Origin of the sequence: Pararhizobium arenae, from assembly GCF_001931685.1 — a bacterium.
Lineage (GTDB): Bacteria > Pseudomonadota > Alphaproteobacteria > Rhizobiales > Rhizobiaceae > Pararhizobium > Pararhizobium arenae.
Map to the genome: position 1 here is coordinate 57,672 of NZ_MOOY01000012.1, position 57,671 is coordinate 115,342.

The 57,671-nt window shown below is 56.1% G+C and carries 49 protein-coding genes and 6 pseudogenes (2 of these 55 cut by a window edge); 21 read left to right on the plus strand and 34 right to left on the minus strand.

Annotated features, from left to right (window positions below; genetic code table 11):
* From BLX89_RS22060 to BLX89_RS22080, 5 genes are all read right to left on the minus strand, one after another.
* Nucleotides 1–753 carry the start of an FGGY-family carbohydrate kinase gene (locus BLX89_RS22060; RefSeq protein WP_075293127.1) on the minus strand. It extends 753 nt beyond the left edge of the window, so only the first 753 of its 1,506 coding nucleotides appear in the window; the start codon lies at nt 751–753; the stop codon falls past the left edge of the window.
* A gap of 190 nt (nt 754–943) precedes the next feature.
* The gene (locus BLX89_RS22065) at nt 944–1,441 is read right to left on the minus strand and encodes a secondary thiamine-phosphate synthase enzyme YjbQ (RefSeq protein ID WP_075293128.1); all 498 of its coding nucleotides are present in this window, start codon (nt 1,439–1,441) and stop codon (nt 944–946) included.
* A gap of 13 nt (nt 1,442–1,454) precedes the next feature.
* A complete protein-coding gene (locus BLX89_RS22070) occupies nt 1,455–2,165 on the minus strand; it encodes a triose-phosphate isomerase (RefSeq protein ID WP_075293129.1) in 711 nt (236 codons plus the stop codon).
* 3 nt (nt 2,166–2,168) lie between these two features.
* Nucleotides 2,169–2,978: a sugar phosphate isomerase/epimerase family protein gene (locus BLX89_RS22075; RefSeq protein WP_075293130.1), complete on the minus strand. Its 810-nt coding sequence runs from the start codon at nt 2,976–2,978 to the stop codon at nt 2,169–2,171.
* A gap of 39 nt (nt 2,979–3,017) precedes the next feature.
* A complete protein-coding gene (locus BLX89_RS22080) occupies nt 3,018–3,794 on the minus strand; it encodes an SDR family oxidoreductase (protein ID WP_075293131.1) in 777 nt (258 codons plus the stop codon).
* Between the two features lie 605 nt (nt 3,795–4,399).
* Here BLX89_RS22080 and BLX89_RS25170 point away from each other — a divergent pair.
* Nucleotides 4,400–4,750: pseudogene (locus tag BLX89_RS25170) on the plus strand (helix-turn-helix transcriptional regulator).
* 115 nt (nt 4,751–4,865) lie between these two features.
* Here the strand turns inward: BLX89_RS25170 and BLX89_RS22095 are convergent.
* The 4 genes and pseudogenes from BLX89_RS22095 to BLX89_RS22110 form a co-directional block, all read right to left on the minus strand.
* Nucleotides 4,866–5,282 (minus strand): organic hydroperoxide resistance protein, encoded by a 417-nt coding sequence (locus BLX89_RS22095; RefSeq protein WP_075293132.1) that lies wholly within the window; start codon nt 5,280–5,282, stop codon nt 4,866–4,868.
* A 165-nt stretch (nt 5,283–5,447) separates the two neighbouring features.
* Nucleotides 5,448–6,754, minus strand: a pseudogene (locus BLX89_RS22100) (ATP-binding protein).
* A pseudogene (locus BLX89_RS22105) lies at nt 6,745–7,485 on the minus strand (response regulator). The pseudogenes BLX89_RS22100 and BLX89_RS22105 overlap by 10 nt, the downstream one beginning before the upstream one ends.
* A 97-nt stretch (nt 7,486–7,582) precedes the next feature.
* On the minus strand, nt 7,583–8,620 hold the full coding sequence (locus BLX89_RS22110) for an alpha/beta fold hydrolase (RefSeq protein WP_075293133.1): 1,038 nt from the start codon (nt 8,618–8,620) through the stop codon (nt 7,583–7,585).
* A gap of 235 nt (nt 8,621–8,855) precedes the next feature.
* Between BLX89_RS22110 and BLX89_RS22115 the strand changes: the two genes are divergently transcribed.
* Nucleotides 8,856–10,613, plus strand: a complete 1,758-nt coding sequence (locus BLX89_RS22115) for a cytochrome c biogenesis protein DipZ (RefSeq protein ID WP_075293134.1) — start codon at nt 8,856–8,858, stop codon at nt 10,611–10,613.
* A gap of 536 nt (nt 10,614–11,149) precedes the next feature.
* Here the strand turns inward: BLX89_RS22115 and BLX89_RS22120 are convergent.
* From BLX89_RS22120 to BLX89_RS22135, 4 genes are all read right to left on the minus strand, one after another.
* Nucleotides 11,150–11,554 (minus strand): hypothetical protein, encoded by a 405-nt coding sequence (locus tag BLX89_RS22120; RefSeq protein WP_075293135.1) that lies wholly within the window; start codon nt 11,552–11,554, stop codon nt 11,150–11,152.
* A gap of 279 nt (nt 11,555–11,833) precedes the next feature.
* Nucleotides 11,834–12,223 carry a DUF3597 domain-containing protein gene (locus BLX89_RS22125; protein ID WP_083637833.1) on the minus strand — a complete coding sequence of 130 codons (390 nt, stop codon included), beginning with the start codon at nt 12,221–12,223 and terminating at the stop codon, nt 11,834–11,836.
* 264 nt (nt 12,224–12,487) lie between these two features.
* Entirely contained in the window at nt 12,488–12,973 is a 486-nt protein-coding gene (locus BLX89_RS22130) for a pyridoxamine 5'-phosphate oxidase family protein (RefSeq protein WP_075293137.1), read from the minus strand.
* A gap of 48 nt (nt 12,974–13,021) precedes the next feature.
* On the minus strand, nt 13,022–13,558 hold the full coding sequence (locus BLX89_RS22135; protein ID WP_075293138.1) for a YidB family protein: 537 nt from the start codon (nt 13,556–13,558) through the stop codon (nt 13,022–13,024).
* An 807-nt stretch (nt 13,559–14,365) separates the two neighbouring features.
* Here BLX89_RS22135 and BLX89_RS22140 point away from each other — a divergent pair.
* Entirely contained in the window at nt 14,366–16,177 is a 1,812-nt protein-coding gene (locus BLX89_RS22140; protein WP_075293139.1) for a methyl-accepting chemotaxis protein, read from the plus strand.
* Nucleotides 16,178–16,445: 268 nt separating this feature from the next.
* On the opposite strand, the pseudogene BLX89_RS24435 reads toward BLX89_RS22140, so the two are convergent.
* Nucleotides 16,446–16,580: pseudogene (locus tag BLX89_RS24435) on the minus strand (transposase); the annotation flags it as partial.
* Between the two features lie 74 nt (nt 16,581–16,654).
* Between BLX89_RS24435 and BLX89_RS22150 the strand changes: the two are divergent.
* Entirely contained in the window at nt 16,655–16,882 is a 228-nt protein-coding gene (locus tag BLX89_RS22150) for an SEL1-like repeat protein (protein ID WP_075293140.1), read from the plus strand.
* Nucleotides 16,883–16,906: 24 nt separating this feature from the next.
* Here the strand turns inward: BLX89_RS22150 and BLX89_RS22155 are convergent, their stop codons facing one another.
* Both BLX89_RS22155 and BLX89_RS25515 read right to left on the minus strand, forming a co-directional pair.
* Nucleotides 16,907–17,956 carry an NAD(P)-dependent oxidoreductase gene (locus tag BLX89_RS22155; protein WP_158025992.1) on the minus strand — a complete coding sequence of 350 codons (1,050 nt, stop codon included), beginning with the start codon at nt 17,954–17,956 and terminating at the stop codon, nt 16,907–16,909.
* Nucleotides 17,910–18,722 (minus strand): annotated as a pseudogene (locus BLX89_RS25515) (IS5 family transposase). Before BLX89_RS25515 ends, BLX89_RS22155 begins: the two are co-directional and overlap by 47 nt.
* A 122-nt stretch (nt 18,723–18,844) precedes the next feature.
* On the opposite strand from BLX89_RS25515, the gene BLX89_RS22170 reads away from it, so the two are divergent.
* The 3 genes from BLX89_RS22170 (at nt 18,845) to BLX89_RS22180 (ending at nt 23,421) form a co-directional block, all read left to right on the plus strand.
* Nucleotides 18,845–19,372: a hypothetical protein gene (locus BLX89_RS22170; RefSeq protein WP_075293142.1), complete on the plus strand. Its 528-nt coding sequence runs from the start codon at nt 18,845–18,847 to the stop codon at nt 19,370–19,372.
* A gap of 305 nt (nt 19,373–19,677) precedes the next feature.
* Nucleotides 19,678–19,986, plus strand: coding sequence for a hypothetical protein (locus BLX89_RS25175; RefSeq protein ID WP_075293143.1), 309 nt, complete (start codon nt 19,678–19,680; stop codon nt 19,984–19,986).
* Between the two features lie 414 nt (nt 19,987–20,400).
* Entirely contained in the window at nt 20,401–23,421 is a 3,021-nt protein-coding gene (locus BLX89_RS22180; RefSeq protein WP_143523726.1) for a GAF domain-containing protein, read from the plus strand.
* A 337-nt stretch (nt 23,422–23,758) separates the two neighbouring features.
* Here BLX89_RS22180 and BLX89_RS22185 read toward each other — a convergent pair whose 3' ends face one another.
* The 3 genes from BLX89_RS22185 to BLX89_RS22195 all read right to left on the minus strand — a co-directional run bounded on the left by BLX89_RS22185 (nt 23,759) and on the right by BLX89_RS22195 (nt 27,138).
* A complete protein-coding gene (locus BLX89_RS22185) occupies nt 23,759–24,373 on the minus strand; it encodes a flavodoxin family protein (protein ID WP_075293145.1) in 615 nt (204 codons plus the stop codon).
* Between the two features lie 85 nt (nt 24,374–24,458).
* Nucleotides 24,459–25,046: a cysteine hydrolase family protein gene (locus BLX89_RS22190; RefSeq protein ID WP_075293146.1), complete on the minus strand. Its 588-nt coding sequence runs from the start codon at nt 25,044–25,046 to the stop codon at nt 24,459–24,461.
* A gap of 52 nt (nt 25,047–25,098) precedes the next feature.
* On the minus strand, nt 25,099–27,138 hold the full coding sequence (locus BLX89_RS22195; RefSeq protein ID WP_075293147.1) for an NAD(+) synthase: 2,040 nt from the start codon (nt 27,136–27,138) through the stop codon (nt 25,099–25,101).
* Nucleotides 27,139–27,282: 144 nt separating this feature from the next.
* Here BLX89_RS22195 and BLX89_RS22200 point away from each other — a divergent pair, with 144 nt between their 5' ends.
* The 3 genes from BLX89_RS22200 to BLX89_RS22210 all read left to right on the plus strand — a co-directional run bounded on the left by BLX89_RS22200 (nt 27,283) and on the right by BLX89_RS22210 (nt 28,501).
* Nucleotides 27,283–27,579: a hypothetical protein gene (locus tag BLX89_RS22200; protein WP_075293148.1), complete on the plus strand. Its 297-nt coding sequence runs from the start codon at nt 27,283–27,285 to the stop codon at nt 27,577–27,579.
* A 195-nt stretch (nt 27,580–27,774) separates the two neighbouring features.
* Nucleotides 27,775–28,014 (plus strand): hypothetical protein, encoded by a 240-nt coding sequence (locus BLX89_RS22205; protein WP_075293149.1) that lies wholly within the window; start codon nt 27,775–27,777, stop codon nt 28,012–28,014.
* Nucleotides 28,015–28,018: 4 nt separating this feature from the next.
* Nucleotides 28,019–28,501 (plus strand): cupin, encoded by a 483-nt coding sequence (locus tag BLX89_RS22210; protein ID WP_075293150.1) that lies wholly within the window; start codon nt 28,019–28,021, stop codon nt 28,499–28,501.
* Between the two features lie 619 nt (nt 28,502–29,120).
* On the opposite strand, the gene BLX89_RS22220 is transcribed toward BLX89_RS22210, so the two are convergent.
* Both BLX89_RS22220 and BLX89_RS22225 read right to left on the minus strand, forming a co-directional pair.
* The gene (locus BLX89_RS22220; protein ID WP_075293152.1) at nt 29,121–30,908 is read right to left on the minus strand and encodes a thiamine pyrophosphate-requiring protein; all 1,788 of its coding nucleotides are present in this window, start codon (nt 30,906–30,908) and stop codon (nt 29,121–29,123) included.
* Between the two features lie 518 nt (nt 30,909–31,426).
* Nucleotides 31,427–32,332 (minus strand): DMT family transporter, encoded by a 906-nt coding sequence (locus BLX89_RS22225; protein ID WP_245292900.1) that lies wholly within the window; start codon nt 32,330–32,332, stop codon nt 31,427–31,429.
* Between the two features lie 129 nt (nt 32,333–32,461).
* Here BLX89_RS22225 and BLX89_RS22230 point away from each other — a divergent pair, with 129 nt between their 5' ends.
* Nucleotides 32,462–33,079, plus strand: coding sequence for a CGNR zinc finger domain-containing protein (locus tag BLX89_RS22230; protein ID WP_075293154.1), 618 nt, complete (start codon nt 32,462–32,464; stop codon nt 33,077–33,079).
* Nucleotides 33,080–33,544: 465 nt separating this feature from the next.
* Here the strand turns inward: BLX89_RS22230 and BLX89_RS22235 are convergent, their stop codons facing one another.
* From BLX89_RS22235 to BLX89_RS22245, 3 genes are all read right to left on the minus strand, one after another.
* Nucleotides 33,545–33,916: a hypothetical protein gene (locus tag BLX89_RS22235; protein ID WP_075293155.1), complete on the minus strand. Its 372-nt coding sequence runs from the start codon at nt 33,914–33,916 to the stop codon at nt 33,545–33,547.
* A 2,006-nt stretch (nt 33,917–35,922) separates the two neighbouring features.
* Nucleotides 35,923–36,147 carry a hypothetical protein gene (locus tag BLX89_RS22240; RefSeq protein ID WP_075293156.1) on the minus strand — a complete coding sequence of 75 codons (225 nt, stop codon included), beginning with the start codon at nt 36,145–36,147 and terminating at the stop codon, nt 35,923–35,925.
* Nucleotides 36,147–36,398 (minus strand): hypothetical protein, encoded by a 252-nt coding sequence (locus BLX89_RS22245; RefSeq protein ID WP_075293157.1) that lies wholly within the window; start codon nt 36,396–36,398, stop codon nt 36,147–36,149. Before BLX89_RS22245 ends, BLX89_RS22240 begins: the two co-directional genes overlap by 1 nt.
* 935 nt (nt 36,399–37,333) lie before the next feature.
* On the opposite strand from BLX89_RS22245, the gene BLX89_RS22250 reads away from it, so the two are divergent.
* Nucleotides 37,334–38,257 (plus strand): LysR substrate-binding domain-containing protein, encoded by a 924-nt coding sequence (locus BLX89_RS22250; protein ID WP_075293158.1) that lies wholly within the window; start codon nt 37,334–37,336, stop codon nt 38,255–38,257.
* Nucleotides 38,258–38,351: 94 nt separating this feature from the next.
* Here BLX89_RS22250 and BLX89_RS22255 read toward each other — a convergent pair whose 3' ends face one another.
* The 3 genes from BLX89_RS22255 to BLX89_RS22265 form a co-directional block, all read right to left on the minus strand.
* Nucleotides 38,352–38,570, minus strand: coding sequence for a hypothetical protein (locus BLX89_RS22255; protein ID WP_075293159.1), 219 nt, complete (start codon nt 38,568–38,570; stop codon nt 38,352–38,354).
* Between the two features lie 168 nt (nt 38,571–38,738).
* A complete protein-coding gene (locus BLX89_RS22260) occupies nt 38,739–39,881 on the minus strand; it encodes an SMP-30/gluconolactonase/LRE family protein (protein WP_245292901.1) in 1,143 nt (380 codons plus the stop codon).
* Nucleotides 39,882–40,002: 121 nt separating this feature from the next.
* Nucleotides 40,003–41,007 (minus strand): NADP-dependent oxidoreductase, encoded by a 1,005-nt coding sequence (locus tag BLX89_RS22265; protein WP_075293191.1) that lies wholly within the window; start codon nt 41,005–41,007, stop codon nt 40,003–40,005.
* Nucleotides 41,008–41,107: 100 nt separating this feature from the next.
* On the opposite strand from BLX89_RS22265, the gene BLX89_RS22270 reads away from it, so the two are divergent.
* The gene (locus BLX89_RS22270) at nt 41,108–42,004 is read left to right on the plus strand and encodes a LysR family transcriptional regulator (RefSeq protein ID WP_075293160.1); all 897 of its coding nucleotides are present in this window, start codon (nt 41,108–41,110) and stop codon (nt 42,002–42,004) included.
* Between the two features lie 231 nt (nt 42,005–42,235).
* Here BLX89_RS22270 and BLX89_RS22275 read toward each other — a convergent pair whose 3' ends face one another.
* The 4 genes from BLX89_RS22275 to BLX89_RS22285 form a co-directional block, all read right to left on the minus strand.
* A complete protein-coding gene (locus tag BLX89_RS22275; RefSeq protein WP_245292902.1) occupies nt 42,236–43,027 on the minus strand; it encodes an alpha/beta hydrolase in 792 nt (263 codons plus the stop codon).
* 170 nt (nt 43,028–43,197) lie between these two features.
* On the minus strand, nt 43,198–43,389 hold the full coding sequence (locus BLX89_RS25180) for a hypothetical protein (RefSeq protein ID WP_245292903.1): 192 nt from the start codon (nt 43,387–43,389) through the stop codon (nt 43,198–43,200).
* A complete protein-coding gene (locus BLX89_RS22280) occupies nt 43,347–43,646 on the minus strand; it encodes a PA2169 family four-helix-bundle protein (protein WP_245292904.1) in 300 nt (99 codons plus the stop codon). Before BLX89_RS22280 ends, BLX89_RS25180 begins: the two co-directional genes overlap by 43 nt.
* A gap of 636 nt (nt 43,647–44,282) precedes the next feature.
* Nucleotides 44,283–44,456, minus strand: coding sequence for a DUF3606 domain-containing protein (locus BLX89_RS22285; RefSeq protein ID WP_075293161.1), 174 nt, complete (start codon nt 44,454–44,456; stop codon nt 44,283–44,285).
* 661 nt (nt 44,457–45,117) lie between these two features.
* On the opposite strand from BLX89_RS22285, the gene BLX89_RS22290 reads away from it, so the two are divergent.
* The gene (locus BLX89_RS22290; protein WP_075293162.1) at nt 45,118–45,876 is read left to right on the plus strand and encodes an SDR family NAD(P)-dependent oxidoreductase; all 759 of its coding nucleotides are present in this window, start codon (nt 45,118–45,120) and stop codon (nt 45,874–45,876) included.
* A 367-nt stretch (nt 45,877–46,243) separates the two neighbouring features.
* Nucleotides 46,244–46,432 (plus strand): hypothetical protein, encoded by a 189-nt coding sequence (locus tag BLX89_RS22295; protein WP_143523727.1) that lies wholly within the window; start codon nt 46,244–46,246, stop codon nt 46,430–46,432.
* 33 nt (nt 46,433–46,465) lie between these two features.
* Here the strand turns inward: BLX89_RS22295 and BLX89_RS25385 are convergent.
* A pseudogene (locus tag BLX89_RS25385) lies at nt 46,466–46,642 on the minus strand (ChuX/HutX family heme-like substrate-binding protein); the annotation flags it as partial.
* A gap of 1,067 nt (nt 46,643–47,709) precedes the next feature.
* Here BLX89_RS25385 and BLX89_RS22305 point away from each other — a divergent pair.
* The 5 genes from BLX89_RS22305 to BLX89_RS22325 all read left to right on the plus strand — a co-directional run bounded on the left by BLX89_RS22305 (nt 47,710) and on the right by BLX89_RS22325 (nt 51,767).
* The gene (locus BLX89_RS22305; protein WP_075293164.1) at nt 47,710–48,255 is read left to right on the plus strand and encodes a YciE/YciF ferroxidase family protein; all 546 of its coding nucleotides are present in this window, start codon (nt 47,710–47,712) and stop codon (nt 48,253–48,255) included.
* A 201-nt stretch (nt 48,256–48,456) separates the two neighbouring features.
* Complete coding sequence (locus BLX89_RS22310; RefSeq protein WP_075293193.1) at nt 48,457–48,933, plus strand: hypothetical protein; 477 nt, start codon at nt 48,457–48,459, stop codon at nt 48,931–48,933.
* A 197-nt stretch (nt 48,934–49,130) separates the two neighbouring features.
* Entirely contained in the window at nt 49,131–49,922 is a 792-nt protein-coding gene (locus BLX89_RS22315) for a mechanosensitive ion channel family protein (protein ID WP_075293165.1), read from the plus strand.
* A gap of 43 nt (nt 49,923–49,965) precedes the next feature.
* Nucleotides 49,966–50,220: a DUF2188 domain-containing protein gene (locus BLX89_RS22320; RefSeq protein ID WP_075293166.1), complete on the plus strand. Its 255-nt coding sequence runs from the start codon at nt 49,966–49,968 to the stop codon at nt 50,218–50,220.
* Nucleotides 50,221–50,903: 683 nt separating this feature from the next.
* Complete coding sequence (locus tag BLX89_RS22325) at nt 50,904–51,767, plus strand: SDR family oxidoreductase (RefSeq protein WP_198935189.1); 864 nt, start codon at nt 50,904–50,906, stop codon at nt 51,765–51,767.
* Between the two features lie 75 nt (nt 51,768–51,842).
* Here the strand turns inward: BLX89_RS22325 and BLX89_RS22330 are convergent, their stop codons facing one another.
* A complete protein-coding gene (locus BLX89_RS22330; RefSeq protein WP_075293168.1) occupies nt 51,843–52,937 on the minus strand; it encodes a sialidase family protein in 1,095 nt (364 codons plus the stop codon).
* Nucleotides 52,934–53,233 carry a SemiSWEET family sugar transporter gene (locus BLX89_RS22335; RefSeq protein ID WP_075293194.1) on the minus strand — a complete coding sequence of 100 codons (300 nt, stop codon included), beginning with the start codon at nt 53,231–53,233 and terminating at the stop codon, nt 52,934–52,936. Before BLX89_RS22335 ends, BLX89_RS22330 begins: the two co-directional genes overlap by 4 nt.
* A 1,787-nt stretch (nt 53,234–55,020) precedes the next feature.
* Between BLX89_RS22335 and ligD the strand changes: the two genes are divergently transcribed.
* Nucleotides 55,021–57,671, plus strand: the 5' portion of a protein-coding gene (ligD, locus tag BLX89_RS22350) for a DNA ligase D (RefSeq protein WP_075293171.1). The gene runs 16 nt beyond the window's last position; 2,651 of the gene's 2,667 nt are visible here — the first part of the coding sequence; the start codon lies at nt 55,021–55,023; its stop codon lies beyond the right edge, outside the window.

Sequence of the window (57,671 nt, forward strand, 5' to 3'; positions counted from 1 at the left end):
AATATTGCCCGTACCAATCATTCCGGCGAAGTGATCCAGTGCACCTGCATTGACGACGCAACCAGGCGGCAGCCCGATTGTCGACCGAATGTCCTGCAACAACTCACCTACGACCGTGCACGGCTCTATCAGTGTCGGCAATTTATCGATACTCACTCCGCAGTAGTCGAGCGGAGCAGACCAGTACTTTTTAGCAACAATGTCGAAATAGTGCGAAAACGGATATATAGAGTGTTCGCCCACGAATTTTCCGGTGAGACGAAAAATAATGTAGTCTTTCAAGAGAAAGAATTTCTCGACTTGCTTAAAGCACTCTTTCTCGTGGCGCTTGAGCCATAGCATTTTTGTCAAAGGCCATGTCGGGATAATCTCCGGCTGCCCGGTAATTCGATAGCAGGTATCGTTGTCGAAGCGGGATGACAGCTCTTGGCATTCGTTTCTCGACCTCATGTCCAACCACGAAATCCCGTTTCGTAGCGGCTTGCCAAACCTATCTGTTACAACCAAAGATTCGGCTTGTCCCGTAACGACAAGCTGGATTGGCGACCAATCATCGGCTGTTGCAGATTTTCTGAAGCACAATCGGATAGTATCGACTATATCGGCAAAATATTTTTCCGCATCGAATTCAACAAAGCCGTTTTCTTGGATATAGGCCACGCTTTTGCTTTCCAATACAATTGGCGTCAAACTACGTGTATAGGAAGCCACTTTTATGTTAGTGGTTCCGAGATCTAGGGTCATAATACCCATTAAGCCTATCCTCATTAATACGCTTGGCGCTATTCGTCATCGGGAAGCTAGCCGGAGATCAATCGTTAGTGTGCTCAACGCGACAGCATGTCGCCAGACTTCTGGGGCCAAAGGTCTAGCCGGCATGCATTGGAATGACGGCGGAGTCTGGTTATGTTCGCTGGGAGGCACAAATGGCCTGCTCAGCAGGCTATTCGCCGACAATTTGCACCCGGACGCTACGTTCTCTCGGTCTAGTCTGATCCAGATCAGCGAAATAAATGCGACCGAACTCTCCTAATGTCATTTTCCCATCCAGCACCGGAATGGTTTCAGAGCGGCCAATAAGGGAAGAACGAATGTGACCGTCGGTGTTCAAGCACCAAGCATTGTGTTCGCCCCGAAGTTCGAAAGCCTGCTTCGTGTGATAGACGCCGGGATGAAGATATTGTCCCTCGTGCTTGCAATCGGGGATAATCTTCTCCAAGCAGTTGATGGTGTCCTGCAGGATGAGCGGGATTTTTGCGTATGTCTCCCCCTCCGAATCCTCTTGAATTAAGACGCTACAGCTGGTGTGCTGGCTGAACACGACAACAATTCCATTTTCAATACCGGCTTCCTCGACGATCGCGGCGACCTTCTCGGTGACATCCTCGAAATAGATGCCGTGAGGCGAATTGACTGGGAGCGTTTTATGAAAGACGGGCATGCATATAACTCCGTTATCTTGTGGTTCTTTCGCGGTACGCGCGGCTCATCGCCTCGATCATTCGCGAGAGCATGCCCTTGGGGTCCGCAGCGCGCATGATTGCGCTCGTCGAGCCTGTGCCGTCCGCACCAGAATGGATAAGTTGATAAACGTCGTGCTCGTCGCTGATCCCCGCTCCGTGTAGGACAAGAAGGTCTTTCCCTACTGCGTGCACCGCTGCATTGATCCTTGCGACCTCCAATGCGTCGTTTTCGCTTCGTACCCCGCCTCCGATTAGAGCCGGAGACTCGGCCAGCACAATGTTAGGCTTCAGCGTCGCCACCGCCACGCTTTCCTCGACAGTTGCGGCGCAAACCAGAGTAGCAAGGCCCACCTCGTCGGCGCGACGGATTGTTTCGTTGAGGACTGAAAGGCTCAGCGGCTTTTCTGCGTGGTTCAAGAGAACGCCAACGGCACCAGCTTGCTGTAGGGCTTCCGGCAAGACCGCGCCAACGCCTCGGCCCGCCGGGTTCGCATCCATATGTTGGGCAAAAACCTTTAAGTGCGTGGTGTCATGCGCAATCCTCGAAATGTCAGTGTACTGTGCGGTGAAAATGATATCGACGTCGAAGGTCCTGCAAAGCTCGTCTGCATGGAGCGCGAGTTCGCGCGCTTCGTCGCCGCACATGTATAATTTAGGTCCGATTTCGAAATAAGGTACCTTCAGTTTGAATGGCCTGAACATTCCTCAGATCCTGGCCAAGATTTTATTTAGATAGTCTGCAGCTTCAGGAATCGTCGCGTCCGGGTTACCCATAGTACTGCATTCAAGGCTTAGAAACTTATTGTAACCGGTGGCTTTAAGAGCCTTCAAGCCGCGCTCCCAATCAATGCTCCCTTGACCTGGGGTGCACCGATTATTGTCCCCGAGATGGACATGCCGGATAGACCCGGCGACCGCAGAAATGGCCTCGGCGATGTCGGCCTCCTCGATCGACATGTGGAAGAAGTCAGGCAAGACGCCAACACCATCCATGTCGAGTTTGGCGGCAACCCGTGCGCAGTCGACGATGCTATTCATAAATGGGCTTTCATATCGGTTGATCCCTTCGAGAAGAACCGCGGCTTTCGTGCCGGCAACAGTCGCAGCAATTTCCCTGTAGACTGCTAGAAATTGATCCTCTTGCTCCTGCGTCATTTGCTTGTACACATCAAAAAGGGGTAGCGGATCCTGAGGACCAAGCATGTATTCGATTTCAGTAATCGCGCCGATCTTGGCGCACACATCTGCCGCTTTGATGTAAAGTGCCTTTGTTGCCGCCCGCTCATCGGCGTTCTCGCTCATCAGCTTGCCGGCTGCAGGAGAAATGAAAAGGAACTCGCAGGGAACGACACCAGTGTTGTCTTCAAGGGTTAGTAGCTCTTCCAGCTTCTCGTCGTTCCAGGAGGCATAATCCGCGAAGACGGTTACTCCCTTGTAGCCCCAGCCCCGCAGACGGTGCGCCTTTTCCGTCAGCGTATTTCCAGGAACCATTATATTGGTGCATGACAGGATCATTATGAATTCCCTTAGGCATACGTTGTCCAAGCGGTACGCTTAGAAACAGGTGTAAGCGCCGTCGACGATGAAGTCGGCCCCAGTCGTAAACGAGCTCGTGTCTCCAGCGAGATAAACGGCGATCGACTGCAACTCTTCCGGATTGCCCATGCGCTTGATAGGGGATAGCGCGTTCCACTGATCGATGAGCGGAACAAGCGCTGGCGAATTCAGCGTCATTTCCGTGGCCATGTATCCGGGGCTAATCGTGTTGACACGAACGTTTCGAGTTGCCCACTCAACGGCCATAGCCTTGCACATCTGTATTACTCCCGCCTTTGAGGCGGCATAGGACGCTTCACGCTGAGGAACGTTTACGATGTGCGCAGACATCGATGCCGTGCAGATGATCGAACCCTTGCCCTGCTTCAGCATCACACGGCCGGCCGCCTGTGCAGTCAGGAATGTACCGTTGAGATTCACCTCAATAATTTTTTTCCAGTCGTCGTAGGTGTCATCCTCTACGGCGACTTCGTTTGATATTCCAGCATTGCAGAATGCGATATCAAGGCGGCCAAATTCCGCGAGTACCTTGTCGATCATACCGTTCACCTGCTCAGGACTGGTGATGTCCGCTCTGATCGCGATTACTTTGTTCGATGTTGTCTCGGATATTTCCGCGCACGTTCTCGCGGCTTCGGCCACATCGAGGTCGACAATGGCAATATGAGCTCCGGCTTCAGACAAAGCCGTAGCGATGGATTTACCAATGCCTCTAGCTCCACCCGTGACGAAAGCCACTTTGCCGTCCAGCCGCATTTTTTCAAGAATACCCAAGATGAACCTCTCCTACATTGGACTTCCGCGTCGAGTTCCGTGCCAAGATAAAGACCAAATGAGACCGCCTCGCAGGCTGGAACAGACCAGCTGCAAGCCATAGCCGTGACCCAGCCCTTTGTGAGTCACTATTTCATGGTGTTTTTGTCTGATGAGGTTTCAGACAGACCGAACGCTTCACCCACGCGAAATTAGCTACCCGCGTTTGAGACAACAATGACAAAGAGTGAAACAGTTTATCGACGCAACTTATTAATCAGGTTTACCCCGCTACCCGAAACGGCTGTCGCCGCGCTTTGATTCCGCAACTATGCGGCTGGCAAAGGAGGAGATTGTTCGCTCCACCCGTTGGACAATGATGCGTGACGGTGGTCGCGATCATCTTCCCAATTGACAGCGTATTTGGGCCGAACTTTTCCCAGATCGTGATGAGCAGACTGCGCTCAAGATTGAGCTTTCCGCGTTCGCCAACTATCTGCGGCAAACCCCGACAATGGTGAGAGATATGGCACATCATCGGGAATTCTTGAACGTACAATGGGACGCTGTATCGCGATAGCAGATAGTCTCCTGGCGGCATGCTGCTAATGGCGAAGGGTGGCTAGATGGCTCGGCGGAAAAAACCCACACGAGAGGAGATTCTTGAAAATCGGCGATCACTTGCGCAGCGCGCGCGGACCGGCGACCCGATACTGCCGGCGCAGTGGCGGAGATCTGCAAAGGGTTTGGCATGACTCAGGGGGAGTTTGCCAGAACTCTGGCGCTCACCCGGCGCCAGGTCGCCGAGATCGAAGCCGGCACGGCAAACTAAACAGTGGAGACAATGGAAAATTTGAAAGCTTTTCGGGTTCGCGGTAGGCTTCTTTCAGAAGAAACCATCCCCCATCAGCAATATAAAATATAGGCCTTCTCTAACAAATTTCATTCTCGTCCCTGCTGGGACGCTTTCACACTGAGAGCGATGACCCCCGCCAGTGGCGAGGGCTCAGTCGAAAGAACGCTGGTGACGCAAGGCGTGGCGAAGATTGCGCCTGCGAGGAGAAGAGCGAAGAGGCTTTTCATCGCAATTCCTCAGACAACCTTGAGCACAACATCAATGTTGCCGCGTGTTGCTTTGGAATAGGGGCAGGTCTGATGGGCTTCGCCGACAAGTTCGTACGCAAGGTCCGCTGGGATACCCGGTAGGCTAATACTCAGTCGCGCCTGCAGGAAATACCCTTCGCCAGCCGTGCCGAGGTCCACTTCGGCGTCAACGGCGGTCTCTGCCGGCAGACGGATCTTGCGCTTGCTGGCGGCATGGCCGAGTGCACCAATAAAGCAGGCGGACCAGCCGGCAGCGAAAAGCTCTTCGGGGTTGGTGCCCCCCTTGCCGCTACCGGGAGGCGACAGCTTAACGTCCAAGGCGCCGTCTTCACTACGGGCCGCGCCGTCCCGACCGCCGGTGGTGTGGGTACGGCCCGTGTAGAGAACCCTTTCGATCTTCGTCATGATATGTGCTCCTTCGTAGGTCGCCACCGGCGACGTTGTTAACGAGAAGCGTTTTGTCCGGGCCGCGTATCCGCTGTGTTTTCAAAAAGAGCGGAATTGTATCGCAGCGTAACAGCCCATCGTGGCGCTACATTTGAATACACGAACCTAGAATATGGGCTTCTATCAAGGCAGAACAATTTCAGCGGCAAGCCCGCCAACGGGACGGTTACAGAGCCGCACGGCACCGCCGATCGACGCGGCAAGCTGCTGGGCAATGGCAAGCCCAAGGCCGGTACCGCCTGTTTCGCGATTGCGCGATCCCTCCAGCCTGAAAAAGGGTTGCATAACTGCGTCCAGTTTATCTTCCGGTACGCCTGGGCCGTTGTCGTACACGGTGATGACTGCGCCGCCGTCGTCTGGCCGGCAAAGAGCGATTTCGGCACTGCCGCCATATTTCAGAGCATTATCGATGAAGTTTGTCAGTATGCGGCGCAGCGCATGCGGCTTGGTTGCCACCGTGCCGGCGGTGACGCCCTCTACCTGTACCGGTTTACCAGTATCCTGATAATCGTAGGCGATACTGTCGATGAACGAGGAAAGATCGATGCGTGACTGCTTTTCGCCGCTGCCGTGGGCGCTGCGAGCATAGGCAATGCCGTCTTGCACCAACCGCTCGATTTCCGAAAGATCTTGTATCAGCTTGCTTCGCTCAGGGGTATCGTCGGCCATATCGGCGCGCAGTCGCATGCGGGTGATTGGCGTTTGCAAGTCGTGGGAGATGGCAGCAAGAATCTGCACTCGCTCTTCCAGATAATGCGCGATACGCTCCCGCATGGCATTGAAGGCGGCAGCAGCATGGACAACCTCGCTTGGTCCTTGCTCGCTCAGCGTCGGACCCGGCCGGTTCGGATCGAGTGCATCTGCTGCAGACGCCAGATCTCGAGCGGCCGTAAGGCCTGCCGTACCGCGTAGAGTACGCAAAGCACGAGCAAACTCATCTGGATGAGGAAGACGTACGGCAACCAGTTTGCCACCGGCATGGTACCGCGTGGATGAATATCGATGGTCAAAGGGCTACCGTCGCTGAGCGTCAAATGCGCCGGTAGGCGAAGCGTATCGTCAGGAATCGATTCAACGGTGACAGGAAACCGGCGCCCGACCGCATCCTCAAGCAGGGCGGCGATTTCGGTGCCGTGTTGCGAATTATCGGGAACGCCGGGCAAACCCTTGCCAAGCATCAATCGGTAGTTGCCTCGACTGAGAGGTTCGACGAATTCGACTCGGTCGCTGGCCGGCAGCCCGTCAAGCACCGCGATGGACGTCGCGACGTCACTTTCCAGTGTACCGAGCATAGCGGCCCTCGCCGACACATACCGTTCGACATAAAGCACAGTGAACGAAAGGCCGTAAGCTGCTGCGAGACCAAGGAAGAGAATCAGAAAAATGCGGGCGCGCAGTGTGCATGGCAGAAAGCGGCCGGTCATGACCATGGCTCCGAAATCTCCACAGGCACCGAGAAAACATAGCCCTCGCTACGTACCATCTTGAAATAAACCGGCTCGCGGGCGTCATCGCCAAAACGAAGCCGCAGACGGCTGACCAGCAGATCAATCGACCGATCGAAAAGCTCGGCATCTCGGCCCTGCGTCAGATTCAGAAGCTAGTCACGATTGAGAACCCGCTGAGGGTGATTGATGAAGACCCGTAGGAGCCGATATTCCGCGCCGCTGAGGGCAATTTCCTTGCCCGCCCGATCAAGCAGATGGCGGGTAACAGTGTCCAGCCGCCACACGCCGAAACTGAGGAGCTTTCCGGCCTCACTGATCTGCAGGTTCCGTGGCAGCATGCGTGTGCGCCGAAGCACCGCCTTGATACGGGCGAGCAGTTCGCGAGCAGCGAAGGGTTTGGACAGATAATCGTCGGCGCCCATTTCAAGGCCGATGATGCAGTCCATTTCGTCGCTGCGGGCCTTCAGCATCAGTATCGGCGTCGCCATGTGTTTTCTGGCCCGCAGTTCTTGCGCCAGCACAATACCGTCATCGCCGCGCATCATGACGTCGAGAACGACAAGGTCTACGGTACTGGCCTTGAGAAAAGCTCGCATCTGCCGGCCGTCGGCAACACTGTCGGATCGTAATCTGTTTTTCTGTAGATAGGACGACAGGAGTTCACATATCTCTCGATCGTCATCGACGATCTGGATGTGGTCGATATGGTCCATCCTAGTTTGTCCGTTGCGGCCCCTCGGCCGGTGCCCGCGCCAATGGAATTCAAAATGGGTACTGCGAAGAGCGATTGCCCAAGCGATTCCGCCGGCGTTAAAGCCCGACGACATCCAGTACCGCTTGGGCGAAGGCGTCCGGCGCTTCCTGCGGCAGGTTGTGACCGACACCGCCGGCAATGGTCCGGTGTTCATACTTGCCCGAGAACTTTTCGGCATAAGCCGAGGGTTCGGGATGTGGCGCGCCGTTTGCGTCGCCTTCCAGTGTGATCGTCGGCACGGAAATTCGCGGGCCCTTGGCAAGTTTTTCCTCATAGGCGTCGAAGCGCTCTTCGCCTTCGGCAAGGCCCAGCCGCCAGCGGTAATTGTGAATGACAATCGCGACATGGTCGGGGTTGTCCAGCGCTTTAGCCGATCGTTCGAAGGTCGCTTCGTCGAACTTCCAAGCCGGCGATGCCGTCTGCCAAATCAGCCGGGCGAACTCTCGGGTGTTCTGCTCATAGCCCAAACGTCCGCGCTCGGTAGCGAAGTAGAATTGATACCACCAGGCAAGCTCCCCGTTTGGCGACAGCGGCTTTTGATTGGCCTTCCGGTTGCCTATCAAATAACCGCTGACCGAGACAAGCGCGTTACAGCGTTCAGGCCAGAGCGCGGCCATTATACTAGCAGTTCTCGCACCCCAGTCGCAGCCGGCAATGATTGCACTTTCAACCCCAAGTGCATCCATGAACGCAATCATATCGACGGCAAGGGTGGACTGCTGACCATTGCGTGGCGTATCGGCCGAAAGAAATCTCGTCGTGCCATAGCCGCGCAGGTGAGGAACGATCACCCGATAGCCCTGAGCGGTAAGCAACGGCGCGACATCGACATAGGTATGGATGTCGTAGGGCCAGCCATGCAAGAGCAGGACGACGGGCCCATGCGCCGGGCCAGCCTCGGCGTATCCGACTTGAAGATCGCCCGACTTGACGCTTTTCAGGACACCGAATGACGTATGCCGGTGGGCGCTGCTTGCACGCAACTCGCCGGCGGATGCAAAGGCGGAACCGCTAGCGCCGATTTCGACGGCCGCGATTGTCATTGCGGCTATGCCGAGCAAGCCGCGTCGATCAAGATTGATTTCACCCGTCATGGAGATCCCCTTTCATTTAATCACAAGGAGAAGAAGGCCGCGCTCATGTATCTCCGATATGTTCGGCCCGGGCGGAATTGTATCTCATTGTAGCGGGCCGAAGTGATCGTACGCTTCGATACGCTTCCTCATTGCGCCGGACACATCGCGGATACTTGACGGCACCACAAATGCCGAACTGGCCGAAGTGTAGGTGGCCAGCCGCAGAGAAACCAACGGTTACATGGAAAAGACGATGACCTTCGCCATTATTGCCTATCTAGGGGGTGTGCTGACGATCTTCAGCCCTTGTATTCTCCCCATCCTGCCTTTCGTCTTTGCACGTGCAGGTCAACCTTTCTTCAAAAGCACACTGCCCATGCTGGCAGGAATGGCAGCAACTTTCGCACTGGTCGCTACGCTCGCGGCGATCGGTGGAAGCTGGGCGGTTCGTGCTAACGAATTTGGTCGGCTGGCGGCTCTGGCCCTGCTAGCGCTGTTCGGTGTGAGCCTTCTTTTTCCTCGCACGGCAAACTGGCTGGCGCGCCCGGCTGCAAACTTTGGGAACAGACTCAACAACAAAGTCGGCATGGGAACAGCACCAACTGCCGCAAGCGGGCTGATCCTTGGCATTGCCACCGGTTTGTTGTGGGCACCTTGTGCTGGTCCAATTCTCGGGCTGGTTCTCACCGGTGCCGCGCTTCAGGGCGCGAACGCGCAAACCACTTTGTTGCTGCTTGCCTATGCTACCGGCGCGGCGAGCTCGCTTGCCATCGCGCTGCTGGCTGGCAGCAAGGCCTTCGCGCGGATGAAGCACGCGCTTCCGGTGAGCGAACGCATTCGGCAGGGACTGGGAGCAGCGGTGCTGGCAGGCGTGGCAGTGGTTGCATCCGGTCTCGACACGCGGGTCCTGGCCCGTCTATCTTATACCAGCACCTCTGCTTTCGAGCAGGCTCTGCTGGACGGGTTGGATACCCGTACACCCAGAGAGACAGGCAGGGTTGTTGTGACGGCAAGTAAGGATGGCGGGAAGCCTTTCCTGAGCGACCTGCCGATCGAAAGCGATGCTCCTTCTCTCGATGGCGCGGTCCAGTGGCTCAATTCGCCGCCGTTGAGCAGGCAGCAGCTCCTCGGCAAGGTGGTGTTGGTCGATTTCTGGACCTATTCCTGTATCAATTGCATCAGGACTATCCCTTACGTCCGAGCTTGGGCCGAGAAATACAAGGATCACGGGCTCGTGGTGGTTGGCGTGCACGCGCCGGAGTTCGCCTTCGAAAAGAACGTCGATAACGTTCGCACGGCGATTGCGGACTTCAAGATCGGCTATCCGGTCGCCATAGACAATGACTACCGGATCTGGCGTGCCTTCGACAACAGCTACTGGCCGGCGCACTACTTGATTGATGCACAGGGACGGGTTCGCTATCACCATTTCGGCGAAGGCAATTTTGCTGAGACAGAACGGGCGATCAAGGATCTCTTGCGCGAAGCCGGGGGCGAGATGACGACTGCCGCGACCGTAAACCCGTTAGGCAAAGGCGCGCAAGCCACACCTGATCTTGCCCATCTCGGCTCAGGCGAAACCTATCTCGGCTATCAGCGGGCGTCCAACTTCATCTCGCCCGAAGGCCTGCTGGCGGACGCGCCCCGAGACTACTCACTAGCTAATGCCGGCCTTAACGAATGGGGTCTTGCCGGACGCTGGACCATCAAGGCAGAGAATGCCCTGCTCGAGGCCGCCGGCGGCGGCATCACATACAGATTCAGCGCCTTTGACCTCCATCTCGTGCTCGGCCCGGATCGAAATGGAAAGCCGGTGCGCTTCCAGGTGACGATTGACGGTAAGCCGCCGGGCAAGGACCACGGTGCCGATATCGATCCCGACGGGAACGGCACCATCACGGCCACCCGCCTCTACCAACTTGTCCGGCAATCAGGTCAGGTCGAGGCACGCAGTTTCGAAATCCGCTTCCTCGACACCGGCGTGGAAGCTTATGCCTTCACTTTCGCCTGAACCGCCGGAAAGCGCGGGACAGACTGCTAGCATCTCCTTCCTCAAACAGAAAGGACCGCGATATATTCGGTCCAACAGCAGTTCAGTTTAAGTCACATCAAAACGGCCGTCCAATCGCCTAGGATTGGGCGGCCTGCGGAACGCTATGCTAGATCACCCTGGATAACATGTCTGCAAAGACGGTCATAGGGTTGACGCGGAAATCTTATAAGCGCTTGAGGATTAAGCTTCACCGACGGGTTGTAGAACCGGCGCGATCCATGGAATACCAGATCTCGCGCTTTCTAATGACTTTCACGAAGATACAGAATCCAGAATAGCGCGACATAATGTTGTCTGCTCGACTATGCGCGTAGAAAATTACAGGTAACAGCTACCGGACTGCTGATGGAATTTCGACTTCAAGTGGTACAAATCCTGGATGATTTCGCGAAAGCTATCGTCTGACCTATTGTGCTCTCCACGTTGCCGCAGCGACAGACTAGATTTCTATTGAGCTAGCCGCTTTGGTTTTGAATGAAATCAACCGCCAGAGGCTATCTTGCGGGTACCCACTTTTCAGGGTTGGACTTCTGTAAGCCTTCCGCGGTCCAAACTCCCTCCCAGGAGCCGTCTGGCTGCATAAGATAAATTCCCATGCCGACTGCGTTGTTCTGAGAATAGCCCAGCGAGATGACGGTATCATCCGGGCTCGCTGAGCCGACAGTGAAATTTGCGCCTTCTAACTTGCCGCCAAGGCCGACCCCAGACAATTTCTCGCCGTCAATATCCCACTCCACCGCATACACACCACCGGCACGCTCAATTGTAAGCATTCCCGAATAAGGTTCATTCGTTTCAAGGTTTGTGCCGCTAATCTTGTATGTGCCAACAGGGTCGGCATAGGCCGACACCGACGTTGAGATGAGTGCCGTCATGGCTAAAGTGAAGCGTCTAATCATATGAACCTATCTCCAATCCTTCAACATCACCGCAATACCGAACAACAACGCCCTTTGGTGGAACGTTTAAAAGCTGCAGGCTTAGGGATGCAAAGTAAAGCACGGAAGCTATTAAAGACCTCTAAAAAACCCCCGCGTGTCCATCTCTCCTCGGGATACTTGTCCCCTCTCGTATGCCGAGCGAGCTCCTTCTGACTGAATGCAGGTTCTGGAAGCAAAGACCGTCCGCTGCATCAATTATATTTGCGGACGGTGTGATTTTTTTTAGAATTTACTGAGTTAGGCGAGCAAATCAGCCGGAATTGTAACGCCATTCTCAGCTAACTTCTTCAGCAAGGCCTTGTGAAGCCAGATATTCATCGCCGCTGAATCCCCCTTGTCCCCGGCATAGCCAAGCTTATCAGCCAGCTCTTTGCGCTCGCTGAGGCTGGCTTCCATGCCAAGTGCCTTCATTATATCAACGATGGAGGTACGCCAATTTAGCTTCTGACCCGAAGCCTTGGCCTTGTCATTTAGCAGAGACTCGACATCGACGCTCGCATCCGTTGCAGTGTGTCGCGGCGCGGGATTCTCCCGCTGATCTGTTGAAGCCGCGACAACAGGTCGGCCCTCAGACGTCGTGGCGGGCGTAGCTACAGCAGCTTCACTGACCCCTTCTACCCCTGCCATCGACCCTGTCTTCGGAGGAGCCGGCTGATTGTTGGTTATCGTGGTCCCAGTATTTGAATGGTCGGCGCTGACTTCTGCCTTACCAAAGATTGCATTCTTTATTTACTGAAGATGCTCATGAAGTCTCCAATTCTCAGTATGTCTTCACAGGTAGAGGGGCAGCGCCAAGCACGAGCGTCAAATCGGCGCATACCAATTTGACCTGGCGGTTAAAACGTAGTGCTCGGGCCGTGGTGTCAGGGAGAAACGGGAAACTGGTGACGTCTACTTCAACGCCACCTCAGCAACATTGTCTTTGTAATCCTGTTTTGGATCTGAGCCGAGTAGCAACTTCAGTCCGGCCCACAGGCTTGAGCCGTCCTGCCAGATTTCGGCATGCTGAGCGTCAAGCCGCAGGAGGACAAGCTTTGGATCGTCCTTCCCGTCTTCGTACCAAGCCGCTACGAACCGGTTCCACAATCGATCAATGACTTTACGGTCGTTGTCGACGGCGAGGTCGCCGTGGATTGATGCAAAAACGTCATGGCCCTTCGAGGCAAAGGTAGCGACGGCTCGATGTGATCCTGATATTTGCCTGGCCAGATCGGATTCGGTCGACGTGAAGAACCAGATCGGCCCATGGTCACCGTCGAGCTGCGCTGTCATTGGCCGCGTATGACTTTCATCGACACCGAGGAGCCCAAGCATCACCGTCATGTCTGACTTCAACGCCTTCCAAAATTTTTCTTGTAGTTCTTCTCTATCAACCATTACTTCCTCCGTTAGAGAGATCGTTGAGATGCGGTGGTGAGCGGCGCGTTACACGATTCGCGGCTTTATGGACGGAACTGAGGACGGTAGGCTCGCCAACTCGCCATCCTCATCGGCTGGGATATTGCCATCTGGGGTGAGGTCATCCACTGCAGTCGGGAGATCTCGGCTGAGGCGTTTGAGAATTTCGTTCTTGTCGAGACCTGTTCTTGCGGAAAGGTCATCAAGGAGTGCCGGGCCGAGCACTTCGGAAAGCTTTTCTTCGTCAATCGGCTTGTTTTCGCCGGGCCGAATCCAAGATTGTGCCGTTTCGCCCTGCCCTCGATCTTCGAACTGACGAAGAAGATCACCGAGCCCGCCTGCAACGCCGCCACGCGTCACACTACCGAAGAGCCCGCCGAGGCCACTTAAACCGCCAAGGCCACCACCAAGTACTTGTTCGGGGCCGCTGTTTCCTTGGTGCTCGCTGCCCGGCTGATCCTGCGCACTCCGAAGGCCACGGATCATTTCCGCGATTTTATCCCTGTTTTGATAGCCTGCAACCGCAAGGACACCGAGGAGAGCTTTAAGGGCGCTGCTTGGCATGTCGATCTTTCTTTTAAGTGACCTGGTTCGAAGAGTGATCGAGTTTCACCACTCGCAACGGCATTGGTAGGCCACAAGTTCCAGCAAAACGGCGCGGTGACTGCTTAAAAAAGCAACCAGATCAAGGCTGGCTCTTAAAAGGTTTTGCCGCGTAAGGATGTCGTCCCACGTCCCGGTCGTTCACCACCGTGTCGGAAACGTGCGTATCCTGAGCGGTTTCAGCTTGCCGGCAAAGGCATCGCGAAACACGGTTTTAAGGTGCTGAGATATTTTGAGGCATCCAGCTTTGTCCTCCGGCTTGAACGCGGCTTCGTCTGCGATATCTGCCGACCAAACAAGAACCGGGCGCCTACAAACAGTTGCTCGAACGAAAGACGGGACGTGCAAAACAATCTCAGGAGCCGGACAATTGATCCAATCTGATCACCGGCAACCGGTGGAGTACGCGGGTGTTTAGTGCCCCAAAACTGACATTTAGTCAGGAAGCTCGAATGTGGGCCCTTGGGTACATCTGAATGCCACGCCATTTGCAGGATTGGCGGCGCGAAGCGATCGTTTCCCTCCGCAACCACAGTGCTCTTATGACTTTTCACCCGCTTCAGAATCGCAGGCGCGTGGGGACACGACCTGGTGTGATGCGCGCCGTAGCGCAACGGCGGCTTCAGCCAATGCAGACGCAGACAACACCCCGTATCAAACCGCCAACACTCGGCATCTGGGAATAGTCTGTTAACTGCAAGGGCGTATTCTTTCGCTGGATATTGATTGGGCACCTGGCGTGCACTCTTCAATGGAGGAGATACCAACATGGCTTTTTCCATCGCGAAAAATTTGGCGGCCGTTGGCTTCGCCGTTTCCGTGGGAATGTTCGCCTCATTCGGATTGCAGCAGGCAGCCCTTCAGCGGCTTAAGGTCAACGGGCCAATCTATGAGCAAATCATTTACGGGAAGGACCTGATCGCGGATATCTTGCCGCCGCCGCTTTTCGTGGTCGAGTCATATATGCTCTCCCATGAGGCCAATGACTTCCCAGACTTAATTGAAGGTAATCTTGCCAAGATCACAACGTTGAAGGCCGCCTATGAGGACCGCCGTGTCTATTGGCAAACGACGCGTCTGCCACAAGCACTGAAGGATCAACTCAACACAGAAGTGCTGGCGAAAGGCGATGTCTTCTGGAGCGTGATGGAGAACGAGGTTTTTCCAGCGCTCTCTACGAAGCGAACCGGCTCTGCAACCGATGCGATCGTCATTCTCAAGACTGCCTTTCACGCGCATCAGGATGCGGTGGAAAAACTGGTCGTGAATTCGGACACCTATCTCAAGGGGCAGGAAAAGAACGCGGCATCAGAGATTGGCACCTGGACCACGGCGGCCGCGGGCGCTGCACTCGCATCATTCCTGCTGCTGCTGGCCGGGCTCTATTTCTTCCGCCAACGCACAATTCTGCCGATCGACGGCATGAAGCGCTATATGAGCAGACTTGCCAATGGCGACTTTTCGGCCGCAGTGCCCTATGCCGAGCGAAACGACGAGATCGGTCATATGGCCCAAGCCGTTGTGGTCTTCCGCACCAATTCGTTGGAACGCCACGAGAGCCACCTCCGCGAGGCCGCAGCGAAGAAAGCCGACGTCATGAGGGAACGCCAGCGGGCCGCTGAACGTGACGCTGAAGAGGCCGAACGCGATGCAGTCATCCGCTCGCTGACGCGGGCACTTGATGAGCTGTCTCACGGCAATCTCGGATTTCGGATCGACACGCCGTTCGCGTCGGCTTATGAGCCGCTCCGATCGACCTTCAATAAGAGTGTCGACACCTTGGCGGTCTCGATCGATGCGGTGTCCGATGCGACGGGCACGCTGCGTAACTCGTCCGACGACATCGCCCAGGCTATGGACGCGCTTTTGCAACGCAACGAGCAGCAGGCCGCAAGTATCGAGGAAACATCCGCCGCACTGACCCAGATTACCTCTGCCGTCGGCAGATCCTCGTCACAGTCGCTGGAGGCAAGCGGCATGATGTCCGCGACCAGTCACGCCGCATTACAATGTACTGGGCTGATGCGCGATACAATAAACGCCATGCAGAAGATCGAAGAATCCTCCGGCCAGATCGGCCAGATCATCAATGTTATCGATGAGATTGCCTTCCAGACAAATCTGTTGGCGCTCAATGCCGGCGTTGAAGCCGCACGCGCCGGCGAAGCTGGCAAGGGGTTTGCTGTAGTAGCCCAGGAAGTCCGCGAACTCGCTTCCCGCTCGGCAAATGCCGCCAAGGAAATCAAAGCGCTTATCTCGACCTCATCCCAGCAGGTCGATTCAGGCGTGGCGCTGGTCAACCGCACCGGTCACGCGCTCTCGGACATCGAGACGAAGCTCCAACGCATTGGCCAGATTATTGAGGCTGCGGTTAAGTCCTCAAACGACCAGTCGTCCGCTATAGTCGAGATCAACGGCTCAGTCCATGCAATGGACAAAGTGACTCAGCGCAATTCCGCCATGGCGGCGCAAACCAATGCGGCCTGCAAGGAGATGAACGAACAAGTTCATGCGCTGGAGGGTATCGTATCGCAATTTAGCCTCCCTCCAATGTATCTACGTTCGCACCGCGCCGCTTGAAGTAAGCTCATCTATATATGTTGATCCGCTTCGCAAGCAGAGCGTGACGCGACACTGTGACCGGAATGGAGGCGCGTAGCCGACCGATGAGTCATCACCGAACGCGTTCCAATAAACCCGGCCCCCCTGTACGCAATTCGTTTCCTGCAGGCATCGCCGCATCGACGCTGCAGGGGCGCTTCCACGTCGACGTGATACGACAGTGACACGTCAGCAAGAATGAGCGTGCCACATCGTTCCCGCCGCAACTCTTACTTCCCTTGACAACCTATGGTAACCATATTTTTGCGGCGGCCAAGGCGAGGAACCCATCGAAAGATTTTCGGATCTTGTCGTATCGGGTAGCAACACGACGGAACTGCTTGATCCGATAGAACATCCGCTCGATATGGTTTCGATCTTTTTAGGTTCTGATGTCGCAGACGGGCGGGGCTTTCCGGTTTGTCTTCGACAGGATGCCCGGCCTGGTCCCTTGGAATGGGCGGTGACAATCACGCCAACGTCTTCTTCGAAATGGGGGTCATGTATGCGACCGGTCGCGGCTCCGCCGTTGATTTCAACGCCGCCCACAAGTGGCTGAACATTGCCGCCATCAAGGGCTCCGACCGGGCTGCAGCACTGCGCGGTGATCTTGCCCAGACGATAAGCAAGGCCGAACTCGCCGCTGCACTACGCACCGCCCGCGAATGGATGACGATGCACTGATGACTGATACAAGCTCGGACGGAATCAGAGCTGTGGGCTGTCCTGTTTTCCCAGCCACGGTTCGATCACAGACGGATTGACGACGTATTCAGGCACTCGCCACTCTGCCACCGCGAGAAGGTTCTCGCAAAATGCCTCCCGCAGTCGCATCTGCGACTCGACCGTATGTCCCACCATGTGTGGGGTGAGGATGGCGTTCGGAAGGTCGCGCAGCGGACTATCCTCTTTCAACGGCTCCGGGTCGAACACATCGAGGGCAAGGCGCATAGCCGGTCGCTCTGCGGCGAGCGTGGCGAGTGTATCGTCGGGAATGATGCCGCCCCGCGTGATGTTGACAAACACCACGTCCGGTTTCATTCGGCGCAACGCGTCAAGATCGAGCATCCCCCGTGATTCAGGAGTGAGTGCAGCCGCCATGATAACGACATCGCTTGTCGCGAGCACTTCATCGAGGCTCTGGGAGGTGATGTAGGCGGGCATCGATCGCGTCGTGCGTACCGAAGCGACGAGCCTCACGCCCCATACAGACAGTCGTTCCGCGATAGCTTGTCCAATTTTGCCAAAGCCTATCAGGCCAACTGTCTTTCCCATGAGCATGCGCGCACGGACCTGCGAGGGACGCGGCAGGTTTTCGCGAAGGTGGCGCTCCGTGCCATGAAGGTCATAGAGCGAAGCCAGAGTGAAGAGAACTGCGGCCTCGGCCATGCTGACGGTGTTTTCCGCAATCTGGCCATTTGCCACGAGGATGCCGTTTTCCGTCGCGGCCGAAACATCGAACCCTTCGACCCCTGTGAACGGAGAAACCAGTGCGCGCAGACGCGGCATCCTGGCAAACAGTTCCCGGTCGGCTGCAAAGCTTGAGGTCGCGCCAAGGATTTCCAAAGACTGCAGTGCATCAACGGCGGCAAGCAGTTGCTCGCGCGTGACGAACCGTGCCACACCATGGCCACGCCGTTGCAACGCGTCGTGGGCTGGATTGAAGAACCGATCAAAGGACGACGTTCCCACCAAAGCAACAGTCGACATTTTAGCCTCCAAATGAGTTACCCGGACAAACCTGGGTCTTGTTGACAACAGTATGGCAACCATATTTTGCGGCGGCCAGGGCGAGGAAGCCCTTGAAAGATTTTCGGGTCTTGTCGTATCGGGTGGCAACACGACGGTACTGCTTGATCCGATAGAACATCCGCTCGATGCGGTTTCAATCCCTGTAGGCTCTAAAGTCGCAGGCGGGCGGGGCTTTTCGGTTGGCCTTCGGCGGGATGACCGGCCTGGTCCCTTGGAGCAGCAACTACTCGCGTAAAAGTCAGCGTCATATCCTTTGTCGGCAAGAATCCGCCTCGGTCTGCCAACGGGCATCGCCAGCAGGTCAGGAACAGCTCTGTAGTCGGAAGCCTCTCCGCGTGTCAGGATGAAGCCGGGGGGGGGCGTCGCTGACCGTCTGCGCGGGCGTGGATTCTCGTAGAAAAGCCGCAACGTGATGGACCAAAAGCCTCCTTATAAGTCCCCCTTTAGCGCCCGCAGCCTGAGAGTGGCCGCGAACTTGTGGTGCTGTCGATCATGTGCTGCCGGTCGTCGGCCAGCCCCAACTCGACCAGCGTTTCAAGCAGTGCATCCCACACCCCTTGTTCCGCCCAGCGGCGGAAGCGCACATAGGCGGAATTCCACTTTCCAAAGCGTCATGCATATCGCGCTAGGGGCAGCCGACCCGCAGATCATGTAGCATGCCGTGCAGATACCGTCGATTGGCATGCGCGGGCCGGGGCTTTCTACCGCGCTCCGACGGCAAAAGCCCTTCGATGATCCGCCATTCCATATCCGTCAGGTCGCCGCGTGCCAAAACCGCCTCCTAAAAAGCAGTCTTGAATCATGCTTCCACTGGTTTAGGGATCTACTTTGTCAAAAGGACCTAGTATAATTTCAGAGGCATTTAGGGTCGTATGCATAATCAGGAAATATCAAATGTTTCAGCGCGCGATTGTTTGGGCGAAGGCGGTTGGAGTGATCGGCGATATTGTCAAGGGAACATCAAACGTGTCCCTTCGCCAATACAGGAGAGCAGCAAGTGTCCACGACGGGGTCCCACTCCCTGTGTTCGGATGGGACTATCACCGCGTCCAAGCTCACGGCAGCGTCGGGCAGGCCCTTCCTAAACTCGTTAGCGACGCGCGGTTGACGGATACCCTTCTGAGTCTGGTTGCCGGGCCACAAGAGACATTTGCTTATGAGGTCGATGGGTCGCGGACATATGATCCGGAAGCGAAAGCTTTGGCGCAGGAGTTTTCAGACATCTCCGTCACCACCGTAAGACTTGCGGTCGGCGACGTACGGCTAGGATGGTTCCTCGTCTCACTAAACACTGACCCTGATATCGTGCATTGGAAGATGCGCTATCACGAACGTGAGGGAGCTTTTGCACGAGATCAAGTCGATCGCCAACGACAAGCTGACGTGCTGTTATCGCTGGCTTCGCGCGATCCTCCGTTGTGAAGCCCTCAGCCAGAACCGCCGATGGTAGAATGCCGAGCGCGTTTACCTCGTCACCCACGGAATAGCAATTCAGCGTCAGACTGCTGCAAACAACACGCGCCGTCGCGATGACCGCGTCGGCATGCGCCCGGCCGGATTCAGCCGCTGTCGGCCAACATCCGATGAAATTACGAGCCGCTCAGCGAACACGACAGTCACCCAAGCGACGAGATCCGATGATTTCGATGCATTGAAAGTGAAGTCTTGGCGGAACCTTAGAGAGGCCAATGGGTTTTTGCGCATATAATTTAAGAAAGGACTGAAAGATGCGTTTTACTCATGTAGCCGTGGCCGTCGCCATCGCCTGCTCAGGGCTTCCGTTCGCCCCTGCTTCCTTCGCTCAAGATGTGGAACTAAGAATTGGACCGGATGGCATCAAGCCTGTCATTCGAGATCGCTACCGTGACCGGGGCGGCTGCGAGGCTGGTGAAGCCAGAGCCGCAGCGCGCGCCGAGGGTTTGAGGCGAGCCGAGGTCGTTAGGATGACCGAGCGGAGCATTACGGTGCGAGGCTTCACTCGACGCGGGCCAGAGCAGATCAGGTTTGCAAATCGTCCCGGCTGCCCAATTATTTGATTCTTAATGATTTGCTCCGGAAAGAGATGCGCTGGGGCCGCCTTTACGGCCCTAGCGCGATCGAGTATAAGCGCAATTTACCGCGCTGAAGCGTGTAGACATCTGTCACGGTTCGTTCAGTCACAGCCGATCATCGATATTGGGTGCTCGTGATCGGATCAACGAACGCCGCACTTATTGGCCTGGCTATGGCAACCATCTATCGAGCAATTCGCCATTATTGCCGGTAGAAATAGCGGATTCCTGGCATGATCACTGGTAGTTGAGCACGTTGAAAAACACAGCATTCTTGTTGCGTCCAGCCGCTTTCCACATGTAGGTGTCAATCTTTAACCACCACCTTTGCTGATCTCCATAGAGCGGTATGTCTAGCCATTAGAGCAAAGTTAAATCGGACGGCGTGGGGACTCATCAGTGCGTGAAATTCTAGAGCGACTGTTGCGCGAGCAACATGAAACGTATGAGGACCTCAAGCAATATATCGCGAAGCAGGGCAATCGCCTGAGCAGTGTTATCGACACCATCGCCGATGCACCCTTCCCCATGTTCATCGTGATCGGCGCCGATCGTCGCTTGATCTATAACGAGGCCTACGTACCAATCCTGGGGTCTCGCCATCCCTTTGCGCTGGGAAGGCCGTTCTTCGAGGTCTGGCCCGAAGTCACCGAGCACGTGGCGCCTGTCATCGATGACGCCTTTCTAGGGAAATCGACTCTCTTTCAGGATATGAAGGCCATGCTGAACCGGCCGACACTCCAACCGGCTTGGTTCACGTTTTCCTACAGCCCAATTCGTGATGAAGATGGCAATATCGCTGCTGCTTTATGCGTCTGCAGCGAAACGACCGAGGCCGTGACCGCGAGGCTTCGGCAGGCTTTTCTGATGGATCTGCAAACAGCATTTCACAATACCGGCGATGCGTCAGAGATTATCGAGATTGCCCAAGGGGCTATTGGGTCGCATCTTGGCGTGAGCCGCGTAGGATATGGTTGGGTCGACGACAGCGAGCGTTACTTTACGACGCCTAGCAACTGGACTGATGGTACGGTAGAACGTCAAAGCGGAACGCATGATCTCGCTGCTTTTGGACCAGCGGTGCTAGCCGCTTTGAGAGGCGGCGTATCGCTTGTCATCTGCGATTCCTTCACCGATGCAAGGGTTTCGGATCCCCAAAGCGCATTGGCCTTCCAGGCTCTTCAAATCCGTAGTGTGGTGACAGTATCTTTGATCCGTAGCGGCCGCTTCGTCGCTGCGCTCTACGTACATAACAAAGAACCCCGGGATTGGACCGAACAGGAACTTGCGCTGATACGAGAAGTGGCAGATCGCACGTGGTCAGCGCTCGAGCGCGCTTATGCTCAAGCCAACCTGCACGCCCTCGCACAGCGTCAATCCTTCCTGCTAACCTTGTCTGACCAGCTTCGCCCACTATCGAGCGCCGAGGAAATCAAGCAGGTGTCGGCGCAACTGCTTGGGGAATTTCTGTCTGTAGGAAGAGTTGGCTACGGCGAGATCGACGCGAGCCAAGAATACGTCACGGTGGAGCGCGACTGGAGCAATGGCGAGATGCCGTCGCTCGGCGGCGAGACGCGGCGGCTAGAAATATTCGGTCCCGCCATCATCGCTGTGCTGAAAGGCGGACGCATGCTGCGTCTCGATTCGGTTTACGACAACCCCGTGTCCGTAGCTTACGCGGATGGTTATGCGAGCATCGGGACCAGATCGTTGCTGGTCGCTCCACTGTTGAAAGAAGACCGGCTGGTCGCGATCTTGTATGTTCATGAAGGCGAGCCGCGGCGTTGGACGGATGAAGAAGTAGCCATCGCGTCCGAGGTTGCGGACCGCACGTGGGCCTTGATCGAGCGCGCGCGCGCAGAAAGCGCTCTGCGCGCCGTAAATGCAACCCTCGAGGAACGCGTGAATCAGAGCCTTGCCGAACGGCGCATTTATGCGAGCATCGTTGAGGATACTGACTCTCCCATCCAGATGATCGACCGCAACTACAGGTTCTTGGGCGTCAATCCCGCGGCCAAGGCTGACTATGAACGGGTCTTTGGGATCCGGCCCCACACAGGACAGAGCCTTCTTGAATTGCTTAGCCATGTTCCACCTCAAAGAGACGGCGCAAAGGCAGTGTGGGATCGCGCTCTCGCTGGTGAAGCATTTGATCAGACTGGCTGGTGGGGAGAGGGCGACGTCGAAAGACGCGCCTATGAGATGCGCTTCCGTCCGGTCCTCGCCGAAGATGGGACGGTCGGTGGCGCCTATCTAATTGGTCGAGACATTACAGAACTCCTGAAAGAGCAGGAACGCTTATCCCTAGCAGAAGAACAGCTCCGACAGGCTCAGAAACTGGAGGCAATCGGACAACTGACTGGTGGCGTGGCGCACGACTTCAATAATCTCCTGACGCCGATCATCGGGAGCCTCGATATCCTGCAGCGTAAACAACTTGGCGGAGAGCGGGAGCAGCGTATGGTCGCGGGCGCCGCTCAAGCTGCAGAGCGCGCCCGTTTGCTCGTGCAGCGATTGCTGGCGTTTGCGCGCAGGCAACCGCTACAAGCTACGGCTGTCGATGTGAGAGAACTTGTCCACGAGATGGCCGGGTTGATATCAAGCACCACCGGACCTCAGATCCATATCGCAGTGGACGTCTGGGAACATCTTCCACCTGTTTTGGCCGACCGAAACCAGTTGGAGATGGCGCTCCTGAACCTTGCAGTCAATGCACGCGATGCGATGCCAGATGGCGGAACGCTGAGGATAACCGCTCAAGCATCTTCGGGCCGGGAAACAAGGCCCTCTGAACTTGCGAAGGGAGACTACATCTGCTTGTCGGTTTCCGATACAGGCAGCGGCATGGACGATCAGACCTTGAAGCGCGCAACTGAACCGTTCTTTTCGACAAAGGGTCTCGGTAAGGGAACGGGGCTCGGGCTGTCGATGGTACACGGCCTGGCGCTCCAGTCGGGAGGCATGCTCACGATCAAGAGCCGCGAGGGGGTTGGTACCAATGTTGAAATCTGGCTGCCCGTGAGCAGCGGAAGCCTTTACGACATGGAGCATCCACCGACTGTTGCAACAACCGCCCTCTCCGGAGTTGCCCTGCTCGTCGACGACGAAGGTCTGGTTCGCCTGAGCACGGCGGAGATGCTGCGCGAGCTGGGATATGACGTCATCGAGGCGGAATCTGCGGAGGACGCTCTAAAACTACTTGGACATGGACTAACGCCGAGGCTCCTGGTTACCGACCATCTCATGCCGGGCATGACCGGGACGGAACTCGCGCGATCCATCATTGCAGCCCGCCCTGACGTGCAGGTTCTGGTAGTCTCAGGTTACTCGGACGTTGAAGACGTAGCGCCGGATCTGCCTCGACTGACTAAGCCGTTCAGAAGGGAGGATCTGGTCAACATGTTGACCAAACCGTCGTAGCTTGCCGGGCGTCGTTCGCTACCGCGTTGGAGGGCCTTCTGTCCCTTCATCGGTCAGCCTTGGAACTGACATATCGACGGTTTGTCGCGAAGTGATCAACAGGATATCCGAGGCGTCGGTGTCCTACCCAATGCGAAAGATGTCGTACCAAAGTGATGAGGGGACGCTCCAAGCGGCGAGTGTTTCGGCGTTCCGCCGAGGGGCTTGAAGTTGTGGCTGAACTGGGGGACGTCCGTCCCGAGGCTCCTTCTTTTCGCTCATGCAGTCGGTTTGCAGGTTCCACGAGTGAAGGAATCTACCTTGACGCGACTTTTAATGCTGGCCGCGCATGATAGCTTCAGCGCTGTTCGCTGGGGTACTGCGAGTTCTTTAAAAGAGTTGCCAAATGGGCTGTGTTGCGCGCGAGCATCGAGATCATTGTTCGAACTGGCTCCGGCGTCTGCTTCAGATCAACAAAGTTCGTCGAACCCATCGCCTCGCCCACCCAGTATGCGACCGCGTTGGCCGGGATGGTAAAGCCGACATCGTTTAATGCCTGATAGACTTCAGCTGAGACGTGATGGGCACCATCTTCATTGCCGACAACGGCCACGGCGGCCACCTTCCCATAGGAAACCATGCGCCCGTCGTCCATCTCCTCTAGAAACGCATCCATGCGCTCAAGGGCTCGCTTGCAGACACTCGACGGCTGGCCGAGCCAAATTGGTGTCCCAATCAAAAGAATGTTCGCCTGTAGCACTTTTTGCCGAATGTGCGGCCAGGCATCGCCCTCGCCCTCGTCCGACGTGACACCGGGCTTGATATCGTGGTCAGCCAGACGGATGGCTTCAAATTCAACGTCGTGGTTCTTGAACTCTTCTGCGATGAGTTCGAGCAACTTTCCTGTCGACGACGCTTCCGACGCAGTCGAGGGTTTCAGGGTGCTGTTAAAGGCAAGGGCTTTTAGCGGCATAACATTTTCCTTCATTCATGGGAGACAAAGTGCCAGCGATGAGGATCCGGTCAATCGGAACCGACCTCGAGATGGAATGCGATCGCTAGGCCCGCACCTCTGACAGGAAGTCCTCGGTCTTCATCAGGTCGAGTTGGACAGAGAAGCGGTCGCCGAGCAGATTGACGGCAGCATCATGAGTTTCGTCAGCGCCGCTACAGACCGCGTCGCTAAGCATGATGACGTAAAAGCCGCGATCGATGGCTCCGAGCACAGTCGCTAAGACGCACACGTCGGTCTCACCGCCGGTGACGACGACGGTCTGAACCGCTTCGCTTGCTAAGTGAGATAACAGTCTGCCGTCTATCCACGGCGAATAAGTCGGTTTGTCAAAAATGCGAGCCGGAGGAACGAGAGTTTGCAATGATGGGACCAACTCCAACAGCTCATGTGGGAGATGTTCACCGGTCATCATCCACCACTTTTGGTAGTACTCTTTCCACCCACCACTTGCGTCATCAGCTTGGACCGGTGTGATGAAGCGGGTAAATATCGTCCTTTCGGCATGCCGATGTGAAACTTCCTCTAGCTGCGGCAGCACTCGAGACATCCAAGGCACATGCCAAGCGGTATCTTCAGCAAACATTCGCTGCGCGTCTACGCAGATATGGCGCCAGTTTCCGATATCCCTCATCTTTCGTTCCCTTCACGCCGACAAACCTGCGGGACGATCGGAAGTTCCCCCTTTAGTCCGGAACATTTTCCTTCAGCTCCTTGAGCCATACCTTCGCATTGCCGTCGGATGGGGCACGCCAGTCGCCACGGGGCGACAATGATCCGCCCGATGTGACCTTCGGTCCGTTCGGCGATGCAGATCGCTTAAACTGACTGGTGGTGAAGAAGCGAAGCAGAAAGTTTTCGAGCCAGTGCTTGATGACAGGCAGGTCGAACTCCCGCTTCTTTGTCTCAGGGAAGTGGCTCGGCCAAAGACCGTTCTCGCGGGAGCTCCAAGCGGCGTGGGCCAGGTAAGCCACCTTCGAAGGTTTCAGACCAAACCGTGTAATATAGAACAGGAAGAAGTCGTGCAGATCATAAGGTCCTATCTTGTCCTCGGTACTCTGGATATTGCCCCGATCGTCGGCCGGGACAAGTTCTGGCGATATCACCGTGTCGAGAATGTTCTCGAGGGTTTTATCGGTATGATCGTCGAAAAGCTCGGACTTGATCACCCAACGGACGAGATGCTGGATCAGCGTCTTTGATACCGAAGCGTTGACGTTATAATGGCTCATCTGATCGCCGACCCCGTAGGTAGACCAGCCTAAGGCAATCTCGGAAAGGTCGCCTGTTCCAAGCACCAACGCACCACGCTGGTTCGCCGCGCGGAACAGAAGATCGGTACGAAGGCCGGCCTGGACGTTCTCAAACGTGACATCGTAGATGGGCTCACCTGCGGCGAAAGGATGCTTCAAGTCCTTCAGCAACTGGCTGGCAAGTGGCCGGATATCAATTTCTTCAGCAGTAATTCCAAGGTTCCGCATCAGCGCCCACGCGTTTGTTTTGGTTGCGTCTCCAGTCGCGAAACCTGGCATTGTAAAACCAAGAATGTCCGCGCGTGGCCAGCCCAGCTGATCAAAAGCCCGCGCGGCGACCAGAAGCGCGTGAGTAGAGTCGAGCCCACCGGAAACCCCGAGGCAGAGTCGCTCAATGCCGGTGGTCCGCAGCCGTTTCATCAGGCCCTCAACCTGAATATTAAAGGTCTCGTAGCAGTCCTGGTCGAGGCGGCCCGGGTCGGCCGGAACGAAAGGATAGCGAGCAACCGGGCGGATGAGGTCCATCCGCACGCTCGGAGCTTTGAAGTCAAACTCTATTTGTCGGAACCGCTTGTCGTCGAGACGTAGGGCTGACGCATCGTTGAAAGTACCTGTGCGCATGCGCTCCAGTCTGAGGCGCTGAAGATCGATGTCAGCGATGCACATCTGTGAGCCAGTTGGAAACCGGGCAGTCTCGGCAAGCAACTCGCCGAGTTCGTGGATGCATGCCTGGCCGTCCCACGCAAGGTCAGTAGTCGATTCACCGGGACCGGCTGCCGAATAAAGGTAAGCTGCCCATGTTCTTGTCGATTGAGCGGAGCAAAGCAGCTTGCGAACGTCGGCCTTGCCGACCGTGATATTGCTTGCCGAAAGATTGGCCAAGATGAGCGCACCAGCTAGAGCGCCAAAATCACTCGGCGGCGCTGGCGCCCAGAGATCCTCGCAAATCTCGACATGGAAGACAAAATCAAGGACCTCTCGGGCCTCAAAGAGCAGATCGACACCGAACGGTGTAATGTGCCCCCCAACAGAGATTTCAGCGTTTCGCACGCTACGACCGGACGCGAACCATCGCTTTTCGTAGAATTCCCGGTAGTTCGGCAGATGGGTTTTGGGGACGACGCCCAAGATTTTTCCAGAATGAATTGCCAAGGCGCAATTGAAGAGCCGGCCCTCATGTCGCAGGGGAGCGCCGATCAAAACAACCGGAGTGAGTTTCTGGCTGGCGGAGACGATCCTTGCGATCGACGCCTCAACGGCATCGAGAAGGGCATCTTGGCCAAGCAGGTCGTCGATCGCATAGCCGGAGACGCAGAGCTCCGGAAAAACCATCAGTGCCACGTGTCTATCGTGCCCTGCGCGAGCGAGTTCGATGATAGCTTGAGCGTTGAAATCGGGGTCAGCCACCTCGCAGGTCGGTGTACAAGCGGCGCAGCGGACAAAGCCGTGGCTATACGGGGAATAAAACTCCATGAAGATGTCCCTCTGTATTCACTGATTTAGCGCCGCTTAAGGACAGCGGGATTTCACAAGCGAAACACGTTACGCGACACGCTGTTCCAGGAACTGATGACCCGTGCGCCAGTTAAATACAGCGATTCAAGTTGGAGCACGCTCATGGCGCATCTAGTTGAAATTTTTCTTCCTGTCTCCAACGTACCTATGAAGGAAGCGCTTGAGGACATTCGAAACGAACTGACCGCTCGCTTTGGAGGAGCTACGCTGCATGCTAGCACCCCCGCCGAGGGCGCCTGGGTCGACAACGGCATGTTCGAATTCGATCGAATCGTGATTGCCGAGGTTATGACCGAACAGCTTGACCGCAATTGGTGGCGCGAATATCGCGAGCGACTTGAGCGTCAACTAGCACAGGACGAGATTGTAGTTCGCGCTACTCAGATTGATCGGCTGTAAGGAGAATTTATCCTATTGTTGATCATTGGCTATCACGCCTCTTATGTGCGGTTCTTGCCCATCCAGCTCCTGCACGACGTCGAACAAGGAGTGCCCTCGGCTGTATCCGAATGCGAACCTTAGTCTCACAGTCATTCCGGAACGATGGCGGCGTCCAGGTGTTCCTCACGCGGTATTGGGATAAAGGAGATTGCAATGGGAAATACTACAAAGGAACTCGCGGACGAGTATCGGCGCCTCGGTGGTCGTCGAGTAGCAGTCATCGACGACAACCTTGGTTCTTCGCGCGATTGGGACGGCGACACTCCGGAAGCCGGCCGGTTCTGGATTGAAAACATCGCAATTCTGTCCGACCGGGAGCGCCGGGACGTTGAAACTTATCTCCCTTCGTTGAACGACGAGAGCGACGAGCCAGCGTCGAACTTGAGGGGATGACGACATGGGTGTCGGTAGGACGGTGTTTGAACCGAGTCACTGGGTACCGAACAATCAGCGTCTGCCCGTCCTGCACTACAAGGTTGATCTGTCAGATGGAAAGAGTTTCGAAGCGCTGTTTGTTAAAGATGGCTGGTCCGGCATCTGGACAGACGGCGTCTTTGATTTCCAGCATTACCACACAGGGGCGCATGAGGTCTTGGGCGTAAGAAGCGGGTCCGCGACCTTGCTGATAGGTGGTCCGGACGGACGCAAGTTCATGGTGGCAAAGGGCGGTTGCCTGATCCTTCCTGCTGGAACCGGGCACAAAAACCTCGGCAGCTCGAGCAAATTCGAGGTTGTGGGTGCCTATCCTCCTGGTCAGCATGCGGATATCCAAAGGTCGGCTGCTAACAACGAGATGCTCTCGGCCATCAAAGCCCTACCTTTGCCTCAGACTGACCCGGTTTTGGGTGCAGCGGGAGCTCTAGTCAAGGAGTGGTTCTGATGCTCGTCAGGGGCACGCTCGAGACGTGATTGAGGTCACGCGCTCGGCTCGATCCAAAAACGCGCGTGTGCTCAGTGCATTGTGATCAATATCTTCGCAGTGAAGGATGTGTCTAAGGGCGCGGGAGGCTTTCCATGGCAAGTCGACGAGCGACTTGTCGTCTCCTGAGCAAGCAAAGGCATGAAACAGGCAACCGCTTCCATATGCGTTTGCTCCTGCATATCGATGCACCCCGCGTCGAACGCCTATCCCTTAGTCGCATGCAAATGCTCAGCATTTTCGATAGTTGGTGTGACCAGCTCAGCCACTTCAACGTTTTTTGGCACGGGTCGCCTGCAGCTTCTCTTCAGCCTTCGTGTGATCGACAGTGATCATTTCCGCCACATATTTGAATTGGTAAGTTCGCGGCATTCTGTTTCGCGGGTTTATTTGGGGGACCGCGAACTGGTTCTAGCTTGAGACAACTTTGACGGATGTTGATGAGCCGATGATCATTATGGGCGCGGCTTCTTGCTGGCCGCTGTTTTTGTTCTTCACACAGGTTTTGGTGAGATCGGCGTTGCCGGTATCAACAGTAGCTATCGCACTTTGGAGCCCGTTAAGGAATATTCTGAACTTGTCAGTCCCCATTTCCGGGTAAGACAGAACTCAGCACTTGGCGGACAGTCCCACGAATAACCCCGCCCTGGTTAGGGTCTCCTTTGACAAGAGTCGATGCGAGATTCTTCACTTGGTCAAACGTCAGATGCGGAGGGAGCGGCGGAACGTCGGGGTCGGTTTTGACTTCAAGCAAGACCGGTCGGTCGGCGGAGAGGGCCGCGTCCCAGGCCGGACCGAGATCCTCTGGCCGATCGACGTATATACCCTTCAATCCAATCAGCTCGGCGAACTGGTGGTATGGTACGTTCGGGATACTTTGCGACGCCTCGAATTTCGGATCCCCTTCCATTACTCGCTGTTCCCAGGTGACCTGATTAAGGTCCTCGTTGTTGAAGACGCAGATGACGAAGCGGTGATCAGCCCAGGTCTGCCAGTACTTGGCGACCGTGATGAGCTCGGCCATATTATTCATTTGCATGGCGCCGTCGCCGACTAAACCAATCACCGGACGATCGGGATGGGCATATTTTGCGGCAATGGCATACGGAACGGCAGCTCCCATGGATGCCAGGCCGCCCGAAAGCGATCCCATCATCCCCGACCGCATCTTGATGTCGCGCGCGTACCAATTGGCGCAAGAGCCGGAATCGCTAGTCAAGATGACATTGTTCGGGAGTCGAGAGGACAATTCCCATGCGACGCGCTGCGGATTGACAGGGTTCGCTTCCGCATGTGCGCGCTCGTCCAACAGCTTCCACCACTTCGCAACACTCTTTTCGATCATGTTGCGCCATTTCAGGTCCTTTTGCTTCAACATCGGTAAAAGCATCTTCAATGTCTCGGCCGCGTCACCGACAAGGTTGACGTCCATTGGGTAACGCAGCGAGAGCATTCCGGCATCGAGATCGATCTGAACAGCCTTAGCGTTACCCTCTTTCGGAAGGAATTCTGAGTACGGAAAACCGGATCCGATCATCAGCAGCGTGTCGCAGTCGCGCATCAACTCGTACGAAGGCCTCGTGCCGAGCAATCCAATCGATCCTGTGACCCAGAGCAGATCATCGGCTAGAGCGGCTTTGCCCAACAGCGCTTTCGCCGCTCCTGCACCAAGCCGGTCTGACACAGAAATTACCTCATTCGTCGCGCCAAGCGCTCCAGCGCCGACCAAGATGGCGACTTTCTCGCCGGCATTCAGAATATCGGCTGCCGCTTGGATATCTTCCTGATGCGGGACGACGATAGGTGGGCGATAACCGAAGCCCGAATGTACTGCCCCATGAGCCCGCTCAGGTTCCTCGTAGGACATCTCCTGTAAATCATTGGGCAGAATGAGCGCCGTCACTGTCCGGTTTGCCAATGCCAACCGGACGGCACGGTCGATCAAATGGCGCACCTGCGCGGGCGTCGAGGCTTGGTGAACAAAATCGCGCGCAACATCCTTGAACAAGGCAGCAATGTCGACTTCCTGCTGGTAGTGACCGCCAATCGCGCCTTGCGCCTGCTGGCCGACAATGGCCAGAAGCGGTTGATGGTCCGCCCGAGCGTCATACATCCCGGTCACGAGATGTGTCGCGCCTGGCCCAGAGGTCGCGATACATACGCCTAGCTCGCCGGAGAATTTTGCATAAGCGGATGCCATGAAGGCAGCCATTTCCTCATGTCGAGCTTGGATGAAATCGATCTTGTCACTCGCGCGGTTCAATGCTCCAAATACGCCGTTGATTCCGTCCCCTGGGTAGCCGAACATCCGTCGCACACCCCACGCATAGAGCCGGGAGATGATAAAGTCGCCAACGGTCTGAGCCATGAGTTTCCCTCCGATGTGATGAACCGCTCTGAGAGTGTGGAACCCTCGGCCAATGGCTCTGGTTCCCTTTTGGCATGCGGTGAGCGTCTGAGGTCCACAGAGAAACCGTCACGAGAATATGCCGGAGGGTTAGCTTCGCCGAAGAGGCCGCCACACAGCCAGGTTTCCGAAATTCGGGTGAAAGGCAAGACTTGCTGTTGCACGCCCAGGCGCCGTTCCATTACACCCGCTGCTGCTAGGTGGTGGTCTTGAAATGGCACGAACTGCTGCCCTGGATATCTGCCGTTGCATAGTTCGCCGCCCCCATTCAACGCATGTTTGACGAGACTTCAGACAACATAGCTACGGCTTCCTTACTAAAGCATGTCTCGCAAAACTGTGCGTCGGTTTGCCGGAAAGACATGCGAAAGAACAAAAACCTATTGCGGACGAGCGAATCTGTAAGATCGCGACATGCTTTAGACACATAGTCGAGGATCAGACGATTAGCTTTGACTCACGGACAATGTTTTCCGACATCAGGTGTCGACCAGGGCACCTTTGACGGTCGGCGCCTTGGCCATAGCGAGGTAGGCACCGGTCAGCATGACGATGATGCCAATCACGTCGGACACGGTAACCTGTTCGGAAAAGAACAGCGCGCCGAGCACCACGGCGATCACCGGAGAGACGAAGGCATAGCTTCCCGCACGCGACGCGCCAATGTCCCGCAACAGCCGCATGTAGGTCGTATACCCGACAAGAGAGCCAAAGATCACAAGGAAAAACCACGCCGTCCAAGCGCTTATGCCCCAGTTTCCAGAAGCAGCGGCCACGGCGCCCGGCTCGACGATCAGTGCAGCGATCATCAGCGCGATGCCACCCACCAGCGTCGTGATTCCGGCAACGAAAACTGCCGGATAGGATCGCAGCAACGGCCTCGCGAGCACCGAGCCGTAGCCATAGGTAAATGCCGCTGACGCGACCGCCAGCCCGCCCCACAGGCTCGCTCCGGGAAAAGCATCAGGCTTCGATCCGTTTCCGTCTGGAAGCGACGGCCAAAACAAAACTACCAAACCGCAGACACCAAGCAGGATCGCCAGGATCCGCCTGATGTCGATCCTCTCCTCCCGCAACAACAAGGCGAAACACAGTAGAGCGATGGGTGTCAGCGACATCTCCAGAACCGCGGCCGTGCCCGTGTCGATATACTGCATGCCCCAGAACAAAGGCCCGTAGCACAAGGTGATCATCAATATACTAGCAGCGATGAAGCGCATGCCATCTTCAATATTCACGGACGTAGCCTCGCCCCTCATCCAGCCATAAACAAGCAATAGAAGCCCTGCCGCGATGAAGCGCGTTGCCGCAAAAAGCAGCGGCGGAACGGCTTCGATTCCGGCCTTGCTCGCGATCCATGTGCTACCCCAGATGATGCAGAGCATGAGAAAGCGGAGGTGGTTTTTGTTTAAACGAGAGGCCATGGTGTCTCCAATTTCGGTAACGGATAAAACCCCTTTAGGCCGTTACAACCTGCTCTTGCCCAAATCGTTCCACGTTCCGATATTGTTGAGATGACAAAACATAAAACCATCGGCGAGATCAGCCTGCTCGGCGGCCATCCGGCACTCGACTTCGTCAACACGGTTGATAGCCGTGGCGCGCGATGGGGTCCTGAATTTTTGACCAGCTACAGCGATCTAGTTTCATGGGCTAGGCGCCTCGACGTCATAGATGACGAAGAGCAACGCACGCTGCTTTCGCTGGCGACAAATTCACCTTCTGATGCGGAGAGGGAATTGATCCGCGCCAGAGAGCTGCGAGAGACCCTGCATCGAATTCTTTTGACGGAGACTAGTAACGAGGCGGTTCGCGTAAGAGACCTTGAGCTGCTCAACGAGTTTACAAGGCAGGCACAAGAGCGACGTAGTTTGGCCATCGTCGATGACACGATCGAATGGCGCCACTCCCCTGCCCGCCACCTAGACTCCGTTACAATCCGGGTTGGTTGGCTGGCAGCAAATCTGCTGACATCGCGACGGGAGCGCCGCCCCATCCGGGTGTGCGAAGGTCCGAACTGCGGCTGGTTATTCCTCGATCACTCACGCAATGGTCATCGACGCTGGTGCTCTGACAGGACGTGTGGATCACATGCAAGAGTGCGGAAGTTCCGAGCCGTGCGAGCTGAGTAAATGACGCGGCTACAGACTACAGGCAATAGCCATGGAAGTCCGCGCTCGATCCCCCGTTATTGATCGCGGTGTGACGCGATCACAAAAAGCCGACCGTGCTGCTCGGTGGTTCGTAGCTTAGGTCTCTGGAGGCTAGCGCCAAAACCGGCTTTCGATCGAGCTGCACCGAACAGCTCGACGGTGAACTCGACATCAGGCTCTCAAAAGCCCCGTCTGTTATCACGTGCTGCCGATCACCTTTTCGCTGTTCCCTCGGTAACGTACCAGCAGCTCATTTTCAAATATTCAAGCTCCAAACTCAAGGAGCAAGTCCAATGGAATTTCGTAGTTTTTTTAAAGCGCCTGAAAGGATGATCGCGATGGCCGCAATCATCATCTGGATTGCGTCAATTGCCCAAGCCGTAGCGATTTCTCAGGTTTGATCTTGCTTCCTGTTCAAGCCTCGCTCCTGTGGTCGGATCATTCTTAAATCTCACTGACTAGGTCGAGTTCGTCAAACCGCGCGCCGATCGCAGGTGCCTTCTTACGTTCGGGCGACCGGTTACAAATCTGCGTGGGAGATCTTTCGCAACACGCGATAATCGTATGGTCGAGTGTGGCGTCGATGGGCAAGGCCTGTGACGACAGTTTGACGACGACGGTTCGGTAGCAGGATCGACCCAAACCCAACGCGGTAACACCAATGACGGCCAACTTCCCTTGTCCGGTCTCAAACCAATAATTGCGGTAGCTGCCGTTTTCGAACAGGACCGACTGATCTCCGTTTTCCCAGGCGTTCCAAATGCCACCGGTCCAAAGGTCGCCAATCCACACTTGCGGAATAAAGGCCTCCGCCATCCTTCCGCACGAGCTCGCCGGTTAAGGCGAGGTCGCGGGCCATTACTGACATGCCTCCGGCGGCGCGCGCCGTGCCGAGGTGATCGACGGTGATCACAGCATCAGATTTCGCACCCATCGGCTTCCAGAGGTGCTCGCTGAAAAGATCGCAAGTCGCTTTCCGTCGCGCTTTCCAGGACTATACCAGCGCGATCCGTGTTCTGGGAGGATAAGCGTGCTTCCCGCCGCGCGAGCCAGTTCCTCTGCCGATGCCGCAGACGAAGGTCTTCAGATCCGGTGCGGGGCTGTGCGGTTTCTGCGGGTTCCATCCGGTCGAACGCCGATAGCAGTCGAAGCCACCGGGAGTCCTGAGATAGTCCTCAACGATATCGACACCAATTTCCATATTGAACACTTGCTGCACAATCGCGTCCGCGTAGTCGGATCCAGCGTACCTCAAGCTCGTGGCGGGAGCGGGGATATAGGTTTCGGATCTTCGGTCGGCTTGCGAGAGAGCTGATTCACGCAGCTGGAAGACGAAGGATTTTCAAACGACGCGAGGCTCTGCCTGACTGACGGAGTGATAGCGGTGTCGGTTTCGCTTCGAAAGAGCGTGGATAAAACTCAAGAGTGACATCAGAATTGCACTAGCAACCATCATGGAGGACGGCACCGACAAAGACAATCTTGGTCGATAGTGCGCCTCCGTCGTTTACCGAAGCCAGCAAAGCCTTGGTCTAATTAAGGCACTGCTTCATCTCCGAAATGAAGTGGACGGCACGGCCTGAAGGCTTCACGTTCTACGATTATCAGCAGTGACTGTCGCTAGGCCGGGGGTGACCTTTTCAGTGACTTCAGGCTCGCTGGAGCGGTTGGCAAGCCTGCTTTCTTGACATGCAACTACATTGGCCTACGCAACCCCCGCGCGCTCCCTGCCCGATCTCTTGTTGATGCGGGGACGGTTGCAGGGTGCAGACCCTACTTACCAGACTCGGGTGACACGCGCGACATGCGCAGTGTTGGAGAAGATTTCCCTGCAGCAGATACTGGTATCCCGCAGTCCTTAGCCCGGTAAGGGCGTAGCGCGTGATCGCTTAGATGAACCTACGCCCGGCCTTGTTGACACTGCAACATAAGGGCCGACAGATCGAGCTTTGACGGGGCAACGGTAGTCGCGGAACTAGAAGTTCGTAATTTTCCTGTGTCTGCGAAGAACCCGCCTTGGCTATACTGTGTTATGCCAGGAAGGGGCTCCTCGATGACTTTGGGGGGAACGTCACGACTGTCCGGCATGTTTGCTCTCCGACACTTATTTTTGCCGGAACGTATACAACAGCAACTAGTTCCGAAGTCTCGCAGAACGGTATGGATTCTTCGTCTGCCTCAATGCGTGACGAATAGGGTTTCATCTCGGGACTGCAATGTTTGATACTGCCGTGCTTGTTTCGCTTGGGCTATGGGCCAGTATCATTTCAGACGCTGTGAAATACGCCAGCGATGGTGTTGACGATTTTTTGACTGCCGCAGCGAAATAATGCTATGATTCGCTCGTCAATGCGGCGGACCTGAACCACCCCGCTGTGTCACGCGTGCGGGGTGGTCTCGCATCAAGGCTTGTATGGATATTGGGGATATCACCATCACCGCGCTTCAACATGCTTGCTCGAATAGAAGCTCAATATCCCCAATGTGCACGCTGTGATGCCGTACGTCAGTGTTTAGCGGCCGGTCTCGTCTGCGTTGCCCCGGCCTCAATCAACACAACTGCCTTCTTCACCCGGTTACGCCTTATGACAGGCGATAGGACGCCTCTACAACGTGTGAAGCTCCGCGCGGGCACGTTGTAGTTTTATTGCGGCAAATCTCGCTGGTGCATGCTGGCCCTTGGCTCCTTACGCCGGCATCGTTAAGCTCGATGCGTCCGATATGAACCTCCGTAGAGGCCAAGGAAACCTTGCAGCGGCTCCGGCTCAGACCGGTCCGTCATGGCATGTCGGGCGCCAATGCTACAGCCGCTGGTATTTTAGTTATCTGAGGCGCTTGAGGATTTCCTCGACCGCTTTCCTGTCGGCATATGCAAGCATCATGCTGTCAGCAACTTCGATAATAGCGGCAAGAGCTTCCTGTCCATCCCAACCCGCCGCAACCATATCTGCAACTAAGCAAGATACTGGCCCGTCGGCTTCGTGCTGGCAATCCATGAAACGGTCTTCGTAGTCGCCATGGACAGCTGGTGAACGAATGAACGGCATTATCCAGCCCTCGGTGCGTCCGGATATGGTTTCACCTCAGCCTCGTCCGGAGCGTCTTGAAGGTCGGGATCGGCGTCAGCGGATTTCCATGTAGCCTTCAGTGCAAGTTCAGCTGCTTCCAGAACCTCTGCCGTCTCCCAACCTCGCATCACCATGATGTCAACTGCGTTGGATAGCAGCGCGTCCATCTGGTCTTGACAATCCTTCGATCGGCGGAAATCCCCGATCGCAAACTGTGGCTCGTTTTGCATGTCCGTTCTCCTTTCGCGAAGAACCGGACGGGGTGAAGTTTGTTCCGGTAGGGTACGTGAAGGCAAAAAGAGATGCTTCTTTGAGAAGGGCACCGGTCGGTATCCGAAAATGATCAGGGAGAATGACACGGTTTTGACCCGCTCACGCTGAGATAGCTCCTCGCCGAAAAAAAAAGAAGTGCGAGTGGCGAAAGAACGGAACGCCCCGAGGTTAGGGTTGAACGCCTTGAGAGTCAGAAGTCTGTCTAATGCACTGAAGAGAATGTTAGGAAACACAAGGAAAGGCCATTCAGAGTTGGAATGATATGTCACCTAAGCAACTACTCTTTGCTAAAACAAGGGCCGCGAAATCCGTTAAACCAGTAGTTTTCGGCGAGCGAGACCGGGAATTTTCAGGGCTTGCGAAGCCACGTCCTACCCGTGGTACCGCCTCATGCGCTGTTTACGTAGTCGCGGGTTTAGCCCCGGAATCGACCGAAACGGGCCGCTCTCCACGGTCCGAGTCTGCACAGGATCATGACGCGTCTCCGGGCGGCGGCCTGTTTGCCGATGCACTTGTCCGGCGGAGCAGGGCTCGTACGCTGCGTCGCGGATCAAGAACGCACATGTGCGCGGCAAGCTGACATGCGCTGCCAGTCGCAAAGGCCACTTCAATCACGGGCTCGATCAAATCGACGAAGCGGGTCTCTGTGGACTTTTGCAATCTTTACACGTTTCTGTTGAACTAATTGGTGGATGATAGGGAGGAAGATCGGCCCACGCTTTGAAAGACATCATATCGAAGTCTTCTTGTTGGAGCGGTCGTTCGAACATCATAGCGATGACTTTTTTCAGGAAATTCATTGGCGTCTCTCAGGTTTGTACACCCGGCAAAAAAGCTCGTCGCGCCCTGAACGACAATGGACATTGTCTCATGGGGGGTTTAGTTTTTCTCCATGGCAGATGGACATGACCCTTTCGCGACACTTCCCTTGAATGCACTGCGAGCGATCGAAAGGGTCGCGCGAACGGGGTCTCTGCGGGCAGCAGCTGAGACACTCGGCGTCACCCAAGGAGCGGTCAGTCAACAGATCCGCCGCGCAGAACTTCGGCTCGGCAAAGCGCTATTTCATCGGCGACCCGCTGGTCTTGTTCCCACATCGGTGCTCGCGGAGATCCTTCCAGACCTCGAGCTCGGGTTTACCCGTCTTGCTTCCGCGGCTGAAAACCTTAGGACACAGCCCTCGCAACGCCTTAACATCAGTGTAGCTCCGGTTTTCGCCGCTCGGTTCTTAACACCACGACTGTCTGCCTTTAAGCAGGCCCATCCGCAAATCGATATCAGTCTGGTGGTTGACGGACAGATCGCAGATCTGTCGCAGGCTGACCTGGATGTTGGAATCCGCTACGGCAAAGGCAATTGGCCACGGACGAAAAGTAAAAAGGTCTGCGAGAGTTCACTGGTTCTTGTATGCTCACCGGAACTCGCAAGGAAACTTCAACAATCCGCCGATCTTTCTGCTGTCACCGTCATTCGTGACATCAGCACATCCTCCGGATGGAGACGATGGGCAGTCACGGCCAATCTCGGTCACGATTTCCCTCTCACTTTCTCAGATATGTTCGGAAACCCGAGCGTTGCGATAGAAGCCGCGCTTGCGTCAGCCGGCGTGTTACTGGCGGTTGATCTGCTCGTTGCCGATCTGTTAGCCTCAGGCGCGTTGGTTGACCCGTTCAAGGTCAGAGCGGCATCTGACGAACATTATTGGTTGGTGAATGCGGAAGGCCGATCTCAGAGTACAGCGTTACGAACGTTTGCTCGTTGGCTCCAACTGGAGGCAAAACTGTGTCTCGAGGGTTTACCGGCAAATGTTGCTTGAGGCACGCAGCTTGGGAGACCCTCATGTCTTCGAGATAGCGTCAGTGCCAATTTGGGACCCCGACCACGGCCGAGTCTGATCGTCGCGAGCCGTTTCATTCGGAACCGACGCGTGACGCATCTTCTTCCTGCTTGACCTCTTTCAAGAGACGCTCGCGCGGACCCTTCTTGAGTTTATTGCGAACGGCATCGACGGTCCTGTCGTCCACCTCTACTGGAATGCTGGTGTCATCGGGCAATCCGTCGGCCGTCTGACCGATTGGAGCGTCTTTCGGCCTGTCATTCAGCCCATCCGTGAGTTTCTTGTTCGACATAGCAGTCCTCCATCTTTTCCTCTAACGGCCTCGCCGCGCGGTAAGCGGCCGAAGCCAAACGTGGAGGCACTCGCCCCGACGACGCGAGCACCCCTAGCCTGCAAGCTGGCGATTCGTGCGATAGGCGCATCTCGCACTCCGGGACCACTCAGCGGCGATAACGGTGCCTTATCTTAGGGGCGTGAACTTGAACAGCGTAAAGCTGTCGTTGGTCCACGCCTGATGAAACCACGGGGAATCCTGAATATGCGACGCGGTGATGTACATCGTCCCGTCGGGACCTTGCGAAAATGTGTCGGGCCAGCGTAGCCGACTGTCTTGAAGGAGAGGCGTAACCTTTCCATCCGGGCCCAGGATTTTGACGCCGTCGTTTTGTATCGTGCTCAGATAGATGCGGTTCTGGTCGTCGATCCACAAACCGTCGGTCGGCTCTGTTTCGGCGTACTTCTCCGGTTTCACTGCCGTTGGGTCCTGTGGTGCGTTCTGCAACGCCTCAGTTGAAGTTCGATACATCGTGTTGCCAGTGAGAGCTTTCCAGTAGAGCGTCTTCCCATCCTTTGAGAGGGCAATGCTGTCGGCATTGAACAGCGGCTGGCGTCCGTCCGGCCGGCGGAGGGGTTTGCCATCGACTTGGACGACGACGTCTTGCTCGAACTGGGTTGACGGATCATCGCTAAGGACACGCCACGCTTTGCCGGAGGTAAGATCAAGAACGACTAGCCCACCTGGCACCCCGGAATCGGTGAAATAGGCGAAAGCGCCGTCAGGAGCGATCCGGACGTCGTTGAGGTAGCTGGCTGGGCCAGCAACGTCAGGCCCCAAAAGATAGATGCGCCTGACGGCATTGGCTTTCAGATCAATCTGGACGAGTTTCGGCCCGTTCCTAACGGTCTTTTCGCTATTGGGCGCGGCCGGATCAACGACCCAAAGCGAACCCCTGCCGTCGGCAACAACGCTTTGGACTGTCACGAAGTGGTCCTTCGGCGAAATCTCCGACATCTTCGAGTTGCGCCACGTATTCCACTCTTCATTGGGATAGGGTCGGATCGAGCCATCCGTCATCACTTCGGCGACCGAGACCGGGACGTCTTCCGACCAACGCGGAAAATTGACGAAGATTCTGCCATCTTCCGCTACGGTGACGCCGGTAACCTGATGGTCGAAGGTCGCAACTTTCTCTAGCCGCTCGTCGGTCGTCCCTGCCATGGGTGCAACCAGGTCCTTCGCGTTGTTCGTCAGCTTTTCCATGGTCTGGCCATAGGCAAGGAGCGGCGACGATAGCGTCGCGATGACCGCTGCGGCCGATACCACGCCCTGAATGGATCTCTTGTGCATAAAGGCCTCCGTTGATTGGCCCTCGAACCTTGCCCATCTCTCAAAGTTCCCCAGCAACCCTAGAAACTGAGACAAGCGTACCAACGTGCCCGACTGACTATCGAACGGTCAGGACGATCTTGCCCTGGATGTGACCCTTTTCAGCGCGGGCGTGGGCAGCGGATGCCTGCTCCAGCGGATAAGCGCTGTCGATGACGACTTTGATCGTGCCATCACTCAGCAGGGGCGCGATTTCTTTGAGCTGCGCCCCATTCGATCTGACCTGCGTCGTTGATACGATAACGTCGCGTTTCTTAGCCTCGTCTGCGCCCTCGAAACCAAGTGCAAAGATCGGGAACAGCGTTCCGCCCCGCTTCAGTGTGCGCAGGAAGCGCCCTGACTTCGCACCGCCCACGCTATCGACGACGAGATCGACATCACGAACGACATCCTCGGGCGCCTGCATGGTATAGTCGATGAATTCATCCGCACCGAGATCACGCAAGAGCGCTTCATTTTTTCCCGATGCGACGGCGATGACATGGGCGCCCTTCCACTTCGCCAGTTGTAGTGCGAAGTGCCCGACGCCGCCGGCCGCACCGTTGACCAGCAGCGTTTTCCCTTCCAGGGAAACCGGCTCATGCCGGGGCGGCTGAAGAGGGTTCGCCTCGTCATGTCCAACATCAATTAAAAACTGCCAGGCCGTCAGCAGAGACATTGGTGCGGCGGCTGCGCGAATGTGGTCAATGCCTTGCGGTTTGTGGCCAATTTCCGAGACAGAGACAGCCACATACTCGGCATATCCACGACTTCCTCCGGCAAGCCCGCTCGGAAAGCGGACCATGGAGTAAACTTCGTCGCCAACAGAAAAGTCTGTTACGTCATCGCCTATGGCTTCAACGACACCGGAAATATCAGTCCCGGGGATTGCTGGGAAATTCACTTTTGGACGCCATTCGGGCGTCAGCGCTTTAAAACCCTCACGCAGGTACCAGTCCGGCGGGTTGAGGCCCGCGGCATGTACACGAACCAGGACGTCATGCGCGGTGATCTGCGGCTTTGGCGCATCCTCGTACTGAAGAACATCCGGTCCGCCGAAGCGATAAAACTGCACTGCCTTCATCAGGTTGCTCACTTAAGCCTCCATGGCGTTTCGCAATGACAGCAAGATATTGAGGAAGTGCACTATTGATAATCAGCCCATAAATCGCTTCTATCATTCCATGAAGGAACAAATCGCATTGGAGCGTCTGACCGGTCTCATCGCCTTTGCGCGCGCAGGTTCTCTTGGCAGTTTCACAGCGGCTGCCCGCGCACTTGCCATCTCACCTTCTGCTGTCAGCAAAAGCGTTCAGCGCCTTGAACAGCGGCTCGGAATCTCGCTCTTCACTCGCACCACGCGGTCCTTGGTGCTGACCCCTGAAGGCAGAGAACTGCATGACCGCGCCCTTAAGCTGCTGCAGGATGCAGAAGCCATCGAACAGTCTGCCATTGCCGCACGGTCGGAACCCGGAGGAACCTTGCGGGTGGCAGCCGCCCTCCCCGTGGGAATCCACATCGTCGCCGCTTCGCTGCCGGGCTTTCGGGCCCGGTATCCCAAGGTTTCGGTCGATCTGCGCCTGAATGATCAGGTCGTGGATCTGGTCAAGGAAGGTATCGATGTCGCAGTCCGATTAGGGGAACTTCCGGACTCGAACCTTTTGTCCAAACGCATGTTCGCGCTTCGTCTCTGCGCTTACGCAGCGCCCTCGTATATCGAATCGCGCGGTATACCCGCCCATCCCCTTGATCTGGAACGTCACGACATCGTCAACTTGCGGTACCAAAACAGCGGCCAGCTGTTTCGTTGGCCTTTCCAGATCGGGGGAAAGACAATCGAGGTTCTTCCATCGGCTCAGATCATAGTAGATGCGAGCGATGCCGTTATCGCCACGGTGGCCGCAGGAGGTGGAATTGGAATGGCCGCAACATTCATGGCGGCTCCCTATGTCGCCAGGGGATCCGAACACGCTGTTGATGGAGACGACATCACAGCCCTGTGGTCGGCAAGCCGCCGTACTAACCCCGCAGTGCGTGCTTTCGTTGACCACCTGCAGGCGACATTTCTGAAATTGGCCTAAGGCCGTGCGGAACGATGCACGTGAGAGTTTCGCCGATCTTAGACGTCTTCCAGCAAGGTTAAACGCCTTTCGCGGGCGACGTCACTAGGCGGCGAAAATGTAGGTCCCGCCCCTGGCGAGCGCTTCTTGTAAGCTGTACGATCCTAGATCCTCAGGCATCTAAGGATTCGCTTGGAGAGACTGTTATTGAGATGGTGGACGATCGGCGTCCAGCTCTTGGCTCTACAGGGACTATCTATAAAGTTTGTCGCGTAGGAAAATCGCAGCTTCGCTTGCCTCATTGGAAGAGATGGTGTGGCCAACGGCCGGAAACACTTTTAATAATACATCATATCCTGCCGACTTCAGCTGTCCGCTTGCCGCAACCGAAGCTGCCGACGGTATGGTCCTGTCTGCAGCGCCGTGCATGAGAAGGATCGCGGTTTTTGGAAAATCCGTCGTCGGCGGCAAGGGTAACAGCCCTGCGAAGCTTACGAGCGCCCCAACTTTCCAACGGCCTGAAGCCACTGCGTCGAGGGCCATGATCGCGCCCTGCGAGACTCCGACGAAGGCGACGTCTTCGAGATCGTTCTCAAACTCTTCGCGTTCCACGATTTGCAAAACCAGATCATCGAATGCCTGCCGGGCCGCTTCTATGCGGTCGGGACGCATGGCCTCATCATCGACCGCAAACCATTGACGCCCGCCTGATTGATGTGGAAAAGGCGCATCGGGTGAAACGAACTTCGTATTCGGAAGAGTCGATTTCCAGGATCGTCCGATGGACTCCATAACCGATCCCTTTCCCCTAATACCATGAAAGAAAATGACCAGCCGATCTGGCCGAGGCACTGTTGGAGCCAAGACGTTGCTTTCGCCTGCGAGAGCTTGTGCAGTATCAGCTGATTCAACGTTCTGCGTTTTGCCGCGTGAAGCCAAAAGCGAAATCGGCGGCGCCACCGACGCCTTCACTGTCGCTGCTGCCATTGGTGTGACCAAGACGCTGAACACCAGGCCAACAATGGCTGGGAGGGATGAATTCATAAGAGCCCTCGAATGGTAATCTCCAAACCCTAGCCCGAAAGCTTCCGTTCCGTTGGGTTTCGTGGTCGTGTCTAATCGACTAGGAGGGGAATGGGCGCTCCGCTGAACTCAGGAAGCACCCTCTCCTGGCCGCGGGCGCACGCAACATTGCTTGCACCTGTTAACCAGGATCAGAGGCTCTTCGCTGTCGCCTCCATCCAGGCACGATGACGCTCCTCATCCTGATGTGCCTTCATGAAAAACGCTTTCGACGCCGGGATCGCATCCGGATGACGGGAGGCGCTTTCGTAGGCAGCCACCGTATCGTCCTCGTTGGTCTTCATCGCCTTGAGGATCGCGGCATCGCCCATGAGATCGGCCAATGCGATTTCCCTGTCGTCAGCATCTGCTTCATGTCGCCTCCCCTAGGCGCTTCAATGCCGAATTCACGAGCCATCTCGTTGAGGACCCCGACATGCTGCAGGTGGTCTTGCTTGAACTCGGCAATTTTAACACTGAGCGTCTCGTCGTCCAGACGGTTGATGCAGGAGTCGTATGCCGCGATGGCATCGTGCTCAAGGTAGATGAGGTTCTCTACCAGGTCCTTGATTTCGGGCTCGTTGCCTACCATGGGCACCATAGTGCTCTCCTTTGTGCCGGGAAGCGGGAGAACTGCGGATGGATGCGTTTGTTCCCCGCTCCGCCGCAAAGTCTCAATACGGCCGTAGCCCATGTTCACGCGGAAACGATCGGGTTGGGAATGGGGTTGCCTCACGCCTTCGTTCAGTTAGATCCGCATGCCGCCAAAACGTGCCGCTGACTAGGCATCATCTTAGGTTCATCGTAAAGCGGATGTGCCGGGCAATGCACGCACGTGTTTCGTGTTGAGGACGCTGTGGCTAGGTCTGCTCTGGACATTTTGCGGAGGCAAAACGCACAGGGGCGTCAAAGTTACAATCGCTCAACAGCCAACGCACTGCGAATGATCATTTTTGCTCCACGCTTTAGCGAAGCGTCCGTCATCACCAGAGGCTTTTTGACCGAGCGTCCCGAGTCGCGACGTGCACAAGGACGGCTGTCGACAGAATTATCGTCGACACAACAGCGGCGATTGAAAGCAGACCACGGTTCGACACATCCACAGATGCGCGTAGTCCTGCACCACTTCTCACTTTAATCTGGAATTCTGCTCGCTGGCGATCGCTACTCATTGAAGACGAAACGGCATCCTCGCCTTGCACGGGTTGCAAGAAGCTTGGTTCGTTTGACTCTTCCATCAGTCTTTCAAGTCCGCTTCGATCTTCTTGCGGCTATTGCCCACAGACTTGATCGCTTTCTTAACCTGGCTTTTTGAGACTCCCTCTTTTTTGGCTTCATAGCGGACCTCGTGTTCCTGTCCGCCAGCGACCTTAGCCCTATCTTGCGTGCGACCGCGTGCTGTTGTTGCCATATCGATATCTCCTCGCTGGCTACCTGATAAAGTGCTTAAACGTTTGGCGATTCACGTTGGTTCCGCTGGAGGGCGCATTGTGGCGTGTTGCGGGAGCCGCCGCCCAGATTCCCGGCACTGGTGTTTACGGAACGGTCTGCGTCTGATGGTCCTAGGGCGCTCGCAGACCGCTTATCACAATCGCATTGGAAGAGACGCTCGGCCCGTACATTGACCGCGTCGCGCTGATCACTGATTTGGAAGACGGTCTGCCGGCATCCTTCATGCTAACGGCGCGTTTGTCTCATTACAATTCGGCGCTGTCAAACCTTCAGATGGCCACATCTTGGCTTTAATTGGCCGTACCCGTCATGCGAATGATCACTGACGAAACTGGCTAGGATGCGAAAGTTTTTGACCGTAGTCGGAGGTGTGAACTGCAGCCTAAAAGTGCCACAGCACTGGAAGCAACCAAAAGTTTTAATGGACGACCTTAGTCTTGTCCTCGCCACAACTCGCGACCGGAAAAGCGACCTGCCAAACTTCGATAACAATCCGCGCCGCTGTGGAGGTGGCCCATTCCCGGATCGCGATAGAAACAATTCCACCACTGTCCTCGAAGTCCGTTAGGTACGCTCTATGTGGTTTTGGAACGACATAACGACCAAGAGCGGGAGGTCTCATGGAACAGGAGGGGGAAGCTCGCGCAATTCAGCGTACCGTCCTTTTGACAGGAGCTAGCCGGGGGATCGGCCATGCAACAGTAAAACTCTTCTACCAGAATGGCTGGCGAGTCCTGACCGTATCCCGTGCAGCCTTCAGCGAAGACTGTCCATGGCCTGGTGGCCGCGACAATCACATACAAGCTGATCTGGCCGATCCGACATGTTATGGTCGCCTCACGGGCGAGGTGCGAGAGCATCTAAATGGCACAGGCCTTTCTGCAATCGTCAACAATGCGGCGATATCCCCGAAGCTGGATGGGGGAATGCGAGCGGGAGTTCTGTCGACCTCATACGAAGACTGGCTCAAGGTTTTTAACGTTAACTTCTTCTCAGCGGCGACCCTTTCGCGCCTGCTTTTCAACGACCTCAAGGTAACGAGCGGCGCCATCGTCAACGTCACCTCCATAGCGGGCTCACGGGTGCATCCGTTCGCCGGACCCGCCTATGCCTGCTCTAAAGCTGCCATGGCCGCCCTCACCCGTGAACAGGCGTTCGAATTTGGTTCGCACGGCATTCGTGTCAACGCGATCGCGCCAGGTGAGATTGACACCTCAATCCTGTCGCCAGGAACAGAGAAGATCGTCGCCGACCAAATTCCGATGCACAGAATGGGCGATCCGGTTGAGGTCGCCAGGGTCATCCTGTTTTTGTGCACACAAGGAGCCTCTTACATCAATGGTGCCGAGATCAACGTGAACGGCGGCCAGCATGTTTAGGTTTACGTGCTCTTGGTGAACTCGCGATGCGGCGCAAAGCAGCCTCATTCTGGGAGCTGAGCCGGCGCTTCCCATTTGTCGAATTTGCATCGGGTGGGGATAATCTTACATGACTCTCGGAGCTTTATCCAGAACGACCAGCTGGTTGCAACGATACCCTCGGAAAAGGGATAAGGGTAGTGCAAATCACGCTTCTCACGCCATTCGCTTCTCGCCAGGTATCCGCTATGGCGGCATCGATTTTCGCGCGCTCATTGGTGGTTCGTCAGGTCTTAAATGAAGATCCATGCAGTGCTGGTGGAACTCAGCCCACGGCAGATGGTTTGTGCTTCACGCCCAGCGTTCCAGCGACCTTCAGGAGTGTATAATGCCCGATCACAGACGTGAAAATAGTGTTGATCCCAAAGCGGCGCCAAAACTTCCGGCGCAGAAGGCTGATCCAAAGCTTGAACCACCAATCCGGGAATCCAGCGAACAACTCTCCAAAGATATAACTGACCGCACGTTGATTCCGATCGGCCAAGATATCAAAAAGGGTGGCCCGGCTCTCGAATAGGCTGTGCCAGGTCGCGGGTTAAAAGACTTGCTTTTCGAACGGGCCGATCTTCTCATGGACGGCGCTTTCGTTGCGGGTCAGGGCCATGACGGTGCCGAGTTCCGGTGCGCGCTCGAGGAAGCGATTGTTTTCCCCAAGCCTCAATCTGGCGCCGTGCTTCACGCCGGTGGCAGTCCACAATCTCAACGAACTGCATTTGCAAACGATCATGACATGAAAAAAGCCACTCTGCCGTGGCGCAACCGAGTGGCTCCTCCCCGCATCATTTACATGCACATCATGACACAAGGAACGATTCATCCTGTCTCAGTTGTTGTCTATCAGATTTAGGTAAGTCTCTTATGACCCACTACGCATGGACTATTGAAGCAAAAGGCCGACAGCCAATTAAGAAGGTCACAACGTTGGAAGGGATCCGCGACGTTCTCCGCTTGCTTGATCTACCGGGTTTTTTCCCGTCGGATTGGTCGTCGATCGACGTGGGAATATCAGACCACGGCAACTATACCCACAACCAGGGGTGCGATGACGAGTGGTCGCTGAGGTGGACAAGAGTTGGCTTTCAGACCCTGACCGGTCGATACGCAGGGTCTTCCTCGAGGTCGGGATCATCTGCATAAGCCCAAGCGAGGGGTGAGGAGGCCCGCCTCAGTCGCATCGAGGGTTCGATTCCCCACTGCTGGCAGTCGGCTTAGACGGGCTTGCTCTATCCCGAAGGCATTAGTGTCTCATTCTCCGCCCCGCACACCTTCGGTTCGGCAACCAGAATTGTCTGGACGACCCGGAGCAAAAGGCGGCTGAGGAGACGGATCAACGCCATGCAGCTAAGAGAATGCATCTGGGACTCTTCGGAAAACATCGCGGGCCCTGTTGGCAACCTTGCCCGGTATGACGCTCAAGCCTCTGATCGACCCCGTCAAGGAGCTTCACACGGATACGGGATAAACGGAATCGGCGAGGTGCTTTCCTGGGCATCATCAGCTTTCATCGCCGGCAGCCCTCGTACGCACAGGGGTTATGCAACTCGTCACCAACGGTGTCGGATGATTCTGGGCAACTTCCGTACGAGGCGCCGGCAGTTCTGGTAGTTTACGGGGGCTCGTTCGAAATGAAGCCAAAAGCTGCTGAGGGCCCGGTTTCCAGGCCGCCTAAGATTTCCCACGTCCTGCCGGGGGTGATCAGAAGGGTCGTGACGCGCCGCACAGTGGAACATTCCTGGGGGCGTCGACTTTGTCAGCACCATAATCGCCACAAGAAGGCGAAACGGAGGACACGCCATGGTCAAACTTCTTGAAGACCTTTTTCTTGATACTCTCAAAGATGTCTACTTCGCTGAGCAAAAAATCGTGGCCGCGCTTCCAGAACTGGAGGCGGTCGCGCTGCACCCGCAACTCAAATCCGCCCTACGAAAGCATTTCGACGAGACGAAAGTTCACGTCGCGCGTCTGGAAGCCATCTTCAACGTGATCGGTGCGGAACCAGAGACGAAGATATGCAACGCCATCCTCGGCATCACCGATGAAGCCGCCGAGATAATCGCCGAATACAAGAGTTCGCCAGCACTCGATGCTGGTCTGCTGGCTACGGCGCAAGCGGTCGAGCATTACGAAATGTCGCGCTATGGCACCCTTCGAACCTGGGCCCTGGAACTCGGATATGAAGAGGCCGCTGAAATCTTGCAGACCACCCTGAGTGAGGAAGAGGCTTCCGATCTCGCTCTGACGACCATTGCTATTTCCGTTGTCAATCGAAATGCCGAAGGTATGGATGAAGCCACGGCCGGAGACAGCGTCCCGGCAAAATCATCCGGCTTCCCGCGGTAGGGTCGTTCAGCTGACGGTCACGGTCCCAACAATTGCAGCACCTGAAAGATCGAAGCCTGGCGGCGAAGCGGCTGATCACGCTCCAGGTGGAATAAATAAAATTCGTTGAGTGAGGTCCTCCAGACCGACTTAAATAATGTCGAACGTCGGGAACTTACTGGGAAAAACACGATTATCCGCACTAGAAAGGGAGACATCGACATGCCCAATCCCGCCCAATCGCCTGCTGTGCAATCTTTACGAAACGAGCGCGCTCAACAATCCCAAAAATTGAACGAGAACGACCTTCATAAGGCTCTTGAGCACACCTTTCCAGCCTCGGATCCGCTGTCTATAGCCCACACCTCGGTGCCTTCGGGCCGCGCCGATACGGATGCGGCGGAGCTGGTCGCGAATGCCGCCCCCGGTTCCAGCGGCGAGATATCTACGCCACATGGTGATGATGCCCTCAATGCCACAGATGACGGTCAACACGCCAAGACCGATGTTGCCACGCACCGGCGCAAGGCAGAGCGCCTTCCTGAAACGGTCTCTGAACTCGCCCCGGGGTCCAAAGTTATTAGAGTTTCCAGGGTTGAAGACGTGGTTCACCACATCGAAGATTTCGCAAGAGCCAAACCGCTCAAAGCTGTCGCTATCGCTGGGACAATCGCCTTTTTATTTGGTCTAACTCGATAGCTCGAAGACACTTTTAACCCGGCCGGCGTTGAAAAAGCGCCGGCTCATGTCGGGTATCCGGGTCCTTCACTACCCTGTAGACCCAGATGTTTGCAGGACCACGTGACAGCGCAACCGCTTGCATTTTCGGAACGATATCGCTCTGCCGGGGTTGAAACGAGCTCAGAATTTCCAATCGACTTTTGTCAGGAGCCTAAATGGAAGAGCAGACTGCAGCCGCTATCACTAACTCGCCGACTGCACTTGCTCGACTCGGCACACTTGCAATTCACTACGGACTATCTCTTGCCGGCGCTATCGTTCTCCTAGCGACTGGATGGATTCTGTCGGGCATCTTCAGCCGATGGGCCTACAAGGGTCTTGCTCACATCCATGGCATCGACGAAACACTAGCTCGATTTTTCGAGAAGGTTGTTCACTATGGTTTGCTGATCGTCGTTCTGGTTATGGTACTTGGCCGATTCGGTGTTCAGACCGCGTCTATCGTAGCTGCGCTTGGTGCAGCGGGTCTTGCGATAGGTCTCGCATTGCAGGGGACTCTCCAAAACATCGCAGCCGGCATCATGCTTTTGGTGCTTCGCCCGTTCAGGCTCGGCGACTTCATTGAAACGGCCGCTGTGAAAGGGAAGGTCGTCGAGGTTGGACTGTTTGCTACCGAATTACGGAATACCGATGGTCTTTACCTGCTAGCCCCGAACTCTACCCTATGGAACACACCGATTATCAACCACAGCCGTGAGCCCGAACGCCGCCAGGAAATAACTGTGGCTGTTGGGAACGACGCGGATATTAACGCGGTGAAACAGATACTGCTGGAAATCGTCGCTGCCGATCCGCGCGTGCAGAATAACCCGCAGCCACGGGTCGTGATCGACGACATTGCCTCTGATAAAGTAACGGTGAAGGCTGAATACTGGGCGGAAACCGCCCAATGGACGGAGACTCGTTTTGATATCGTTGAACGAATCAAAAACGCGTCTTGCCGATGAAGGCATCACTACCAAGTAAAAACTTAAGCCTTGGAGAGCTTCAATGCCCCTAGTTTATCACGTCGAAGAACATGATGGTGGATACGCATACCGGGTGAACAATGTCTGGTCCGAGCCGTTTCCTGATCATGACACTGCTCTTGCGGCGGCGAAGTCCGCGGCCCAACGGCAGCAACTCGGCGGTGAAGACACTGAGATTACCTTCGAAACATCAGACGGGCAGTGGCGTACAGAGCTGGCTTCGGGAGGAGATCGCCCTCAAACGCAGGTCATCGACGATAGCAGTACGAAACTTTGACCATTTCTTCGTCCCGCACCGCGTCTTCACGCCATATATAGACAACTTTTGGCTCCAGACATCCGCCTCAATCGTGCGCATAAACCATCCGAAATCGGCAATTCGCTCTGACGGGGCGCTTGCCGGAGCAGCGCCCTGATCTTGTATGCCGCATCCCTCACCAAGCGACGCGGTTGTCGTAGTTCTTGTCCCGCCAATCCGTTCGTGAAGACCTGCGGTTCCAGCAGCAGCGATTGCTCCAGTGTCCGAAAACTGCAGAAATTTGAGCCACAGGGCTACTACTCTCACGGTAGCGTCGCTCGATCTTAATTGGCGCGACAGGGGTGATCAAAAAACGGCCGCCGTCGCGATCGTGCATCCGGTTCGAACAGCGGAGGCAAAGCCATGTCTGGCACACACCGCCAGTCGATGAGCCCGTCCGCTCCTATAAGAGCGACGAAGCGCCGTCGCTGGCGGTCGCGTAATGCTCGAGAGGAAGAAAGCCATGACTGACTCGGGGGACGATGTGATGAAGCATTGGCACCATTCGCACTACCCTGGAGAAACGAGGATAAGGCGACATGATCTGTCGGGACAAAGCTTATCTGCCCGTCGTTGTTCCTAGTCGCTTTAGAATATATCGTGTGGAACCCAGGTCCCTCTTCACGGTTTAACCCGTACCCCCAAAAAAAAGGAGAGACCTGATGGAAGACACTCGACGTCCTATTCCGCCCTACCCGCAACAGCAGCAGAAACCACCTGGCAAAACAGCCCAGATGGAACCGGTCCCGGATCATGGAGAAAAGTCCTACAGCGGTAGTGGCAAGCTTAGTGGCAAAGTCGCCCTTATCACCGGAGCCGACTCCGGGATTGGTAAGGCCATTGCTATCGCCTTTGCCCGCGAAGGTGCCGACGTCGTCGTTTCCTACCTCAACGAGGACGACGATGCCCGCGACACTGCAACCTGGATTGAAGAAGCGGGCCGCAGAGCTCTCGTCGTTCCGGGCGACATCAAGAGCGAAGCGCACTGCAGGGATCTGGTGCAGCGCGCCGTGGACGAGCTCGGCGGTCTAGACATTCTCGTGAACAATGCCGCTTTTCAACGGACTTACGGGGATATCAGCGACATCACGGCGGAGGAATGGGATGAAACTTTCCGTACCAACATCTACGCGCCATTTTTCCTGTCTAAGGCGGCCGCTCCTCACATGAAGCCGGGCAGCTCAATTATCAATACGACTTCTATCCAGTCGCGGCAGCCGTCGCCGCAGTTGCTCGCCTACGCTTCCACAAAGGGCGCGATTTCCAATTTTACCGCGGGTCTGGCAGAGATGCTCGCAGAGAAAGGTATCCGCGTTAACGCAGTCGCACCGGGACCAATTTGGACGCCCCTCATTCCGTCAACAATGCCCGCGGAAAAAGCGGCCAAGTTCGGCGAACAAACCCTTTTAAAACGCGCCGGTCAGCCCGCCGAACTTGCCGGAGCCTACGTTTTGCTAGCGTCCGATCTGGGTAGCTATATGACGGGCGCAATCATTCCGGTAACCGGCGGCGAAGTTATGATTTGATGCGACTGGCCGCTTGGCATCAAACGTCGAGCGGCCAACCGTGGAAATACTTGCGATCGCAATGCTCGCTGTCCGTCAATCGACGCCAAATATCGAGGCGCTGATATAGCGTTCCCGTCCTTTTGGATCATTGAAATAATAGACTGCGACAATCTTACCATCGGGACGAACGACCGCTCGAGGATAGCCGAGGTCTGGTTCTCCTCCGTCGCACCGAAGTGTATATGGCGCAGACCATGAGTGCCCGTGATCCAGACTCATGACAAACCGGATTCCGAATGGAAGATCTCTAAAACCGAAGACAAGTACCAGTTTCCCACTAGGAAGCAGAACAAGGGCCGGCGGATTGCCCATGTAGCCGGTGTTTTCAACGGGCGTTCCTGAATGACGCCATGTTTGGCCGGTGTCGGTAGAGTAGTACGCCTCAAGCGCGTTTCTGTCCTGACCGCCTCTTCTGACAACGGTGTAAACCGTACCGTCCCGTAGCAACGCAGATGAGGGCATGATTGCGTATCCGTCGGGGCTATCGCAGACTACGCCCGTCTCCTTGAAGCTCATACCGCCGTCTGTCGTTCGCGCGCATATCACACGGCCCTCCGTTCCATCCCTTTTTGTAGCGGTTAGAAAAAACAGAGCGTCGTGCGGTCCGAGCGTCACAATATCGGTGCGGGCGGACAGCCCCCTTCCTAGGCCAACGAACGCGAAGGGACCGTCCCACGAGTATCCCCGGTCATGGCTTTTATAGAACCAGCTTTGCGGCGATCCTGTTATCCCCGTGCGCGCCGCCAGGACGATCGTTTCGGGGTCAGTAAAATCGATCGGAGCCGGCAGAACTTTTAAATCGCGGGAGGGTTCAAGTTTCTCATCAGCTTTGTTGCCGGGTTGCAGATGCTCATCTGCAGACAGACTGTTCCCTCCAGGAACATGACCTCGAAATGCTTCGGCGTTCCAAGTAACGCCACCGTCAAGGCTTCTGGACTGAACCGGCTCAAATGGGTGGTCTCGGTCCTCTAAATGGAGGTTCTCACTGTCAACGCCCAGTTTGCCGACCACGAAGCAGGCAACGATTTCTTCGCCCCAGCACCACAGTCCATAGTTGGCGGGCCAGCCCGCGAACGCGCCTTGTTCTCGATATATTTCTTGATGCACGGCATCGGCCAACCAAGTCATAGGCCGGTACCATTGTGGTTCGCACCCTTTAGAATCCGAAAAAGGATAAATGCAGAAAGGCAGAAGCAGATTGCGTTCGTGAGGATGATGGGCACTTCAGCTCGCATGAGCCCAAACGCGGTCCATAAGGCAAAGCCTGTAACGGTGAGGGAATACATTCTCGCTGAAAGCGCTGATGTGTCGCCTGAACGAACCACTTTCCAAGCCTGAGGCACGAAACTGGCGATAGAGCAGATGGAGGCCAGATATCCGATTATTATGGCTGCGTCCAATTCGCTCTTACCCCTTCCTTTCATGACGTCATACACGGTGCGCTATTGCCAGGCGCATAGGGAGTATAGGCCCCTAGGGGATGATTTCAGTGCCCTTGCTGGCACTGACAAAGAATCCCCGTGCTTCTTCAAGGTCTCTTCCGCCATCGACCGCAGCCCGGAAAACACTTTGGACTTCGACCTAACCAAACCCACAGAATTGGACATATTGTCAAAGGCGGCGAGGGCCTCCAAATAGCTTTTGCAACAACGCTACCTTTACCAGCAGGTCAACTTCAACGGGTTTCCTCCACCTCGTAGCCATCAGCAGATCATTCTCCGCCTCAAACTGAGAAACTCCCAGTTGGTTCCAACATCCGAGATCAGGATAGATGCGGTCTCAGGGGTCATCCCTGTGGCCTAATTTTCGTTCGTTTGGCAGCCACCTTACGCGTGTAGGGCGCGAAGGCCAGGCGCTTCTGATGAGTCACTTTCGCACAATTTACACACTTTAATGACGAGGCTCTTCTCCATCCAATTCCCCGGAGCCGTCGTGCCATTCTTGACGATGAAATTTTTCTTCGCTGTGCTCCCGATGGTCGCGCTCGGGTACATTCTAGGCGCTTTCATCGGCGGAGCATCTCGGGGCTGGCAGGTGCATCCAGGCCTCCTCATCTTGATTGCATATGGGATGGTTATGGCAATAGACAATTTTCGGGCGAGGTATCCTTGATGTCCTGCCCCTTGCCTGGTTTGGGCCATTGTCTACACCTTGAAACTCTTCCCCCCCTGCCCATTTGTGGCATCAGTGTGAGGGGGAACGCATGACATATGATTGGGACGGCCGTCGCACGCGGCTCATCAGCAGGCTTCGCGTTGGAGTTGCCGTTGCGTTAGTGGCACTTGCGGTGTCTCTGCCATTGGTGGTGGCGTTGTCAAGAGAGTGGTGAACGGGGCAAATGCGGCCGCGAGCGGGCTCGCTTTCACTTGCCGACGAAGCCGTAGTGCTGACAGTTCCTGTGGTTTCGACGGACTCTGCGCCGTCATCTTTCAATAGCGTTTCGACGCACAGTTCGGGCACCTGCCGACCAATTTTCGCGGTCTCATACGAAAAACATCAGCATTGTGTTGCCGTTCCTGCAGATCCTCATAGGAACGATGGCGGAGGTGTTAAATGCGGGCTTTTCGCGCTGCCTTGTGCAACTGCCCGAGCTCCAACAGGGCATTTGATTCAGACCGTGCCATCATATCTATCCAAACGATTCACGCTCTTATCAAGCGTTCTTATCCGTACTAAGACTCGGGAATTTTCGATTTCATCGCCCGATAGAATGCCGAACGTGCGACGGACAGAAGGTTGATATTGCAAACGCACCGCCGAGAGCCGGCATTCGCCGGTTAACCCGCGTAATCTTGCGATCTCCGGTTCGTTGTCAGGAACTGTGCTCGGTAATTGGTCAAGTTGCGGAAAGCATTGGAGCGCGGAGAACCAGAAGCATGAGGTACGGCCCGGAATGACGGATCGATAGGCTGAAGGAGAGCAGACGGATACCGAGATGGCCGTATAGCATTGGAACGCGACCGTGGTTTGGATCGCACGCCTAGCGCCGACGGCGCTCCTACCCGCGGCGTGGAACAAAAGGACAATCTGTTGCTTTTTGCCTCCTGAGGCGCGTGCTGTGTCAACCGGACGTGACAGGGATGACGAACCGGTGATTTCGCGGGTTTCTCATCGAGGCCAACGAAGCGGCAGTTGAGCGCATTACCTGTGCGGCTCACGCCTCATCCCGTCCTCATCCGAGGCGGGACGCGGATTTGTACTGGGGACTGCCATGGCCAGCGACAAGCTATCGACCTACAAGCAGAAGCGCGATTTTCAAAAGACGCAGGAGCCCAGCGGCGTGGCGAAGCTGAAGCCATCGCACCGCAAACGTTTCGTTATCCAGAAACACGACGCAACGCGGCTCCACTACGATCTGCGGCTCGAACTCGACGGCGTCTTTAAATCCTGGGCGGTGACCAAAGGCCCATCTCTCGATCCGAACGATAAGCGGTTGGCAGTCGAGGTGGAGGACCACCCTCTAGACTATGGTGACTTCGAAGGCACGATCCCCAAGGGCCAGTATGGTGGCGGAACCGTGATGCTGTGGGACCGTGGCTACTGGGAGCCAGATGGCAATAAGACGCCGGAGCAGGCCCTCGCCAAGGGCGACTTCAAGTTCACACTGGAGGGCGAGCGGCTGCACGGCAGCTTCGTACTGGTACGGATGCGCAACAATCGCGACGGGGGCAAGCGGATAAATTGGTTGCTGATCAAACATCACGACGATTTCTCGGTCGAGGAAGACGGCGCCGCTGTGCTTGAGGAGAACGCAACGTCGGTGGCTTCGGGCCGAACCATGGAGGCGATCGCCGCCGGTAAGGGCCGGAAGCCGAAGCCGTTCATGGTCCAGAGTGGCAACATTCAGGCCGATGCGGTCTGGGGCAACAACCAGGGCTTTGCTGCTGAAGAACCCAAAGCAGAATCCAAATCCGAAAGGAGATCCGGCCCAGCCAAATCTGCCAAACCACCAAAGTCTGCAATACCCGATTTTGTCGCGCCGCAGCTTTGCGAAACCCTCGAACGCCCGCCCTCGTCCGAAGGATGGATCCACGAGATCAAGTTCGACGGATACCGTATCCAGGCGCGCATCGTAAACGGCGACGTAACGTTGAAAACTAGAAAGGGTCTGAACTGGACGGAAAAATATCCGGCGATTGCTACATCGGCCGCAAATCTACCGGATGCCATTATCGACGGGGAGATTTGCGCCCTCGACGAAAACGGGGTGCCGGACTTCGCAGCGCTTCAGGCGGCACTCTCCGAGGGAGAGACTGACGCCCTGGTCTTCTTTGTCTTCGACCTGCTGTTCGAAGGTGATGAGGACCTGCGGCAGCTGCCGCTCACCGAGCGGAAGGAACGGCTGCAGAAACTGCTCGAAGATGCTGGCGAGGATCCACGCCTTCGTTTCGTCGAGCACTTCCAGACCGGTGGCGACGCCGTCCTGAAGTCGGCGTGTAAGCTGTCGTTGGAAGGAATCGTCTCGAAACAGGCCCAAGCGCCCTACCAATCGGGCCGCACCGAGACGTGGGCAAAGTCCAAATGCCGCGCCGGCCATGAAGTCGTCATCGGCGCCTATGCCAAAACCAACGGCAAGTTCCGCTCGCTGCTAGTTGGCGTCAACCGCGGCAATCACTTCGTCTATGTCGGCCGGGTCGGAACCGGCTACGGGGCAAAGAAGGTTGATACGATCTTGCCGAGGCTTCGGGAACTGGAAACATCAAAATCGCCCTTTACTGGGATTGGCGCTCCGAAGAGGGATCCCGATGTCGTCTGGGTCAAACCTGATCTGGTCGCGGAGATCCAGTTCGCTGGCTGGACGGCAGACGGCTTGGTCCGCCAGGCGGCATTCAAGGGATTGCGCGAAGACAAGCCTGCAGCCGAGGTCGAGGCAGAAAAGCCGGCCCCGCCTACGATAATAACCGAAACTCCGACGCCAACCCGCACCAAGACAGTAAGGCAGGCTCGCGGCAAGAACGCCAAGGCCGAGGTGATGGGCGTGGTGATTTCCAGCCCGGACAAGGTCCTGTGGCCGGACGCCACTGACGGAGAACCGGTCACCAAGGAAGATCTTGCCCGGTATCACGAAATCATCGGTCCATGGCTGATTCACCACATTAAGGGGCGCCCATGCTCGATCATCCGGACGCCGGACGGAATCGGCGGCGAGCAGTTCTTCCAGCGGCACGCGATGCCCGGAACCTCGAACCTGCTTAAACTGGTCAAAGTGTTCGGCGACAAGAAACCCTATCTGCAGATCGATCGGGTTGAGGGCCTTGCCGCGATCGCCCAGATCGGCGGCGTCGAGCTGCATCCCTGGAATTGCGAACCGGGCCAGCCGGAGGTGCCCGGTCGTCTCGTCTTCGACCTTGACCCGGGTCCGGAAGTTCCCTTTTCCACCGTCGTCGAAGCCGCGCGGGAAATGCGTGACCGGCTGGAGGAACTCGGCCTTGTAAGCTTCTGCAAGACCACCGGTGGCAAGGGTCTGCATGTCGTCACCCCGCTGGCCGTGACGAAGAGCAAAAAGCTGTCATGGCGGGAAGCGAAAGGGTTCGCACACGATGTGTGTCTGCAGATGGCACGCGAGAACCCTGAGCTCTATCTGATTAAGATGGCCAAGAACCAGCGCAACGGCCGGATCTTCCTCGACTACCTCCGTAACGATCGCATGGCGACGGCGGTTGCGCCCCTATCGCCACGCGCTCGGCCGGGCGCGCCTGTATCGATGCCGCTGACCTGGAGCCAAGTAAAGAGGGATCTGGATCCGAAGCGGTTTACTTTACGCACGGTGCCTGGACTTCTGGCGAAAACCAGCGCTTGGCAGGACTATTGCGACGGACAGCGCTCGCTGGAGCAGGCGATTAAGCGCCTGGGCAAGATGAC

Coding starts and splice junctions, on each gene's coding strand:
- BLX89_RS22065 (WP_075293128.1), bottom strand. CDS start 1,441: ATGCCCGTCTTTCATAAAACGCTCCCAGTCAATTCGCCTCACGGCATC.
- BLX89_RS22070 (WP_075293129.1), bottom strand. CDS start 2,165: ATGTTCAGGCCATTCAAACTGAAGGTACCTTATTTCGAAATCGGACCT.
- BLX89_RS22075 (WP_075293130.1), bottom strand. CDS start 2,978: ATGATCCTGTCATGCACCAATATAATGGTTCCTGGAAATACGCTGACG.
- BLX89_RS22095 (WP_075293132.1), bottom strand. CDS start 5,282: ATGACGAAGATCGAAAGGGTTCTCTACACGGGCCGTACCCACACCACC.
- BLX89_RS22110 (WP_075293133.1), bottom strand. CDS start 8,620: ATGACGGGTGAAATCAATCTTGATCGACGCGGCTTGCTCGGCATAGCC.
- BLX89_RS22115 (WP_075293134.1), top strand. CDS start 8,856: ATGACCTTCGCCATTATTGCCTATCTAGGGGGTGTGCTGACGATCTTC.
- BLX89_RS22120 (WP_075293135.1), bottom strand. CDS start 11,554: ATGATTAGACGCTTCACTTTAGCCATGACGGCACTCATCTCAACGTCG.
- BLX89_RS22125 (WP_083637833.1), bottom strand. CDS start 12,223: ATGGCAGGGGTAGAAGGGGTCAGTGAAGCTGCTGTAGCTACGCCCGCC.
- BLX89_RS22130 (WP_075293137.1), bottom strand. CDS start 12,973: ATGGTTGATAGAGAAGAACTACAAGAAAAATTTTGGAAGGCGTTGAAG.
- BLX89_RS22135 (WP_075293138.1), bottom strand. CDS start 13,558: ATGCCAAGCAGCGCCCTTAAAGCTCTCCTCGGTGTCCTTGCGGTTGCA.
- BLX89_RS22140 (WP_075293139.1), top strand. CDS start 14,366: ATGGCTTTTTCCATCGCGAAAAATTTGGCGGCCGTTGGCTTCGCCGTT.
- BLX89_RS22150 (WP_075293140.1), top strand. CDS start 16,655: ATGGGCGGTGACAATCACGCCAACGTCTTCTTCGAAATGGGGGTCATG.
- BLX89_RS22170 (WP_075293142.1), top strand. CDS start 18,845: ATGTTTCAGCGCGCGATTGTTTGGGCGAAGGCGGTTGGAGTGATCGGC.
- BLX89_RS25175 (WP_075293143.1), top strand. CDS start 19,678: ATGCGTTTTACTCATGTAGCCGTGGCCGTCGCCATCGCCTGCTCAGGG.
- BLX89_RS22185 (WP_075293145.1), bottom strand. CDS start 24,373: ATGCCGCTAAAAGCCCTTGCCTTTAACAGCACCCTGAAACCCTCGACT.
- BLX89_RS22190 (WP_075293146.1), bottom strand. CDS start 25,046: ATGAGGGATATCGGAAACTGGCGCCATATCTGCGTAGACGCGCAGCGA.
- BLX89_RS22195 (WP_075293147.1), bottom strand. CDS start 27,138: ATGGAGTTTTATTCCCCGTATAGCCACGGCTTTGTCCGCTGCGCCGCT.
- BLX89_RS22200 (WP_075293148.1), top strand. CDS start 27,283: ATGGCGCATCTAGTTGAAATTTTTCTTCCTGTCTCCAACGTACCTATG.
- BLX89_RS22205 (WP_075293149.1), top strand. CDS start 27,775: ATGGGAAATACTACAAAGGAACTCGCGGACGAGTATCGGCGCCTCGGT.
- BLX89_RS22210 (WP_075293150.1), top strand. CDS start 28,019: ATGGGTGTCGGTAGGACGGTGTTTGAACCGAGTCACTGGGTACCGAAC.
- BLX89_RS22220 (WP_075293152.1), bottom strand. CDS start 30,908: ATGGCTCAGACCGTTGGCGACTTTATCATCTCCCGGCTCTATGCGTGG.
- BLX89_RS22225 (WP_245292900.1), bottom strand. CDS start 32,332: ATGCTCTGCATCATCTGGGGTAGCACATGGATCGCGAGCAAGGCCGGA.
- BLX89_RS22230 (WP_075293154.1), top strand. CDS start 32,462: ATGACAAAACATAAAACCATCGGCGAGATCAGCCTGCTCGGCGGCCAT.
- BLX89_RS22235 (WP_075293155.1), bottom strand. CDS start 33,916: ATGGCGGAGGCCTTTATTCCGCAAGTGTGGATTGGCGACCTTTGGACC.
- BLX89_RS22240 (WP_075293156.1), bottom strand. CDS start 36,147: ATGCCGTTCATTCGTTCACCAGCTGTCCATGGCGACTACGAAGACCGT.
- BLX89_RS22245 (WP_075293157.1), bottom strand. CDS start 36,398: ATGCAAAACGAGCCACAGTTTGCGATCGGGGATTTCCGCCGATCGAAG.
- BLX89_RS22250 (WP_075293158.1), top strand. CDS start 37,334: ATGGCAGATGGACATGACCCTTTCGCGACACTTCCCTTGAATGCACTG.
- BLX89_RS22255 (WP_075293159.1), bottom strand. CDS start 38,570: ATGTCGAACAAGAAACTCACGGATGGGCTGAATGACAGGCCGAAAGAC.
- BLX89_RS22265 (WP_075293191.1), bottom strand. CDS start 41,007: ATGAAGGCAGTGCAGTTTTATCGCTTCGGCGGACCGGATGTTCTTCAG.
- BLX89_RS22270 (WP_075293160.1), top strand. CDS start 41,108: ATGAAGGAACAAATCGCATTGGAGCGTCTGACCGGTCTCATCGCCTTT.
- BLX89_RS22275 (WP_245292902.1), bottom strand. CDS start 43,027: ATGAATTCATCCCTCCCAGCCATTGTTGGCCTGGTGTTCAGCGTCTTG.
- BLX89_RS22280 (WP_245292904.1), bottom strand. CDS start 43,646: ATGGTGCCCATGGTAGGCAACGAGCCCGAAATCAAGGACCTGGTAGAG.
- BLX89_RS22285 (WP_075293161.1), bottom strand. CDS start 44,456: ATGGCAACAACAGCACGCGGTCGCACGCAAGATAGGGCTAAGGTCGCT.
- BLX89_RS22290 (WP_075293162.1), top strand. CDS start 45,118: ATGGAACAGGAGGGGGAAGCTCGCGCAATTCAGCGTACCGTCCTTTTG.
- BLX89_RS22295 (WP_143523727.1), top strand. CDS start 46,244: ATGCCCGATCACAGACGTGAAAATAGTGTTGATCCCAAAGCGGCGCCA.
- BLX89_RS22305 (WP_075293164.1), top strand. CDS start 47,710: ATGGTCAAACTTCTTGAAGACCTTTTTCTTGATACTCTCAAAGATGTC.
- BLX89_RS22310 (WP_075293193.1), top strand. CDS start 48,457: ATGCCCAATCCCGCCCAATCGCCTGCTGTGCAATCTTTACGAAACGAG.
- BLX89_RS22315 (WP_075293165.1), top strand. CDS start 49,131: ATGGAAGAGCAGACTGCAGCCGCTATCACTAACTCGCCGACTGCACTT.
- BLX89_RS22320 (WP_075293166.1), top strand. CDS start 49,966: ATGCCCCTAGTTTATCACGTCGAAGAACATGATGGTGGATACGCATAC.
- BLX89_RS22325 (WP_198935189.1), top strand. CDS start 50,904: ATGGAAGACACTCGACGTCCTATTCCGCCCTACCCGCAACAGCAGCAG.
- BLX89_RS22330 (WP_075293168.1), bottom strand. CDS start 52,937: ATGACTTGGTTGGCCGATGCCGTGCATCAAGAAATATATCGAGAACAA.
- BLX89_RS22335 (WP_075293194.1), bottom strand. CDS start 53,233: ATGAAAGGAAGGGGTAAGAGCGAATTGGACGCAGCCATAATAATCGGA.